Here is a 57,671-nt window from a genome sequence, read left to right as displayed (position 1 = left end):
ATGGTTGCTCGACGCCATCCACCATCACTTTTACACGGCTACCGCTCATACCACGTACTGTAAAGTCCTCCATCCCAAACCGACCTTGACCATTAACCTGTACACCTGGCTCATATTTCAGCGCCTGCTTCAAATCCGTTGCTAAATTCTGTTCGATATCATCACTAGTAACTTTAGAAACACTGGAAGGCACATTTTTAATGCTTTGCTCGGAGCGAGTCCCCGAAACAACAACTTCATCAAAAATAGAAACATCTTCTTGGGCATGAAGAGAAGGTGAAAGTGCTATCACCACAGAACTGGCAATCAAAGTAAGCTTGTAACTCATAATCCCTGCTTAAAAATATTGTTATCAACAAATCAGTAGCTGGGATTATTACAAATACAAACGATAATTACTATCATTATCAATGTGATTAAGATCGAATTTTTCTTTTCTTCCAGAAAATGGGCTATAGCAAGAGCTATAATTTCTGCTATTACGGCTTTAAATTTGATGCACCCCGGATATGAGGAAAATAAAAGAAACCATGTAATATAATGACTACCGTTACTCAGTTTTAACCTGAATTGCTTAAAATATAAGTCGTTGAATGAATATCATGGGATTTAAGCTTGCCGACTCCACGGATCGTTGTTAATATCCGCGCTCGTTTTTACGACATTGAGTAAGGTCGCATTACTCAGTGAACTTAATATTTAAAGAGTATTTAATATGTCTATGAAATTTGAAGCAGTTGTACGTACTGACCTAGGTAAAGGTGCGAGCCGCCGTCTACGTCACGCAGAAAAATTCCCAGCTATCATCTACGGTGGCGAAGCTGCTCCTGTTGCTATCGAGATTCTACACAGCGATATCATCAACCAAATGGACAAGCCTGAGTTCTACGAAGGCATCATCCTAGTGATCGATGGTCAAGAAGTTGCTGTTAAGCCACAAGATATCCAACGTCACGCATTCAAGCCAAAAGTTGAGCACATGGACTTCAAACGCGTTTAATCGCATTTGATACCATACTCAATTTAAAAGCGCCTTAGGGCGCTTTTTTTATGTCTGCACTCTACACTTCCAACCATAATACCTGCGACTAGAACAGCTCCTGTTGACCAGAGTCTTCCCGTTTATCACTCTCGTGTAACAACTGATTTTTCGCCCGTAAAATACGTAAATAACGTTGATGGCATAGCCTAACCACATTACGCTTCTGCTCATTAGTGAATTGCTGCCAATGGAAACGCTCATCCCGGCTGCGAAAACACCCTTTACAGTAACCACGATTATTCGCTTGGCATATACCCACACAAGGACTAGGAATCGTGAAGAAATCAAGTTGCTCCATAGACTACCTCTCCCCCATAAAATCATTTACAGCAAACGATACTCCTTCTTTGATCATAATCRTTTATCATGCTTAAACCAAATCGGTTACATTAAAATAACGAATTACTATGCAAGTAACTTGCAAGTCCAACAAATATTCTGGTAATCTTTGTGAGGTTATCAGGATCGATAACCGCTCATTTTAACGGTAGGCTACTTCACTACTGTGCTTTTAGGAGGGAACCATGGATTTTTTTGTACCATCGGCATCTAGCCCAAGTCAGGCTGAATCAGTATTCAGTTCTATTGCAAATCATGTTGATGCGCCTACGCAAGCTCAGCGCATCTTCAAATTAGAATGGCAACATGAAGGTCAAGCCTGTACCTGTGAAATCGGTCAGCCGCTTCCGGCAATTTTCCGTACCGATGAAACTGTATTAGCGATTTTTGACTGCGGTGACTTATATAAAATTTGTACACCAAATAGAGGGGCTATTAAATTCGATCCAATTCATGCCTCTAAAACATCAGTGAATAGCGTCGAGTATTTCGGCTAATATCAACAACCTCGTTGATATCGTCATAAAAACCCGCTTAATGCGGGTTTTTATATTTAGTCAGCGTTCAATTTACAAGGTTACAAACAGTCGCGCTACACCGTTACCCCAGCTTCAGAGAAACTCGCCATATTGTTGTAAAACTCAACAGCAGCTCTTAACATCGGTACTGCTAATAATGCTGCCACCTTCATTGGCAATCCCGTGGTCACCAGCAAAAACCAGTACTGTGGACTTTTCAATCAAAATATCCTGTACAGCATGAGCTTCATCCTGACTTTGGATTAATACCAACTGATATGCAACGGTTTCCAATTGCCCCAGAGTGCCTATAGGCTTAGTTTTTTTGGTTGATTCGATGTTGTATCTCTTCACTGTGGCACGTATCAAGTATCTGCTATTTCCTTAAGACCTAAAGTAAATAGGATTATAATTACGGCCTTTTTTTACAACTTTTACCGAGAAGCCGTCTCGACTAAATGAAGATAGAAAATCGCCTAGATGAACACGATTCTCTTTAGGGGACTGGTATGTAACGGTAACCCTCCCCCTATATGCTTTAACACTCGTCCCCCTATCAAATTGTCGAGAAAATTGTTCTGCGAAAGAATCTCCCCCATTAATTTCATCAGCTAACGAACAAGCTATCAACCTAATTTTTCTAATTTTTGTTAGGCCTTTAGGAATTAAATATCTCTCATTAAGAAAGTTGAAAAATGACTCGGGTGTAAAGTTGCTTTTAATAACGTCTCCATGCCCCACAATGTTTACTCTTGTTTGCAATGCAGTCTTATCCGTGAAGAAAAAAACGTTTTTATAGAATAAACCCCTTGTCTGATCAAATCCGAGAGAGTGCTCTGAGACACGTTTAAAGCTCCTGCTAGATGCATGCAACGATCTTCCACTCCTTATACCAAGCCCAAACGATGCCAACCCAATCGCAGCGCCAATGCCAGCTGAGATCCCCGCACTTCTAGCGGCCTCTTTATTGGACATACCGCTGGCTTTGTTGATTCCATAGTTAATACCAAAATCAGCAGCCCCCGAAACCACAGCATCCGCTATGGCTAKTCCCACCTKRGTACTGGTTTTAGCCCCTACTGCTGCAGCCCCAAAACCACCACTAATAAAGCCAAGTGCAGCACCAATACCCACCTGTTTCCAGTCAAAGCTATCACCAGTAATTGCTGTTTGAATGMCTTCCGCTACTGCGGAAATCGTAGCCCCTACGACCGCCCCAACAATGGCACCCACCAATAGGCTCAGAAGTGCAAAGTGCCCACKCGGATCACGCAGATTTAYCGGGTCCCCTAAGCAGTATGCATAAGCATTAATCCCCCCTTTCCCGAAAGGACTCATGTTGTCAGCAGCATGAAAACGCATTAGGCGGGGGTTATACATCCGATAGCCATTACCTAGCATATAATTCCCTGTCGCAGGGKCCTTCCGCTCCCCGTTAAACCCGATAGGGCTTACTATTAACGGACTCGATARTGCGGCTGATGARMGTCCAGCAGCTTCCGACAGGTTAACTAAGGGATTTGCAATAGCCGTTGTACCCAGAGTCATTTTAATAAACCGACGGCGGTGGGTATTTTGTGGAATTAATGGTTTCATATAAACATTCTTCCGATTCAATTATTAACAAACTCAGACCATTTATTTTTCTTCACCATAAGGGGTGTACTGACGTTGAAGATAATCCCCCCCCCCATCAAGTTCACCAACAATACTGCCTTTGCTATCCGGTATTAAATATTGATAAGTCTCTTCTCCCACCAAATTAAGGGTGCGTGTTTGAGTCACGCCAGCACCACCTGGGGAGTAATAACTGCTATGAACGCCATTACACAATTCATTTGCTACCCTGTTACCTTGATAATACAAATATATAAGGCTATTTTCCTGAGTGTAAGAAGTGATACGCCCAGCAGCATCATAGTAGTAATGGGATAGAAATTGCCCCGCACCAGAAGACACTCTACTCATTTGATTTAAAGCATCATATTGATAAGTAAGACCCCTATCGTCACGCAGCAAATTTCCCGCTGCATCATACTCTAGTACTGCATTACTGATATATCTTGGGTGAGTATTAGTAATTTCCTTAAGCTGTACAGGGTTATCGTTGGCATACATGAACCGAGCTGTATTGGTAGACCCATCCGAGAAAACACTCCCTACCTCGGTAATATTACCTAAAATATCAAATCTATAATTTTGAGTGACTATCGTGTGACCAAACTCATCCTGAGGGGCATTATTACCAAGACACTGGTAACTCACGAGACGATAAAATTCATCGTACACCATACTCTCCGTTGTAATATCACCACTTTTTTCTTTATATACACGTTCACTCAACTGCAGGCTATTATTATAGATTTGAGTCAGTGTAAATTGTTCACTTCCATTAATATCAACACGACGATGAGTTTCTAGCCCAACTGCATTAAACGACAATCGAATCGAAATCGTATCAGTGCCGTTGGTGGTTTCATAATACTCTGGCCGACTATAGGTATCATAGCTGATAGTCGTAACGTTCAGCCCCGAAATCACACTGAGTAACCGACCATAACTGTCATAATCACAGGTTGTCAACTTGTTGAAAAAATCCGTTTGGCTCAGTAATCGCCCCCCAAGAGAAACAGTATAAGTTGCAGTGCGCTCAGTGCCATCATTAAGTAAAATCGTTTCCGTTTTAACTTGACCTAAACGATTATACTGTAATGTTTGTTTACTCTTTTGGTTGAGAGCCTCTAAAAGAAGGCCTGTGGTATTATCGTATTTATATGTGCTTGAAAGCTCTGGGGCATTGTCCACTGCCAAGGATATAGGGTTTTGTAAATTTGCATGGTAACTAAACTGTAATGTATCACCGTTCGGTGTTTGCTTGGATGCTGGCTGTAACGAACTACCTTCATAACTGATTTGCTCTGTAGCTGCCCCTGATGTAGTCGATCGCAAACGCGACAAGCCATCATACTGCCGTTGGCCAAGAGGAATGCCATTAACTGCCGTGTGGGTGACTATTTCTTCAAGGGAAAACTCAGCATATTGAAATGACAGTGAGACCGGCTGACCGTCAACCACCCTATCTACATTGATAAGACGATCATTGTCATCATAGGCATTCGTGGTTATGTTACCTTCAGTATCGGTAGTACGAATTAGGTTATAGTAACCATCATATTCATACTGACTTGTTGCTAGCGGTGCACCACTGCTATCTTCCGTAACTTTTGATACTACCAGCCCTGATAGGTTATACATTGCCTTTTCTTTTAACAACCCTGGAATTTCAAATGTCGAGGTCAAAGTTGCTAAGTCCTGTTCAATATATTCAATCCGACCATCTGGATGCCTCACGGTTTTCACTTCACCATAAAAGTCATACTCCAACAGCATTGTTAAGGAAATAGATTTATTGTCCGCTAACCAATCTGTTTCTATTTGACTAACCAAAAGCCCAAATGCATCATAATAATACTGACCGACGACTTTCATTGCTCCATCAGCATCACTGTGCTGTACTTCAATCACCTTACCCGCATTATTAAATTTCTGACGTATCTTGTTACCTAACGCATCTGTCCATATTACGCTGTTATTACCCTTACCAATCGTATAATCATATTGAAAAATGACTTCAGACGGCGTATTAGGAGCCAGTACCTCTGATGATTTTCGCCCCAAACTATCATAGTTCAGCACTGTCTCAATACCTTCTGGGCTCACAGTGCCAATTGTTTGCCCGTGCACATAAGACATTGTTTCACTAGATACTCGCATTAAGCCATCAAAGCTTGATAAACTGAGAGTTGTTTGTAAACCATCAATATTGAAGGCATAAGAATAGCTGAGCATTTCTTGGTAACCATTTACAATGGTTAATGAAGTATGGATCCTTCCATATTCATACGCAGCATCCTTGCTGGTGTAATAGCTCAAGGATACTTGATGGTCAGAATAAGTTTGTGTGCTGACTAAAACAAAGTACTCATTACTCGTGTTGAGTTTATCCAATACTATATAAGTCATATCAACATGGCGCTCAAGCTCACCGTTTTCGGTGCTTGCTGGTCGGAATGTTTCTTGTTTTAGAAAAGAAATCATACCATCCGGTGCTGGCGGGCAATCTTCACCTTCACCGGCAATAGGATAAAAAACACGTACCGTTTCGGTCCCATCGGCCTGACATACGTAGGTTTGGTTACCGTAGTCGTCATAGTCATACTTCAAGATCTGGGTTTGTTGATTACTGTTATGGTAAAAAGTGGTTCTTTGTTCTTTGACAAATGAATAACAAGACGGCTGGTATTCAATCCCAACATTTAAATTAGCAAAATATACGTAGTCTTCCCGTTGATATAAGACATCGTCATGCCGATATTCAACCAAATCTGTCAGGTGGTATTTATTGTACCATCGGGTGATGGATATCGAATTATTAATGGTTTCTACACTAGAATAGCGATAGTCTTTTTCAGACTTAAATAAAGTATCTTCACCAGCAGCCCAAATGCGGTCACTAGCGAACCCTAAATAGTTTCTATCTGAATATTCATAAGTAACATTTTGGTGAGGCTGATTTTCTCCGGCAACAACCTGATAGCTGGTAATACGGGGAACATAGGTCAAAGGGGCACCATCTGGCATCGTATGACCAAAATCAGCATAGGTAATGGTTTCGGTGCGCCCTGTATCATGGTCGACACTTTCAATTAGATCGTAGCCTGAGTGCTCAGAAAATCGATAGAAAATAGTAGTATAGGTGCTTTGTCCAGATAAAGCGATGGACCCAAGCCGTTTATAGGGCCCATTCGCCGACTTGTGACATTCGAACCCATGGGAAAATTGTCCATTAACACGGTGCTCAACAACTGTCTTCCACTCATCGCTCCACCAATCAATTGTAAACTCGCGTCCTGCTTCATCATAAATACGCCAAAGTACCTGCTCACTTTTGAATAAACCATAATCAAAATAAATGGCTAAACCTTGAGAAGAAACAACCGACTGCAAGGTACCGTATTCATAATCAATAATATCATGGCGGCCATCTTTATATACCACTTGAATTTGATTTGTTGCATCAAGATAAAACACCCTCAAATCTTTTAATTTTCGGTAGGGAATATCATATTCCTCTCTAGCTGAGTTCCACTCGATTWCAAAGCTTTGCCCTGTTGATAGGGAAAGCCAATTCGTTGATTTGTTAAATCGACTTAAGCTGAGCCCCCACCCTCGTCCAAAACCCATATCAAAAGAGCTGGACGCATTGTAATTTAATAATAAAGAAAACGCAGTTCCAGATGTTTTATGAGATAAAAACTCACCTAGACTCATTGAAAATGAATATGTTCCAGTCCTCGGGTCGACCCCCGAAGAAATAAAATCCGGAAAATTATAGGCATTACTTACAATATCAGACATTACATTCCCCAATAGATATTATTACATATCCACAATTTATATTTTTTTAAAAAAATAGAACATGTTAGAAAACACAACATATTTAATAAAATTACAACGATAAATATCATAATAATTAGGATTTTAAACGTAAATATTAATAATAACCTTAGCAATAATTATTACCACATATCGTGTCCTTCACTGTCATATGAAAATACAACATTATTTTGAGGGCCAGAAGCATAGCATAAGATGCAAAAAATACCATGGATAGCAGATACCAGTTTAATATTTTCATTTTTAATTCCTTCTCTATTTATTTTAAAAAATCTAAGTGAAGTTCTGATTAAAGCAAAATCCACCAACAAACATTAATACCAACCAAGGCGCATATGCACTTTATTTGTCAATGTTTAATGAATAATTTAGGACCAACTCTCACTATATAAAAGGGAAAGAATTTTATTACTTGCACACGGCATATAAAGAGTTTCTAACCCAAGGTCAACAGCACAGCTTCTAATTCACGACCTTCACTCTAGATAGAAGAGCAGCAGCAATGCATAAATTTGCGGCCAGATGCTATTGCCAGTCAAAAGAGAAGTACTACAGCTAATTTTAACTCCAAGGTGTAAACGTGCTTACTATGCTTCGAGGTTATCTTCCTTGAAACGTTCATTGATAAGTGTCTAAATATGAATTTATCTTAAGGCAGAACACAACTTGATAAGCGGCCGAAAAGGCCGCTTATCAATAAACAGACCTTAGAAAAGATCAATCTGCGGCGCGGTGATCTCATCAAAATGTTTACCGATGAACGGCAGTATTCCATCAGCAACAGGCTTTAGTTGCTTATCTACATAGTGGTCGTAATCAATAAGGCTCTGCTGCGCTTCAACCGGCTCTGGACCATTAATAGTGATAACGTATTCAATCCAACCACCATTTTGATATTGCATAGGACGACCAAGCTTTTTGTTCATTTCATCAGCCATGCGTGCTGCGCGTACGTGTGGAGGGACATTTTTTTGATACTCAGAAAGATTACGGCGTAACCTTTTCCGGTAAATCAATTTACTGTCGTATTGACCAGCTCGGGTCTCTTCAACGTATCGCCTTACGTACTCCTCTACGACTTCGTCATGAAACACGCGATGGTACAGTGCTTGCTGAAAGTCTTGTGATAGTTTTGTCCAATCGGTTCTAACCGTTTCTAACCCTTTATAGACAATTCTTTCTTCATTATCCTGCTTCACTAATCCGGCATACCGTTTCTTGCTGCCAGTTTCTTGGCCACGTATCGTTGGCATCAAGAACTTGTGATAATGGGTTTCATATTCAAGTTCAAGGGCCGAAGCAATGTTATATTCCTGCTTCAGATGGTCATGCCACCATTGATTAATGTGGTCCACCAGCATCAGACCTATCTCATCAGCTTGCTCTGATGAATGACTGCTATTTAGAGAAACAAACGTTGAATCGGTATCCCCATAAATCACCTCGTAACCTTTTGCTTCAATCAGTTCACGGGTCGTTTTCATAATTTCATGCCCGCGCATGGTAATCGATGAAGCAAGCCGGTGATCAAAGAAACGGCAACCCGATGAACCTAATACGCCATAGAACGAGTTCATGATGATTTTGATTGCCTGTGAAAACGCTTTCTCACCCTCTTTTTTCGCCTGATCGCGCGCCGCCCATAAGTTTTCAATCATGTTTGGAAGGAAGTGTTTTTCACGATGAAAGCGTCCACCTCTGAAACCTGCAATCGCCTTTTCTACTTCCCGACCCTCTTCTAGTAGCAGGCCTTCAACCAGTCCTAACGGGTCAATACGAAATGTTCTAATGATTGATGGATAGAGCGACTTAAAGTCCAACACTAATACCGACTGGTAAAGTCCAGGTTTAGAATCCATTACATAGCCACCGGGGCTTGCAATCCAATTCTCGCTATCAAGGCTTGGGGCAACATAACCCGCACGATGCAGCTGGGGCAGGTACAAATTAGTAAAAGCCGCGACCGAGCCACCCACCCTGTCGATTTCAACTCCGGTTAGACAACTCCGTTCAATAGCAAAATCGAGTAAGTGGGTATGTTCAAAAATACGGGTGACTAATTTACAGTCTTGAAGGTTATATTTGGCCAGTGAAAGCTTATCGTGGCGGAACATGTGATTAATTTCAGCCATACGATCATGAACATTATGTATATCTTTCCCTTCCCCCAATAACTCTTGTGACACTGACTCCAGTGACCAAGAACGAAAGTTATACGTTGCGGTCTTTAGCGTATCAATACCATCAAGTACCACACGGCCGGGAATACTTATAAAACCTTGGTTAGGATTTTGATGAGATTTACGCCAGTGTGGTGGTTGTTTTCCACGCCCTATACGTAAACTAAGCGCATTCCATTCCGCGCGTTTAAGCAGTAAGTGAAAATCAAAGTCGATGACATTCCAGCCGATGACAATGTCCGGATCATACTGAATGAACCAACGTTCTAGCGCAAGTAGCAATGATTTTTCATCTTCTACCCATTCAATCCAATCAGCTGGGTCATCGTAGCCGTCAGCGCAACCAATCATTATGACTCGGCTATCGGCATCACTATGAAGGCCTACGGAATATAAGATGCCTTTTTCAGAACACTCAATATCTAATGAAACAATGGATAAAGTCGGCTTATAGTCAGCCGACTTAGCTTTAACTTGCGAGTATTCTAAGTAACCTGCACGCTGATGGGGCTGGCCTGAAAACGCTATGCCCCCCCGAATAAACCGCTCCATCAAATAGCGGTCTGCTAAACGAATGTCAGATTCAAATGCTTCAACCCCAGCCTTTGCCAATATTTGTGGTAGCTGCATGCTGTCTCTTATTGACGAGCAATAGCATGCGGCCATATCTTGGTACTGAAAGTTTTTTAATGCCAAAGGCTTACAATTAACGCTAAGTCCAGCTTTATGCATTTCTTGCTGTGCAAGCACTAAGTCTTGCTGGCGAATAAAGCAAACAGGTTTATCACCCTTTACAACAAGCCGCGCCGGACCCGTTTCTGTCTTTACCCAAAGAATAACTTCCGTTGTTCCTCGGGTATCACGGCTTTGACGTGTTAACACAAAACCATTGGATTGAGTTTGCAATGAAACCTCATTTGTTTATGTATAGCGGTTTTAATCCACGAATTTTCAGCAGGCCTAATTACCCTATTTTTCGCTCAATTTTGTCGAACTCATTCACAATCCAGCCGCCAAACTCATTAATCATAAATAATGCGGCTTTTTTGGGGACTTGCTGACCAGAGCACAAAATAAACAGCCGTTCAATCTCTGTTTCTTTCTCAGGGTAGTATTTAAGAAACGTCTTCGCTGCGTCGTCCAGCGATAGTGCTAATTTTTTTTCTCGATGGAGTACGAGTGAGAAACAACTCCAAATCATTTTCATTGCAATAGCTTGGCAGTAGCCAATATAACTTGCGAGCACTTTCGTCGTCATAATTTTCTGCCGGTACCCCTTAAGCTGCTCTGCAATATCACCATTTAACGATTTTGCGATATCCCAACTGGGCTCAAAACAACCGAAGCGACTTGATAAATCGTCACCATAGAGGCAAAAGCTGCTGTGCTTAAGCCAAACCCCCCAAGTAAATACGGACGAAATAGAAAGCACATCTTCAAGCAAAACAACACGTAGCGATAGTTGCGTAAACACTTTCTGCTGATTTGCAAAGTGGTATTTTATCGTACTTAACAAAGCATCTTGGGCTGGACTTAATGCTCGATTGAGTACCATCGTTAAATTCAAATCAGAATATCCAGCCGTTGCAGTACGGCGAGCCACACTCCCAGACAAGTAGATGCTATGGAGTGCAGTCCCAAAACTGGATGATAGCTGAGTAACGGCTTCAACAACGATAGAGTGACATTGAGTCTGGAGTGGTGATTGGCTATCAAGTGTGGGTAACGCAGTCGGCACGGTATTTCCTTTGCAGCTTTATAATAACAAGGTAATTATAAACGGAATAATCACTAAAATATTCTACTCATAGTCATCCAAGCTGAAAATGTTGGCTTTCTTTCCCGTATGGCTTTCACTTTACACCCACGCAACAGAGAACGGTACATAGCCCACCCCTTTCATTTGTTCCCCTTCTTCTCAATCGTTATACTGTGGCTTCACTCAACCTGAGATAGATGTAATTCATGGAAACACCAAACCTGATTTCTTACGATGATGCGATTGATGCGGCTTACGATATTTTTCTAGAAATGGCGTCAGATAATCTCGAATCTGCAGATGTATTGTTATTTACCCTGCAATTTGATGAACGCGGTGCTGCTGAACTTGTCGAGACAAAAGACGACTGGGCTGAGCATGTCGGCTTTGACGTTGATAAAGAAGTTTATGCCGAAGTTCGTGTTGGTCTGGTAAACGAAGAAAATGACGAACTTGATGATGTGTTTGCTCGTTTACTGGTTAGCCGAGATCCTGAACATAAATTCTGCCATATTCTTTGGAAGCGTGATTAAGGCAATTCGGGTTTAAGCGATCCAAGTTACTTCAAGATACCGAAACGGTATATTGATGTAACTTGGGTATATTTGTCGTAATTAATGTTGGCTTGCTTGCACGATCAACTCATCAATCAATGCCACCACTTCTGAACTGGCTTTTTCCATAGCTTCTGTCGCGGCCAGCAAAGCATGACTATCGCCCTGCTTCTTCGCATTCAGCGCCATTTGTCCCATTTCATGCACTAAACGGTGTGGCTCATCCATTTTAACAAATGCTGGGAAGTGACGATAAGACTCATTGCCTTCGCCTTCAAAATACCACTGACCTAGCCGGCACTCTTTATGAGTATTCAAGATACCTATTTCATTATTCGCTATTCGGGTATAAACATTATTTTTCCATACCGCGTGATCTAATTTAACGGTTTCCAAAAATGCTCTTACTGCCGACTGTCCAATAACTTTTTGCATTTTATGGCTAGAATCAAGTACTTCCTCAATGACAGTGCGCATTTGTAGATTACTTGCTGATACATCTTCAACGCTGATAAGGCTTTCATTATTTGCCGACTTTATTTGTGATGTCATGTCTATAACATCATTAACAAGTCCATCAATATTCGTACTCGCTTCTGCACTGGTTGACGCTAAACTACGCACTTCATCGGCAACGACGGCAAAACCACGTCCGGACTCACCGGCTCGTGCAGCTTCAATGGCGGCATTTAATGCCAACAGGTTTGTCTGTTCAGAAATATTTCTAATTACATTGATAAACTCATGAATCCCAGATGCCGATTCATCAAGCCGGCCAATTAGGTTATGATTTTTCTCCGTTTGATCAGCGATCATATGGCTTCGCTCATCGAGTTTTGAAATTGCATCACGGGTTTGTGTAAATACACTCGTTAAGGCAGATAACTGCTGATCTTCACTATTCAGGTTTTCAGCACTATTAACTAGGCTTTCACGAATATCATTCAATAAGCGAAATCCGCTTTGCTGGTGATGAGACAGTGTTGAAAAAATCATTAAATCAGTATTGAGCCTTTCACTCTCTCTGCGTGATTCAACGAGCTCATCCTTAAGTTCTTCTATTTGTATTTGTAGGTGCTGTAACCCTTGCTTATGATCCGTTTGAAGTTTATCCATTATTTTTTGATGCTGTTTTTTGAGTATTAACATCGGTTGATTATTATCCTAATTATTCTATGGGTACAGAGGTGTAGCTCAGTAATCATATGATAATTAAAGATAAACCAATATGATTTGAAACATGAGAGGTGCAACTTTATGCACTATAAACTGTAACGATGTATATCTAAGTAATTATTCAAGACCAGAATATTAACCTCAGCATTTTTAGCTTTATAAACATTCGCTGTGGACTAAACACAAAAAAGGCGAAGTACTGTATGTTTCTCGATTACGAGTAAAAACATACGTACTTCGCCTTTTCTTTTTCTTCAATAATAGTATCTATACCAGTACGGGCGCATCGTCTTGTTGATTGCTGCGATAAACCAAAAACAAGCTGAATACAACGAGTATTGCCATCACGGTCATTACTGCGCCAAGGCTATATTGGTCTTCAGCACGCATCAGGGAGGCCGCGAGTGTTGCTATACCGGCACCTAAATTCTGTAAGCCGCCAAGCACTGCGCCTGCTGTTCCAGCATGTTGTGGAAAGGGTTGAATCGCTGCAGTCGTTGCTGCTGGAAACAAAATACCCGCCCCAATAAAATACACGAACGCACCACCAATCAGTGAATTCACTGTCACTAATCCAGCCATACCTGGAATCAAGATTGATACTGCACCAACAATAATCGCCAGCATACCCAAGATCATGACTCGGAAGTTACCCATTTGCTTAGCTAAGGTCGCAGATAACCAAGCACCCGCTAAATAGCCCGGAAGCGGTAATACAAACAACCAACTCACCGTTTTAGGATCCAGTTTTAACACACTGCCTAATAACACCCCAGCTGCAGCTTCAAACACTGCAATACCAGAGAATGTTGCCATCATACATAAAACATACGCTTGAAAGCGACGATTGCTGATTACGTAACGGTAGCTGACCCAAACTCGCTCATTACGGCGTTTTTCGACAGGTAACGTTTCAGTAAACATAAACATCATGGCGACAGTAACAATCGAACCAAAAACAAGTAAGAACACATAACTCGCTTGCCAATTAAACTCAGCAGATAAGTATCCGCCTAATACTGGCGCAAGCAATGGTGAGAAAATAACCCCCATACTTACAAAGCTGTTCGCTCGGTGTAATTCATTGCCGTTATAGCAATCACGGGTAACCGTTCGGCACATTGCCCCGCTACAACCGGTACCTAAGCCCTGAACAAAGCTGGCTAGCAAAAATAACTCAAAGCTTGGCGCAAGTAATGCGCCTAACGCACCGACAAGAAAGATCACCATACCAATGATGATAACTGGGCGTCGGCCAATACGATCCGACAAAGGGCCATAAACGAACTGTGAAAGACCGTAAGGGATCAAATATACAGCCATCACGGCTTGCAAATATGCAGACTTAACCGAGAAGTATTCCGACATTGCCGGAATGGATGGCACATACATGGTTTGTGTCATTTGACCGACAGCAGCCAGAATGATTATTAAAAATAAGAGCTTTGCTAAATTAGCAGAAGACGATTGCTGTTCCACAGCGAAATCCTCATCACAGAATAATATAAAGATAAAAGAGGTATTTATTAAAAACACCACCTAAAGACAGGATAAAAACCCATAATATTAGCTTTGTTGAAAGATAAACCCACATTGATTGATTTACATGGTAACAAGCACTATTTGGGTGGAGGGATAGTAAAGCTGAATAGGCATTTGAGCAAGAAGTTAAAGCGTAATTAAGCACGATAGTTTATTATGATTTGCATTAGAAAATATAATGCGAGTATATCCTATATAGGGATAGCCAAAAGCGTGTAACGAGCTGAATAATATGCACACTTAAAAAAGCACTTACATTATCATGAACGTTATTACTAAAGGCTCAGGTATTCTGGCTAAAACATTATTATGATTTAGCGGCAAGTCTCGCCTCTATTGCATCTATGCAGAGTCGCACTAGTAATGGCATCGATGATTGAAAGGCGTGGATAGCGTAGACATTTGTTGGCATTAAATAAGCCCCGTCAACAACAGAAGTAAGCTTCCCCTCCTGCGCCAGCGGCTCAAAGAGAAACTCCGGTACAATTCCAATACCTGCCCCTGACTCTATTAATGCCAATGCTGTCGGTAAAGAATCTGCAAACCGGGTTGGATGCAGCACTACTGTTAAGCCATCTTTGTGGGATGAATGAAAAAGCTGGTGAACAACGTACTTTCCCTGCCATACATTCGCAACGTAGTCTACTTGCTGTAAGTCCTCAGCGATAGCGCTGGAATAATGAAGTGCTGTATTATTCCGTCTCATGTAATCATGCGAAGCGCATAACACATCGCGAAATTCGCCTAACCTGCGTTGCTTATAACTGCTCGATGGTGACTCTCCCACCCTGATTGCAAAATCGATACTGTGTTCGATGAGATCTAACCGACCGTCATCAGCAATTAAATGTGGAATAATCGCTGGGTACACAGAGACCAACTCCCCAATCGCAGGCGCCACAATGCTACTCATCAGTGCGTGAGGGGCTGTAATCGTTACCGTGCCCGTCGGTGTTAACTGGCTTTCTTTTGCGACTTCCCATGCATCTTGCGCGAGCTGATTCATTTGCTGACATTTCTCATAGAACGCGACCCCAGCTGGCGTTAAGGTTTGCCGCCGAGTAGTTCTCACCAATAGAATAATGCCTAACTCATTCTCGAGTGTTTTAAGGTGCTGGCTAACTACCGATTTAGATAAACTCAATGCATCTGCAGCAGCACTTATCGAGCCTTTCTCTACCACTTTTGCAAATACAGCCATATGACGTAAGTAATTCATTTCGATTGTTCGATTTAACTAAACAGTAATTACATATTACTTCATATTTCTCTACCAATTTATCTTTTATGCTTATACACAAACTCATGCGACTCGCCAACACTTAATAAAAGGATAACAACATGGACAACACGATGAATACGCAAGTACCTGAAGCGTTTATGGCAGGTATAACTCGCTGGCAAAATGCATTTAACCAACAAGATGCAAAAGGATGCGCTGAGCAGTATCAAGCCGATACCATTATGCATGCCCGTCCATTTGGTACATTTACAGGACGAAATGAAATTCAAGCATTCTGGCAAAACATTATCGATTCAGGCTACAACAATGTTCAGTACCAGAATACAACGTGGGAAAAGAAAAATGATAAGTGCTACATACTCCGTTCACAGTGGACAATGAACAAAGCGTTTGGTGTTGTACATGAAGAGCATTGGGGTTTCTGTCGCAAATAGCAAATTTGGACGTTTTTTCATTTTTTAACCATCTGTATTCAATTGATTTTAAATTTGGATTTTGGCTAAAAACTCTATTTGCGACAAAACCCCTTTTTCTAACGAATTAAGTTTACTGCCAGAACCTTCACTTCAACAAAGGGCCATTGTATCTTTTCCTGAAAAGGGATGAATCAACGTATTTGATACACGACCCTGAAAGCTTACCACGACTTATTTTGGGAACTAATCCCATATCCTATGTTTTTTTTAAATAGATATCTAATAATGTTTTATTATGACTTTTGGTAAGTAAGTTGTATTTTTTATAAAATGGAGARATTATTTAATATGAAGAGGGCTAAGAGGTTTAGTTTTTACTTATATGGGCTTTTATTCCCACTTATGTCAGATGCGGTAGTCATAAATGAAGATATTTTTGAACAGAATGGTGGGGATATAAATAACATAAAACAAAGTATAAAATTTAATAATGAAAAGTTAAGAGATAAAAGTTATGAAGAAGATTATTTATCTGTTGGTAGATTATATCCTATAGGGTGTAGTGCAACATGGTTGGGTAGCGATGATTTAGGGTGGACGTATATATTAACAGCAGCTCACTGCGTAGAATATAACAGTGAAGTCACATCCGTGAATAATGCAAAATTTATATCGTGGGATGGTAGGGAAATCGCCAAAGGTAGTGGTGTTATATTTGTACCAAGTGAACGAATAAACCGACCAGACGGCTTTGGTGGAGCATCTACAGATATATCTATAGTAAAAATACCTACAAATGATATATTAACTGATAAAAATGGACAACTGGTCTCTCCTCCTATTATTAATGATAAATTTAATGAATTAAATAAAAAAGTGGAATTTGTAGGGTATGGGATTTGGGGAGTAGGGCTAAATTCTTCATCCGATTATAACCCATATGAAGGTGATCGAAGGCTCTACGGGGAAAGTGTTATTACTAACATTATAGAAAATAATCATGGTATAGTGGCCAAATATGAACCTAAAGGAGAAAGCAATTATTGGGCAAGAGTTTCTTCAGGTGATAGCGGTTCTGCATGGTGGCAAGTCGTTAAAGAGTTAAAAGTTATCGTTGCAACTACAAATGGTGGCAACGATCTTAAATCAACAGGCGCTCGAACTTCAAAATATTCCCATTGGATTAAAAATATTTATGAAGATGTAAAGTTATTGAGTGAAGTTGAAAATAACAATGATATTAGTTCATTGGCATCAGCAGGTGCAGATATGATATACCCCCTAGAAAAGGGATCTTCATATTACTTAGATGGTACCTTGTCTAAAGGAGATGCTTTGACATATATATGGAAAATAAAATCTGTTAAAGGTGCACCTGAAGAAGCTATAAATTTGAAACAATCAAAAACCGCTACGCCAGAATTAAAGATTAAGAATAACTATGAAGTTAACGATGATGTTGTAGTTAAAGTAAAACTCACGATTAAAAATGCTAATGGTGAAAAAGATAGCGATGTAGTAAAAATCACGTTAAAAAAAGATAATGTTAATACTCCACCAATAGCCAGAGCAAAATCATCTTTAAGCCAAGTCACTTATGGTGACAGCTTTGAGTTGAAAGGCGCTAAATCGGTCGATGCGGATGGTGACAGCTTAAATTATGAGTGGTCACAAATCTCTGGTGAGAGTGTTGTACTTTCTAATACAGGCCAAGCTAACATACTTGTTAATACACGTTCGCTTACTAACAAGGATCAAGTGTTAACATTTGAGTTAACTGTGAGCGATGGCGTGGCTGAGTCAACTGACACTGTATCAGTTTCAGTAGAGCCTAATGACGAGAGTTCTATAGATAATGGTGGGAGCACCGAGGGAAATAATAGTGATTATACTTACCCTGATGGTATTGGTAAGTATATACCAAGTCAAACAGTAGTGCTTAGTCGTGATGGCAATACATATCAGTGCCGTCCACTTCCAGAAGGGAACTGGTGTAATATTAATTCACCGCTTTATTATGAACCAGGATATGGGCTGGCATGGCAAGATGCTTGGGAAAAACAACAAATCTGATTGTCGCAAATATTAATTAAAGAGCATCAATGCAGGTCACCAGATATAATTAGTCTGTGAGTAAATAAAATTGTTCGCAGGCTGTTTCTCCCGTTAGATTAACTTGACGCGTTTAAGGTGGTTGTGTCGCAAACTGAAATACTGCGTTATGATTTTCTTCAGAATTCATCCACTTAAACATTATGACAATCAACTTTTCCGGCCGCCACTTTCCTTCCGATATCATCCTTCAGGTGGTTCGCTATTACCCTGCTTATAAACGGTTCTGTAAAGTGATTTCGGAAGGAGGCTACAGACTTGAATGAATGTATCCGGTCAGATCGTAAGCTTTCGGTTTAGTTCCATCTATTTACTCAACAAAGCCCACTACAGACAGACCCCACTATAAAAAAATTTTATCTGGATTATATTTATAGTATTGATACCAAGAAAAACCAATTTCTATCGGGGGAGCGCTTCTAATATAAAAAATTGAACTAGAATCAGCCCTATTTGGAGGGAAGGCCTGAAAACTCGATATTGCATATGTGTTATAATAATGAGCCTCAATATCAACTCCAACATTTAAATAATTTTGCGCTATAAGCCTATTGCCCATGGTTGGGTTATTCCCAAAATTACTTAAATGTTTCTCAACCTCATCCATCTCGCTTAAATACATTCCACGCTGCGATTTGGCATTTAGTAATCTGTTACCTTGTATTAAACTTTCAAAGTGTGTATTAGTATTAAACATATTCTTCAGCGACCTTTCATCCAACATACCTAAAATCATCAATTGAGTTTCCTGAGGCATATTTGTAATATTAGACATTAGTAGTGAATTATTTGCCATCCACCTCCCAGCCTCTGCTGCTCCTCTCCCACTCATGCCACTCTGCATCATATTTTTAATATTATTGTTTGATAAAAACTTTCCTGCTTTCCCAACACCTTGTCCCACCCCAAATGTTGCCAGCCCAACCACAGCACCAATCCCAGCAGTAATGCCCGCACTTCTAGCTGCCTCCTTGTTGGACTTACCACTGCCTTTATTTATGCCATAATTAATCCCAAAATCAGCCACTCCAGAGACCACTGCATCTGCCACGGCTAACCCAACTTTGACGCTTGTTTTCGCCCCTACCGCTGCTGCCCCAAAGCCACCGCTAAGAAAACCTAATGCAGCCCCAATACCAATTTGTTTTGCATCAAACTTCGTGCCTGTCACAGCCGCTCGAATGCCTTCAGCGGCTGCAGACACCGCGGCACCAGCGACAGCACCGACAATAGCGCCAATAATCAGGCTCATGATAGCAAAGTGACCACTAGGGTCGCTTTTATTAATAGGGTCTCCTAGACAGTAGGCATAGCTGTTGATGCCCCCTTTACCAAAAGGGCTCATATTGTCTGCGGCATTAAAACGCATAATTCTAGGGTTATACATGCGGTATCCATTACCTAAATGGTACCCGCCTGTAACTGGGTCTTTACGTTGACCATTAAAACCGAGTGGATTTGAAGCAATGGGGCTATTAGTTAAAGGTGTTGGTGAACGTAATAGTGGTGAACTTGCTATGGTTGGAGCCATACCAGCAAAGGCAGATCCTGCAGCAACCATTGAAGATTGTCTCATAAAACGACGTCTAGAAGCGCCTGCAACCTGATTGCCATATGCATTCTTTTTTTTCATGTGACTTACCCTTTAAATACAATCAGTGATAACAATGGAACGAAAGTGTACGTTTATAGGGGTCCAGTGGAAGGCCCATCGAAAATGACGAGCGTGAGTTCAATCTATGACTTGAGTTCTGACGGAATAGGGGGAGGGTCACTCCAAAAATGTTGTTTTACATGTTCCTCCAGTATCTGGGCCATGGCCTCCACATCAATTTTTCCATTGTTTTTCCTGAAGCTATACCGACCGGTAAACAACATATGTGTCCAGGCTATCGGCGAAATCCTAGCAAACTCATCAATGACTTGTTAGTCAACATTATTAGCCTTCATTTTTGTATACACTTAATCAAGAATCATGCTGTTATAAGCAATGATACAGTTGGCGACTAACCTGGCGGCGTGAGCGCTTACACGATTTTCGACGACTCGCTTTCCCTGAAAAATACCGCTATAGGTTTTCCTGATATTGCTTTGGAGCTGATGATAAGCCTCAGTGCGGTTTCTTGGAACATGTTCAATTAGCACTCAGATTTGGATTGGAGAACCGAATTTAAGTCAGGAGCGACCCAATTTTGATATTAACTAAGTCGCTATTATTCAGGTAAGGAAATATTGAGATTCCTTACCTTCAAGGCTTACAAAATCAAAGTATTGATTAGCATGAAGCGCAATCAAAACTAAAATAATTTTTCGTGCTATAACTTACTCATCTACATCCACGAAATGCCATCGATCATGCCGCACGGGAGTGTGGCTATCATCATAAATATATTCAACTTTAATTTTAGAGGTAGTTCCATAGATATCTATGATTTCAATGGTCTCATTATAATTTTCTATCATCGTTCGCTCCAAAGATGGCCCATCAAAATTTCTAGTCTGTCCATTTACATCCCAATAGCCATGGCAAACATAATGATAAAAAGGAGGGGTTGTAGTGACAGGTTCACTTTTACATAAGTCTTTATCGACTAGCATTTTATCGTTCTTAACTTGATACTCTGCAATTGTTGCAATAGAATAATCCTCATCGAGATCCATGTGCTTTTTTCTTAAAATCCAACCATTTCCATCGATATACTCAAGATATTCCATGCTTGGTTTGAGTAAAAAAACCGACGAATAATCAACAGTACTTCCTTTTATGTAGCGTTGTATCATTGGCCCTTCATTAGCATTTTGGTATCCGGTATTTAAAGTAAATACACTATCGTCCATATGATTTGACTCCCTTAAATGTTTTATTTCATGTATCTGGTCTACATTTACATTTGCTCTGGGAACCATCGATGAGAAAATCATCTTCAAATGATCAACGTCATAAACAGACTCAACAACGATATCAAAATCATGTAATTTATAATGTGTAGCGGGGACTGCTTCTAAAGTCACATACTCATTTATTGTTCCATTTGGTGTGCATGTGTCTTTTTTAACACCGCTAAACGTTTCAATCTCCACACAAATATCATAAATATTAGGGTTTTGTGCACTTACATAAAGTTGAACAACTTGAGCTCCTTCAGATGAATAAACCCCTTTTTTCACCTTAGTACTACCAATATCATTTAAGTACTCATTATCGTCATATGACATACTCCAACCCAATTCTTCAATAGGTTCTTTTGTGTGTCTTTTCCTTAGTGTCAAAGACTTATGATTTACCCCTCCAGCTTCATTAGGATCTAACTCATAAGTTACAATTACTCTGTTTTTCATAACATTATTAGCGTAGAACACGGCTCCTCCATCTTGAAGTATCTCAAGAGACCTGACTGCTGAACCAGGAGGTGCGGCTAACACATAAAAAGGAAATAAAAAAAGCATATACAAGGTCAGTTTTAAATACTTTATTTTCATAAATAGCCCCAAATTTGATAATATTTAATTAATGTAAATATATAAACTAAATTTTAATGTTATCTTGATACTCCACCATATGAAACGAACACTTTATTCTCTATGTTTAACTCAAGAGCTTAATAAAAACACCGTAAAGTGAATAAAACTCTAAACACTTTTGACCACAAATATTCGACTATAGCCACTCTTCATCGCTAACCTTCTAAAGTAATTTGATCTTAAGTAAAAAAATAATCAACAATTTTTAAATCTTAAAATTACAACATAGTTCCAGTATAGATTTGTACTAAATTTTATTTTTAGGACTRGGACTCAAAATTTAAATATGCATCAAAATGATTAATTTCTGCCGCAAAGTTTGCGCACATTCGGCTATAAGGTCTGTTGCAAAGTTGACTATAGAGATGTTTATCAATATTTCGCTCCCTAAACAGTAAATATTTCTGGTTCTGTCGCAAACATTAATTAAAGGGGGGCCTTGTTGGTCAATTCAGTACTACGAGCGCAGTAATCCCAAGGCGTCTTCCGTTTTACTCAGCTAGCTGACGAGCAGGCATACCTAGTCTACTCATTTTGTTCAACGCACACACTCCCGCCATGATCTCACCCACTTGGGTTCTGTCGCAAATAGCAAATTTGGACGTTTTTTCATTTTTTAACCATCTGTATTCAATTGTTTTTAAATTTGGATTTTAGCTAAAAACTCTATTTGCGATAAAACCACATTGGGCACTACAAGAAGATGGGACAGCACAACTTGAGTATGATGACTTTGAAGTGCAAGGTGAGCGTTAGATTTAGCTCTGCACTGGAAGTGTTTGTTGGCTGAGACTAGAAACAAAACAGCCCTGACTAATCAGGGCTGTTAAACATTAAGATTAAAATTAATCAAAATGGAATCGGTGTTTACCGTGACTAGCCTTGGTTTTTAGGTAGCTTTCATTGCCATCTTTGACATGCGCTTTTGTCCCTACAACTTCTGAGATAGTAATACCAAGTGCTTCAAGTTCACGAATTTTCTTAGGGTTATTCGTAATTAAGCGAATCTCATTGATACCGAGCGCCTTAAGCATATACGCGGCTTCGGTGAAATCGCGCAAATCATCACCAAAACCAAGGTGATTATTCGCTTCATAAGTATTCATGCCCTGACTTTGCAGCTCATAAGCATCAATCTTATTGTATAGGCCAATGCCGCGACCTTCTTGACGAAGGTATAACAACACCCCACCTTCTAACCCCATTTTCTCAATGGTTTCGTCTAGTTGTTCACCACAGTCACACCGTGATGAGTGGAAGACATCTCCCGTCAGACATTCAGAATGCATTCGAACCAAAGGTGGCTCATCACATTGGTCTGCCGTTTGAAAAACTAAAGCAACGTGCTCTTTACCTGACTCTAAGTTATTGAACGATAGAAGGTCTGCTGAAATATTGCTTTTTAAGCCAACTTTAAAAGGCACTCTCGCCCTTACATTTACCATGTTGTTCCTAAGTACTTCTGTTGCCAAGCGAGCGCCTGCTTTGATTATTCACTAATTCGATAAATCAATATCAAAGGACACTTACTATCTGGCCAATATTCTTTAATCAACACTTAATATGACATGCATTGAAGCACTTAGCACTTATCAAGCATTGCACTTTTTCTAAGATGATATCTAAAATTATTACACTAAAACAGCTTCGTGACACTCTGTTAATACATTAAAAGTAAATATTAGGTAAAACGCCAACGAATTGTTATGTTATAACATATCACAAAGGGGGTTATCAACCCTATCTAGAGAGTTAGCTTCTTGTAAAAATGACTGACTTTTTCCGCTTGAAAGCAACATGCCGACATCAACGTAAAGCACACTACCCCCCCCATAATACACAATAACCGAATCCAATCATTCCCCATCATCAGCCTTAGTGACACCATCTCATAAGTGATCATCAACCATTGGGCTGCAACAATAACCAACAATACCGTTACTAGCTTGGGCGTATATGAAGAACGGTAAAAAAGCAGTAAAGGTAAGCATGCTAGTATTAACAACATGCCTATATTAGAAAATCGTAAATAATGTGCAGCAAGTAACCAAAAACTGATCACTACAGGCAATAATCTTAACACTAGCATTGCTATCTCTTCCTTCCTAAAGAACTTGCATTATTTATATACCTTTAATGATTTTATAGCTACTCCCTTCACCACCGTTCTAATACAACCACTTACAAGTGCTAATCATTTAACTACAAAAACAAGCAATAAACTGCGTGTTTTTTATCTGTTATATTCGCTACAGCTATGATTAAATGCTTCTTTTATTCATACGCATATTTGGCTTAATGACTCACTCTTTCTGGTTACGTTGGCGTTTACCCTCCCTTCTTTTCATCTCTGGCCTCGCCATTATTGCCATTTCATCGAGTATGCTCAGCAATCAGCTATTTAAGTTTGATGTAAATAAACGATTAGACAACCTTCATTCATTTTACCAAGGCCGCTACCTTGAGTTAGGCAAGGAACTTGATCAATTAGTTGATCAGCTAAGTTTTACTTGTAACGAAACGGATTTAGCCTTACTTCGTGAAACCATTGAAGAGTCGGCTGTTATTCAGCTTATTGAGCTTCATACCAAAAAATCACGCTGCTCTATCTACGGTGAAGAAGTCAGTTTAATAAAAGAATTTAATGAATCTGAAGCAAAGCTCTTAAGTGGCAATATTAACAGGGTTTATTCCGTCGAGCCCTACTTTAACCATCGCGTTAAAGTGACCTTTAACATGCCAACAGGCCAGCTAATTACCATTACAGAACCCTTCCAAAATATCTATACAGATAGTGAAATGTGCGAAGGTTGCGTTGCCATGGCGTTAGAATATCAAGGTAACTATATTCCTCTGTACCCTGAACATGCTGATAAGCAGTACTTCCCCATAGCCAGTAAGTATTTCAGTATTCAATATATTATTACGATATCCGCGACCCTTGAAGGTATAAAATACATTGTTCAGAAAGATTTACTCACTGTACAACTTTTACTTTCATCATTACTGTTATCAATATGTTTGTTAATTGGGCTAAAACGCACACCAGAGCGTACACTGCAAGACTTGATAACGCTTGGGTTACAAGAAAAAGAGTTTATTCCACATTATCAACCCATCGTTAACACGCAAACCAATCAGCTCGAAGGCTGTGAAGTGTTAATGCGATGGCACAAAAAGAATGGTGAGCATATTTCACCAGAACAATTTATACCCATTGCAGAGTACAGTGGGCAAATCACTGAGCTTACATACTATTTATTAGCGGATATCACGAGTAAATTCAGTCAGACATCTGTTCATCAATTAACCGGCTTTTTAAGTTTAAATGTCACACCAGCATTGCTTGAAAGCCATGCTTTCGCCGACGATGTACTTGCGATGGTGGAAGAAAGCCAAATACCGCCATCTTCAATTGCATTTGAAGTAACAGAAAGAACACCCTTTTCCAATTTACCACTGGCGCATGAAGTCATTACTCGACTAAATGAACATGGCATTTCTATAAAGCTTGATGATGCCGGTACAGGTTATGGTGGGTTTAGTTACCTGCAAGCTTTACCAATCGACACGTTAAAAATAGATAAAATGTTCATTGATACAATTGGTACCAATGACATGAAATCGACCATTCTCGATTCAATCATACTATTTGGTAAACATGCAGGGCTCAAACTCATTGCTGAAGGCATTGAGACCCAAGCCCAAGTTGACTATTTACAAAGCAAAGGCGTCTGGGTTATGCAAGGTTACTTCTTCAGTAAACCACTGTCATTTAGCGAAATTTTAAAATATAACGCGAGCCCAATGGCTTCGACTAGCCAGCATATTAGCGAGCAACAACAGAGCTAAATAGCCGTTGAAATAAACAATTGCACCTTTTTTAGGCCTCTTCAATTGTTATTTTTTATAAAAACTCTAGAATTGCTCGGTTAGAATTCCAGTTACTCTTTCATCTGGCTGGATTGATTAAATTGTCTTACAGCTGAACGCTGTTACTGACACAGTAAAGGAAACGAAATGATTCAAGTAGTTGGTCACAAAAACCCTGATAGCGATAGCATCTGTTCAGCACTCGTAGGCGCAGAGCTACTTAAAGCTCGCGGCCTTGAAGCTAAAGCCGTTCGTCAAGGTGAACTAAACCGTGAAACGCAGCACATCCTAAAAACCGCTGGTGTTGATCAACCAGAAATGTGTACTGGCGTAGCTGGTGAAAAAGTTTGGCTAGTAGACTACTCAGATCTAGCACAAGCACCAGACGATATCGCAGACGCTGAAATCGTCGGTATTGTTGACCACCACCGTCTGGGTGATGTAATGACAGTCAACCCGCTTGAAGCTTGGATCTGGCCTGTTGGTTGTACTTGTACCATCATGTTTAACCTATTCAAGATGGAAGAAACGGAAATCACTCGCGAACTTGCAACACTGATGATGTCTGCAATTCTAAGTGATACTGTTGGTTTTGCCTCACCAACATGCACACAAAAAGACAAAGATGCAGTAGCTGAGCTTGCACCACTTGCAGGTGTTGAAGATCTTGACCTCTTCATCAAAGAGCTACTTATCGCTAAAACTGATATTGAAGGTCTTTCTGCTGCTGAATTAGTAGAAAAAGACCTGAAAGCTTACCCATTCAGCAACCGTAACGTTGTTGTTGGTCAAATCGAGCTTGCAACTCTTGAACAAGTTGATGCAATCATCGACGAGCTAAATGCAGATCTACAGCGTCGCTGTGATTCAGAAGGTCTTGCAATGGCTGCTCTAATGCTAACAGACATCACAACAAGCACGACTCGCCTACTTTACAAAGGTGAGTGGAACGCGACTTTAGATACTCACGCTAAAGACGGCATGCTAATGATGGAAAACACACTAAGCCGCAAGAAACAAGGCTGGCCTTGGCTACAAACGGTTCTAGCTTAATCGTTTGGGTCAAAAAAAAGGAACGCTTTCGCGTTCCTTTTTTATTTCAAATAATTCCAATGTCTTTATTTCACTGAAGCACTTACAGAAGACGTTTCATTTAGAATATCCGCAAAATGATTAACAAATTCACGTCCAACTATTTTTCCTTCTTTGTAATCAACTTCAAGATCATCTTTATCGCTTAAGAGCGCTCGACTGCGTAGATTTTTTTCAGGCGTAATCTGAATAACTTTCAAACCATCAGGGGGAGACAGCATAAACTCATGAGCGTCGTTATACGTTGTATAGTACCGATTGAGCATTTCTAGTATTTCGTTACTTTTACCTTTCCCCGTCATAGCGAGTAACCGCTCAATATTTTCTTGAGAAAGTAGGCTCCAGCTTCTTTCTTTTGATGCTGTCACCTCATCAGTATTTCGCTCTGGGAAAGTCACTCCTTTCTCCCGTAACGTATCTTTCCATAGATCAAATTTCGTTGAAAACTCACTATGGAGCGTCTTCACTCGGCCAAATGACGAATTCCTATTAAGTCGGTCAATATACTCTGGTAAAGCGGACTCTATTCTGCCACGCCAATCATTTGTAGTACGGCTATCGCCTTGTTTATATGAAAGCGGCTCTGTTCTTACCACTACAACCAAATCTGCACCACGTTGCCATGCTTCTTTTACAGGCACTGCGGCACTCACGCCTCCATCAACCCACTCAAGATCATCAATATTAACGGGCTGGTTATAAATAACGGGAATGGCACAGGATGCTTTTAATACTTCACACCAATTGTGGCCGTAGAGTGGTAAATACAAATCTTGGAGATTATCTTTTCGAGTGGCGCATGCCAAGGCTGTACGCTTAGCGAGTACTTCTTGCGCCTTTGCGACATCCAACGGCATTGAACCGCCAGGTGTAACGGCTTGTAATGCCCAATCCAAATTCATGGGTTTTTGTTGGCTTAAATATTTATAAAGGTTGAAGAACTCATTGTCAGTTGTGAAATCAACGATGAAATTATAACTAAAGCCAGATTGTCGGCTAATAAATGATGATAAATTAAGTGCGCCTGCTGAGGTACCGATATAAAGCTCAAAAGGATCAAACCCAGCATCTAAGAACGCATCAAAAACACCAGCTGTAAATATCCCACGCTGTCCACCACCCTGAACAACAAGCGCAATTTTTTTCCTTTTCACCTGTAACAATTGCCGAGAAAAATTGTTAACCAAAGGTAAATTGAAATCTTTCAAGCTAAATGGTAAATGATTCGTCATACACATTCTCACCAATACTTCGAGAACACTATGTCGACAGTATACCCTATCTTGCTTTATGAAATTGGAACACTGTTAAGATTATCAATAATTATTAGCAAGTTATGTTGCGATAGCGATTAGACCAAAGGTGATAATCACAGACATTGTAACTGCAGCTAATGCAATGGCGTGTTTCAAATCTTTTTCCATATTATGCCTCTAAACCGAACTAAACATTAACAAAGTATTAACCTTATTTTAGGGGGAGTTCAAGGTTCTAGCCATTGAAAAAGCATGAATATCAGAATGCTGTCACACTACAATTAAGTATTAAGACCTACTTTTAATATAAAACGCCTCATACCCAGCGCCCTGAGAGTAAGATTCAGTCTAAAATTAGCTCGGGTATTCATTCTGTCGACATGCTAGCGGGTATGGATAATGATAAAAATGAGATTAATGATGTTCACTTTAGGGGTAATAGCTGTAAATCCGGCTTTTGCCAACAGTACAATCTATGTAACACCTTATCTAGGTTACAGCTTTTCTAATAGCTTTAGCGATGAAAACAACATCAAAATTGATATTGATAATGACATTCATTATGCACTCGGTCTCGAAACTGATTTATATGACGGACGGGTTGGGTTATATCTCAGCCACCAACCTACCGATGTTGCCAATTTTAATGACAATGGCTCGCTATCATATGTACATTTTCAAAGTGCATTACGTTTTGATACTTTTGAACACACCGATACGTTCATCGGCGCCAGTCTAGGTACCACTATTATTGATGCTGATTGGACTGACAGTGATATGCTTTTTTCAGGCGGGCTACATGGTGGTGTCGAATATAAAATCGCCACGAACCTAAACCTTGTCTTTGAAACGCGTTGGCTATTTAGCTTGATCGACAGTGATACAACAACCATTTGTAATTTGCCAACAGGCGATGAAAGCTGCAATGTAAGAATCGATTCTAAATGGATGTCACAATTTCATACCAACCTTGGTGTCAGTTACTCGTTTTAGTGAAGCCGCCTCACAACCTATGACCACCAAGGTGGTCAATTTCCATCCTTCACACCCTGCTCCATATGATTTAACTATTAATTACTGGTTTTACAGTCATTTTTCTTATATGTGTAAAATAATATTTCAAACCATACTAATCCCAAGGCGTTGGTCATTTAAACCAGCCAAAGCAAATAAACACTTCACTTATACCGCACATAAAAAGAAAACCAACAAGTAACACTAACCAACATAGACGTTAACAACCCCACACTCTATTGCTTTACATCTCCTGTCTGGTTAATCTCAACGCATTAGCGTGGTCTTACCTTTCAATTTCCGCGCTTGTTATTGTTAATACTTAGAATTTTTACCTTCTAAATCTTGGTTTCATAGAGATATGCAGTACATAAGGAGATGTATATGAAACGCGAACAATGGGGCTCTCGTGCCGGGTTTATCCTTGCCGCAGTAGGCTCAGCGATTGGACTAGGGAATATTTGGCGTTTCCCTTATATGGCTTATGAAAACGGTGGTGGCGCATTTTTTATTCCTTACCTTTTTGCCATGCTCACCGCTGGTATTCCATTCATGATTATGGAGTTCAGCCTTGGCCATAAACTACGCGGGGCTGCACCCCGTGCTTTCTCGAAACTAGGCTTTAAGTTTGAATGGTTAGGCTGGTTCCAAGTATTTATCGCAGCAATCATCGCTGTTTATTACGTTGCAATTATTGGTTGGGCTATTTCATACCTTAGCTATTCATTCACGCAAAGCTGGGGATCAGATACGAATGGTTTCTTCTTTGGTGAATACCTAAAGTTAGGTGATAACACCCCTAGCCAATTAGGAAGCCTGCAGAGCCATATTGCTATTCCGATGGCAATTGCATGGGCAATTACCTTTGCTGCAATTTTCACTGGTGTTAAAGGTGGCATTGAACGCGCAAGTAAAATCATGATGCCTTTACTGTTTATCATGGTTATTGGTCTAATTAGCCGTGTTGTGTTCTTACCCGGTGCGCTTGATGGTCTGAACTATTTGTTCCAGCCTGACTTCAGTAAAATCTTGGATGCGAAAGTATGGTCAGCAGCATACGGTCAAATATTCTTCACCTTGAGTGTCGGTTTTGCCATTATGATTGCTTACTCTAGCTACCTGCCGGATAAATCAGATATTAATAATAACGCCTTCATGACAGTATTGATTAACTGTGGTTTCTCTATTACTGCTGGTGTACTTATCTTTGGTGTACTTGGTTATATGGCACAAGAGCAAGCCAAACCTATCACAGAAGTTGTTTCCGCAGGTGTTGGCCTTGCGTTTGTTACGATTCCTGCAGCTATTAACTTATTGCCTGCACCGTATATTCTTGGTCCACTGTTCTTCTTTGCATTGGTTGTGGCTGGCTTAAGCTCGCACATTTCCATCATTGAGGCGGTAACATCAGCCATTATTGATAAGCTGAATTTAACACGTAAAGTGGCTGCTTGTTGGGTCTGTGGTACCGGTTTTATCGTTTCAATGGCTTTTGCAACCAATGGCGGCTTATTGCTACTTGATCTGGTCGACTACTTCATTAATAACGTCGCGTTACTTGCAAGTTGCTTAATTGAGCTGGTTATCATTGCATGGCTGCTTAAAGTTTCGGATATCCGTAGTTATGTAAATAGCATTTCAGAGTTTAGCATTGGTAAGTGGTTTGAAATTTGTATCCGCTTCCTAAGCCCAGCAATGCTTGCGATTATTCTAGGCACAAACCTTGTTAATACCTTTAACGAAGGCTACGGCGGTTACGCAACGTCTGATCTACTCATGCTAGGTTGGGGACTCGTTGCTGCAATGTTTATTGTTGCCGTTATTATCAATATTTCATCGAAGCCACAGAAAGAGCAGGAGGCATAATATGACAACAGGTGCAATTATCATGATGCTGTTCGGACTCGGCATCACTTGGGGTGGCGCGGCGTATTGTATTTCAGTCGCAATGAAGAAGCAGAAAAAATAGCACTCACCAAGTAAATAGCAACATAACCATGAAGAGGCTCATTTGAGCCTCTTTTTTATGATCTGCTCTTCACTCACTGAATCACCAGAATAAATAATGTTAAGAATGTATTATTCTGGTAAATAAGGCTTTTCCTTCATTCAAGTGGAGCGTTACAATCAAGTAAACAAGTGCGGTAACGTAACCTCAATTTAGACTCAATCAAGGAAAGGCAATGAAGTTAGCTGCTATTTTACTTACGACTGTCATGCTGCCAACAACAGTATTTGCATCTTCAACAAGCTGTGAAAGCGATAAATATCATCAATATATTGATGCATCACTCTCTTGGTATCAAAGCCTTGTGGAACTAACAGTCGAAAAAGATGAAAACCTTAAGGAAGTCGGTGACTGGTTTCTAGCTGGACGTAAGCATCACTTTGAACTCAACCGTGAGGCAGTTGATTGGTACTTAGAAAATGATAAGGACAAACTCGCGCTTTCTCAGCCAATAGAGTCGTGGCTAAACCTTAGCCAAAAAGACGTTAAAACGTTATCTGAACAAGACAATGAGTTGGGTAGAATTGCGAAGCTATCTTTTGATGATCGTCAAAGTAAACCTCACCAAAAAAATTATGAATTGCGCAGTGCATTTGCAGAGCTGTTGACTCATCCGGGGACTATTGAAAAGCCGTTAAACGCCTATAACGAAAAAATCGCGGTAATTTCAAGCATTGAATGTAACTAGTACTATAAAATATAAGTAAAATATTCCCACTATGGGTGGTCTCAAGGAATGAGATCACTCAAAATAGACCTCTTTTTATAACAACGGGTTATTTATACTCGTTACCGTTGCTTATTTGGGCACTCTCATAAAAATGTTTTTTAAAATTAAAGCAAGGAGCGCAGGATGATCCCGCAGCGTCATGCCGTCACCATCGGCATATTTTCTTTGGCTCTTCTTTCACTAGAGGCACACGCCAATGGCCCTCGCCCATGGACTTCTGGGTTTGGTGCTGATATTTCTTTCCTTGCCGGTTACACCGACAGTACGTCACAATTCAATACCGATAACCATACTACCTCTAGCCTTGATTCTGACGCGCCCTCGCAAGGCAGCGCTTTTTTCTCGCCACTCGGTACGATTAGCTACACAATGGACAGCCTCGATAAGCAAATCTATTTTGGTACCAGCCGTTCAGATCTCGCATTAGGCCGATTTCATGTTGAACTGGGTTACCGCCAGCGTATTGAAGGAAAAGGAATGATCACCCTAAGCTATGTGCCAGGGGTGCTAAAAACAGACACATGGAAAGACCCTTTTATTACCGACATTCAACGTGAAGAGACCGAGAGCACAATTCAAGGGGTCCGCTTTCAGTATGACAAAATTTTAGGGTCTAATTTCTCGCTAGAGCTCTCTGGTGGCCAGCAAGCCATAGATGATGAACAGAGCGGCATCACAAACTATACACCAGAGGAACAAGCGAAGCTCAATCGTGAAGGCAATATCTATTATGCAGAACTAGGCTATTTTCACCCTATTAGCCGATTCCAAATTCTACGAAGTGCGATTAACTATACCCGCCTCGACGCCGATGGTGCGGCAATGGCAAGCAATAGTTTCGGGGCAGAGGTTGGTATCATTCAAGCAATGCGCAGTTCAAGCCTAGCTTTGACATTAAGCTACAACAACACAAGCTATGATGAATCAAACCCAGTTTTTGATACTAAGCAAAAAGACGATAAATGGGGTGCTTTCCTTGCTTATGAATACAAAGAACCGTTTGACTGGGAGAATTGGGGAGTTGTATCGCTCATAGGCTACAACCAAAACCAATCAAACATTAACTTCTATGATGAAGACTCGTTACTAATTAGCCTTGGCATCAACTATAAGTTCTGATCACAAAGGTATTGATGTGCTTCAGATTAATGGGCTAAGCCATTTAGTGCTTACCCCATTTTTTGTCATTATCAACAATAAGGTCATTAGCAGAAGCTATCAAATCGTTATTTTTTTCGAGACACAGGCGTTAAATTGCATTAAATTAACATCAGTTTGCCGAATCAAAGTATAAGTAATAGCTATATATGGCAGTGGATTACAGAAAAGCCGATGCGACCGAAGAGTCGTTGCATCGCATTTTTACGGTGCCGGAAGCACCCGATTCAACCCTTGGTCGAATTGAAAAGGATATCTCGGAAAACCTCAATGCGTTTTTACAAACACACATTGCAGCCCGAGAGAAACCATTAGCAGAAATAGAAAAGGACTTTTCATCAGCTGCCTTGCCTGAAAGCCCTAGCTTTGTTTCTGATCATACACACTTCTTACTTGATAAGCTGGTTGCTCAGTCGGTTCATACCTCTGCGCCCTCTTTCATCGGTCATATGACATCGGCTCTCCCCTACTTCTTGATGCCGTTATCTAAGATCATGATCGGGTTAAACCAAAACTTAGTTAAGATCGAAACATCCAAAGCATTTACGCCACTTGAACGGCAAGTGTTAGGGATGCTGCATAACTTGATCTACCAAGAAGATGAGAGCTTCTATCAGGAGTGGATGCATAGCGCCAACCATTCTCTTGGTGCATTTTGCTCTGGGGGGACGATTGCGAATATCACTGCGCTTTGGGTTGCCCGTAACAACGCATTAAAGCCTGATGGTCATTTTAAAGGCGTCGCACAAGAAGGTTTGTTCCGTGCCATGAAACATTATGGCTATGAAGACCTAGCTATTTTAGTGTCTGAACGTGGTCACTACTCATTGAAAAAAGCGGCGGATATACTGGGTATTGGTCGGGAATGTGTTATCCCTGTGAAAGCGGATAATAATAACCGTATTAGTATTCCTGAGCTAAAAGCGAAAATGGCTGAGCTAAAAGCGAAAAATATTAAGCCATTTGCAATTATCGGGGTCGCGGGCACAACAGAGACAGGTAATATTGACCCACTCGATGAGCTTGCCGATATTGCCGAACAGCATGATTGTCATTTCCATGTTGATGCCGCTTGGGGTGGTGCAACGTTAATGTCGAACACTTATCGCCCAATGCTGAAGGGAATTGAGCGAGCAGACTCTGTCACCATTGATGCACACAAGCAACTATACGTGCCAATGGGGGCTGGTATGGTTATCTTTAAAAATCCTGCGCTCATGACCGCGATTGAACACCATGCCGAGTATATTCTGCGAAAAGGGTCTAAAGATCTAGGTAGCCACACGCTAGAGGGCTCACGCAGTGGAATGGCAATGCTACTGTATGCCAGCCTCAATATTATCAGCCGACCAGGCTACGAAATGCTCATCAATAACAGTATTGATAAAGCAAAATATTTTGCCAAACTCGTGACTGACAACCCTAATTTTGAGCTAATCTCGGAGCCTGAGCTGTGTTTACTTACCTATCGCTTTGTTCCGGAACGAACGCAGCGAGCGTTAGTGATTGCGTCTGACGAAGACAAAGATACACTACTTGATGCGCTAAATGATCTCACTAAATTCATTCAAAAACGCCAACGCGAATCAGGTAAATCATTTGTTTCTCGTACGCGTTTAACACCTGAAAAATGGGATAGGAAGATAACAACCGTATTACGTGTGGTACTCGCTAATCCGCTAACAACTGAAAACATCCTGCAGGATGTCTTAGACGAACAACAAGCGATTGCGAAGCAAAGTATTATTAGCTATCCACAAATTCAAGCGTTGACCGAGAAGATATTAAACGAAAACCACTCGAAAGGTTCCGACGCTTCCTAAGTTCCCCCTGTTAACTTCAAACAAAAAACCTGACCTTGTGTCAGGTTTTTCTATATCAAGACAGCAGAAAACCATCTATTTCTTTACTGATACCAACCGACATAAGTCGTCATTTAATACCGTTTGTAGACATTCATTACCAAGACCCGAACACATTTGCTCATTTATCCCCCAGACAGCTGGGGAATAAATAAGCTACTAGCATTTGCTTCGATAAAAACACTCAAAAGCAGCAGGTTAATTTAGTTAAAAAATTGAGCGAAATTCATCATTTATAAGTTAAAAAGCTCAAATGAACATTCTAGTAACCTACAAAGCATGATCACCATCACATTTAACTTATTAATAACAATTAACATTTATTGACTAAGATCAATAAAAGGTCCGATTCTTAGATGTGAAAAAGGCCGGTATAGTGGATATACCGGCCTAAATATTACAGTTTATTTCAAACTGACCTTGTATGCATGACGGTTAATTAGTCACCCGCAAACATGTAGCCTTCACCATGAACAGTCACAAAAATCTGTGGGTTCTTAGGGTCAACTTCCATCTTTGATCGCATACGACGAATGAGCACATCAATGGTTCTATCGTTCGGCGCTTCAACTCGATGGCTTAGCATGTTCAATATGCGTTCACGGCTAAGAACAACGTTAGGGTGCGAGGAGAACGCGACCAATAATTCGTATTCTGCCTTAGTTAGTTTTACAGGCACGCCATTATGAGTAAGCGCACGTTTGTTTATATCGAACTGCCAATCACCGAAGCGGATAATACTGTCTTCTTGCAGCTCAACCATGGTCTCATCACGCGCCTTTTCAACCAGAGAGATGCGCCACAACAGGTTTTTCACTCGGACAAGCAGCTCACGTAACTCAAACGGTTTAGTTACATAATCATCGGCACCCATCTCTAAACCAACAATACGGTCAATGCTATCAGTGCGGCCTGTAACTAAGATGATACCCACTTCAGACCGGCTGCGTAATTCTCTGGTTAACATCAAACCATCTTCACCAGGTAGATTGATATCAAGCATAACGAGGTCGACTTTTTCGCTGGCCATCACCTCACGCATTTGGGCACCGCTTTCAGCTTGGCTGACTTTATATCCCTCGTTTTCAAAGTACCCAACTAGCTTCGTTCGGGTAACAATCTCGTCCTCTACAACAAGTACATGGTGACTCATTTTATTCTCTTTATGTCTTATTTACTGTTCTTTTAAAACTTAGCATAACAGACGGCTGTTCACAATTTTTCATAAAAATGAAAACCCTGTTCATTGCCGCCCTTATCGTTATTCATATCGTGACATTAAGATTAAACCATAAAAATTTATACGTCACCGTAGTTTACGGCAGACATACATACTTAAATGGAATCTTCCACTATGAAAAAACTTTGGCAAAAGTTAATCAAGCCAAGCAGCAAATATCCAATCATTGCATTGGTTTTGGCCGGTATTGGCATTACTTTGGCTGGTACATTTGTCGTACATAAGGGCTTTGAAGCAACCTCTACTATTGAGTTCTGCGTTTCTTGTCACACCATGGAACAGAACTACGAGGAATATAAAGAAAGCATCCACTTCAAGAATGCTTCTGGAGTTCAAGCGACATGTACTGATTGCCACCAGCCAAAAGATTTTCCTGGCAAAGTATTCCGTAAACTCGAAGCAGCGAAAGACCTTTACCATCATTTCGTAACTGGAAAAATTGATACACCTGAAAAGTTCGAAGACCACCGTTTAGGCATGGCCCAAACAGTTTGGGATCGTATGAGCAAACAAAACTCGAAAACATGTAAGAGCTGCCACTCTTACGATGATATGGATCACAGCAAACAATCAGCTCAAGCTGCTTTTGAAATGAAGCAAGCAGCAGCTGAAGACATGAACTGTATCGAATGTCACAAAGGTATTGCTCACGAACTACCAAACATGGCAGGCGGTTTCCAGAAAGACTTCGAAGTACTACAAGCAAAGGCGAAATCTCAAGGTGCTACAGCTGAAAAACTTTACTCTTTAGGTGAAAAAGACCTTTTCGCAACAGCTGATGCTAACGGCACTGTTTCAGGTAACCTACTTCCTGCTTCTGAAGTAACCGTTCTTGAGCGTGACAACGACATGCTTAAAGTTGAAATCAACGGCTGGCTAGAAAAAGAAGGCCGTGGTCGAGTGCTAACTGAGTACATGGGTAAGCGCGTGTTTAAAGCAACTATCCGCGGCGAAGTTAAAGAAAACGAACAATTGATTGAAGAGCTAACAGACAGCGCGACAAACATTGTTTGGCAGAACGTTACTGTTGAAGCTTGGATCACTGCTGATGACATGATCGATGATATCCAACCTATCTGGAACTACGCAGATGACATGTACGGTGCAACTTGCACGGCTTGTCATGCAGCACCAACACCAGACCACTTCGGTGCGAATGGTTGGATTGCCAGCTTGAATGCAATGAGTGCTTACTACCGTTTAAGCAAAACTGAAGAGCGTACGCTTCTTAAGTACCTTCAGAACCACGCTAACGACACTGGCGGCGCTGGCGCGCATTAATCCTGATTGGGTGGTGGAATCATTCGGATTCCACCACCCAGCTAAAAAGAATTCAAATTTAAGGATCTAACGATTATGGCGACTCAAATTCTAAATAAAGGCATTTCACGCCGTCGCTTTTTGTCTGGCATGGTTGCAGCAAGTGCTGCTTCTGTCGTAGGTACAAGCCTACTTGCTCCGCGCCAAGCTATGGCTGCAACAGACACTAAAGCTAGCTTCACCGGTGAAGTACTTTCAGGTTCTCACTGGGGTGCATTCCGTGCAAAAGTTGTAGATGGCGTATGGGTAGACACAGTTCCATTCGAAAAAGATAAAAACCCAACGACCATGATCAATGGTGTACGTGAAGTGGTTTATAACCCTGCACGTGTTAAATACCCAATGGTTCGTATCGACTGGCTGAAGCATGGCTACAAGTCAGACACCACTCAACGTGGTGATAACCGATTCGTTCGTGTTCCTTGGTCGCAAGCTTTAGACTTCTTCTATCACGAAATGGAACGTGTTCAGAATAACTACGGCCCAAGTGCACTATATGCTGGTCACACTGGTTGGCAGTCGGTTGGTAAACTGCACTCTGCAGGTACCATCATGATGCGTGCTATTGGCCTTCACGGTACTTACCTAAGTAAAATGGGTGACTACTCGACAGGTGCTGCACAGGTAGTCCTTCCGTACGTTGCTGGTGCAATGGAAGTATATGAACAGCAAACATCTTGGCCGCTAGTTCTAGAACATTCAGATACCATTGTTATCTGGGGTTCCGACCCAGTTAAAAACCTTCAAGTTGGTTGGTTAGTACCAGACCATAGTCCTGTCGAGTACTATGATCAGCTAGCTGAAAAAGTAAAAAACAATGAGATCAAAGTGATCTACATTGACCCAGTAAAATCTGAGACGCAAAAAATTGTTGGCGGCGAGCAAATCAAAGTAAACCCGCAAACTGACGTTCCTCTAATGCTGGCCATCGCGCATACGCTATATCGCGAAAACCTTTACAACAAAGAATTCGTTGCAGATTACACTACAGGTTTCGACAAATTTGTTCCTTACCTAACTGGTGAGAAAGATGGTGTAGAAAAAACACCTGAGTGGGCTGAGAAAATTTGTGGTATTGAAGCTGATACTATCCGTGAACTTGCACGTCAGATGGCTTCTGGCCGTACTCAGATTATCGGTGGCTGGTGTCTACAACGCATGGAGCATGGTGAGCAGTACGCTTGGATGCTGGTTGTTATTGCCGCTATGCTTGGCCAAATTGGTCTACCTGGTGGTGGCTTCGGTTTCGGCTGGCACTACAATGACGCGGGTTCTGTTACATCAAACGGTCCGCTAATGTCTGGTTTTAGTGGTGTAACGGGCGTTGCTCCTATTCACAATGGCTCTTACAAAGGCTACTCGACTTACATCCCTGTAGCACGTTTTGTCGATTGTATCGAAAACCCAGGTAAGACTATCGATGCTTATGGCCATCGTATTACCTATCCAGAAATGAAAATGGCAATCTTCTGTGGTAACAACCCATTCCACCACCACCAAGATCGTAACAAGATGATCAAGGTATGGCGCAAGCTTGAAACCGTTGTTTCGGTTGAAACCCAGTGGACAGCTACATGTCGTTTTGCTGATATTGTTCTGCCAGCAACGACAACTCACGAGCGTAACGATATCGAGCAATACGGTAACCACTCTAACGCAGGTATTATCGCACTGCCTAAAGTTGTGGAACCAATGTATGAATCGAAAGATGATTTTGAAATCTTCCGTGAGCTTTGCCGCCGTTATGGCCGCGAAGAGGCCTTCACTGGCGGTAAAACACAAATGGAATGGATTGAAGAGATCTACAACGGTGCTCGCCTGCAAGGCCGTGGTATCGGTGTTCGTATGTCTAACTTCAAAAAATTCTGGGAAGAAGAAGGTTTCATTGAGTTCCCTGAAGGCTCAGAGTGGGTACGTCACGAGTCATTCCGTAACGAACCTGATCTTGAGCCGCTAGGTACCGCTTCTGGTCTTATCGAGATCTACTGTAAGACCATTGCTGATATGGGCTATGACGACTGTCAAGGTCACCCAATGTGGTTCGAAAAGACAGAACGTAGTCACGGTGGCCCACGCTCTCAACAGTTCCCATTGAACCTACAGAGCACACACCCTAAACACCGTCTGCACTCACAGCTTTGTTCATCAACTGAGCACCGTGCGACATACTCAGTCGCTGATCGTGAACCTATCTACATCAGCACTGAAGATGCAAAAGCACGCGGCATCAAATCTGGTGATATCGTTCGCGCTTTCAATGACCGTGGTGAAGTACTCGCTGGTGCTGTCGTAACTGACGACTTCATGGCAGGTGTCTGTCGTATCCATGAAGGTGCTTGGTACAGCCCACTAGAAGGTGGTAAACCAGGTACAATTTGTACTTATGGCGATCCAAATGTACTGACTCAAGATATTGGCTCATCAAAACTGGCTCAGGCAACGACTGCGTCTTCAACATTGGTTAACATTGAAAAATACACAGGTGTAGTTCCTGCTGTAACAGGCTTCAATGGCCCAACTGAAGTAACCGATATTAACCCGCTATTCCCAGCAATGGATCTTGAATAAGTGAGTTAACAATTAATAATGTAGTCAGGGGTGCCCCTGACTACACTTTTTGTTTGAAAATTAGTTTGAAAATTATGCACATAAAATCTATTCACATATAATTATCAATTAGCATTAATAATTTTATCTGAATATGTTTTCACTCTACGGCTGAGACACAGGTTTAACCCTCACACCACAGGCCGTAATGCCTTTACTTGGAGTAAAAATGAAAGAATTCATTGCTTTCAACGAACAACGTGCCGAAATTTATTGGTGGATGTCATCACTATTTGCTCGTGAACTAACAGAACAAGATATTGAGCAATACCAAAGTGGTGATATGGTCACTTTCCTTTCTGGTTTGGCAATGACGGCAGAATTAAAGCAACCTGTAGATCAATTACGTGATGCTTTGAAGCGATTAGAGGAACGTGAAGACGCACAGCTTGAACTCGCGGCAGACTTTTGTGGGCTATTTTTAAGTACTCCAAAATCTGGTGCATTGCCTTATGCATCCATGTATGTAGGTGAAAGCGGTTTGTTGAACGACAAACCAGCCCAAGACATGAACAAGTTAATGGATGAGTACGATATAGCTCAGCGAAAAGAATTCAATGAGCCAGCCGATCACCTTGCTGTTGAACTCGATTTCATGGGTAACTTGATCATAATGGCGAATCAGAAAAACTCTGAGCAAGAGGCTGAATCGCTAATGCAGGCTCAGCTCAAGTTTATTAATACGATGTTGCTTAATTGGCTACCAACTTTCGTAAAGGCTGCAAAATCGCGTGATAACTTTGGTTTTTATGCTGCTGCAGCCAATGTACTTGTCGCTTTCTGTCAGCTTGATGCGGCTTTTTTAGCCAGTGATGAGTCTTAATTCCAAGAGATAAACAGAACACGACCAGCACTAGCTGGCGAGTCAAATCACTATCTCCTATTGCCGGCATATGGATTGCCGGCTTTTTTATATCCGCCGTTTGAACCTTAGCCTGTTCAGCAATCGTCAAGGCTTCATGACAATCTACTGACAATTGCAGTAGAACGCTTGTATACATTGCATAGACCCGCGACGGTAACTCAATTTGATATAACTGACTGCCAACGGGTAAGTACCAATTATTATAAAGGTTCTGATATGCAAAATACTAAAACACGCTTAGCTCAATCCCCTAACCTAGCCCGTACATTTGCCAAATATTCTTTACCGCTTATGTTTCTGGCGATGTTCAGCCTTGCCCCTAAGGTAAATGCCAGTGATGTCGCGACAGAAACGGTTGCTAGCCAGCAAGAAGCAACCCAGCGTATTAATGCAATTCAGCGAGACTTAACCAGTATTCGCCAACAAACAATGCAGTCAAATCCTGAACTAGTTGAACAAGCAAAAGCCTTCGAACAGGCCTATCAGAAAAAAGCTGATGAAATTGGTTACGATCCAAATACCTTTATAGAAAAGGCTCAAGAAATCCAAGTAAAGGTCCGCGACGAAGCCACCAGCGAAGAAGAGCGCAGTGCGTTAATCAAAGAGTTTGCTGATGCGAAAAAAGCGATGGCAATGCAACGCGAATCTATTCTTTCTGATGAAGAGCTTATGGGTATGCAAGAGAAGCTTCAAAAAGACACTTTTGTCGCAATGAAAAAGAATAATGCGGATACTGAAACCTTAATTAAAGAACTAAACACGCTGATTGAAACACTTCAGTAAGCCGATTTTCAGATAGGATGCTTCAATGTCGCGAAGCATCCTATTTATTCAAGTCTGACGCAGATTCATCATAATTACTCAAATTAATCCCCATCTCTTCAGCGACTTCCACCCAGTAAGGTTCCGCCTCACAGACACAACAGTCGCACCAGATCGCAATACCATCATGCATACTCATACTTTCATGCTGAACGAATTCACCCTGTTCTAATCGTTCCTTATTCCAATGCTTCGCTGCCATAACCTCTCCTTTCAAACCGTACTGAGAACAGTTGGCTTGTATAATAAGTATAGAAGTAATGCTAGGGCTTACATTATGCCAAAGAGAAGGGGCAGCATCTCTGCTACCCCTCTATATTAAATTAAGCACAGTTATACACTATGATTGGTTTACTGGAATCATGTCTGGTTCATCAATCATGTTACGTGTCACGTATACCGCAAGTACTAAGGCACTTAAACCACCGACTAATTTGCCCGCGACTACAGCCGAAATCATGTCGCTATTTACCGCCGCGGTGAAACCAAGGTGATCACCAAAAACAAACGAACCACACACCGCAAAGGCAACATTGATGACCTTACCGCGGTTATCCATATCTTTGAAAATATTAAACATCGCGATGTTGTTAGCCATGGTCGCCACGAGCCCTGCAGCAGCCGTTTCTCCCATCCCCATCGAACTACCGAGTTTGATCAACGGTTTGTTTAGGTGCTTGGTAATAAAGTGAACCATCGGGAATGCCCCGGCCAATACAATGGCAATGGCGCCAACAATTTCGATACCATCGGAAATCGGAGCCATACCCGGGATCAATACAACCCCAGTTAACGTTTCAACCACGATCGCAGCCAGCGCAATAGTAATAACAGCAATTACACCTTTGCCAAACACTTCAAAACCACGGATCATTGCTTCTGGCTTGAGCCATAGACCTACGGCAATCAAACCGGCCACAATGACAATCGGCACTAAATTGCCGAGGATCATCCCCATATCAAAGCCTGCTACCAAGCCACCCACAAAACAACCGACTGGAATGGTCGTCATACCGATTAGCACCCCGCGGGCAAGGTACTTAGTGTCTTCTTTCTGAATGATCCCCAAAGCAACTGGAATGGTAAATACCAATGTCGGCCCCATCATTGCACCAAGGATTAAGCCTGAAAATAAGCCTGCAGCTTCGGTTTCAGCCATACTTTGCGCCAGTGGGTAGCCTCCCATATCGTTAGCCAATAATGTACCAGCGAACATCGCTGGATCGGCCCCCAGTGCAGTGTAAAGCGGCACGACAACGGGGCTTAGCAGGTTGGCTAAAACCGGGGCTAAACTCACAACCCCAACCATCGCTAATGCTAGAGCTCCCATTGCCATGAAGCCTTCATCAAATTGCTGTCCGTAGCCCCAACGGTTGCCGAGTACTTTATCTACTGCACCCAACACCATAAAGCCCACCATAATGTATAAAATAATGTCATTCATGATGTACCTTCCTTTTCCCAAATAATGATTTTCATCAGTTACAAGTGCTGGCTACTTTTTTAAAGGTGTAAGAAGCCCGCCCTACGCAACTGCATACGGCTAAAAAATGGAACGTATTAAATCGCCTGACTCGGGTGAAATACCGCTTGATAGGCGCTACTGTTTGGTTATTCGCAGGTTAAATTTTTCCTTCTAAAATCTCCTTACGTGGCTGCGCAATCACCACCTTGTCGACCAACACGCCTTTATCCCTAATTCTGTCGGCGGCTGCTTCTACCGCCGCTTGTACTGCAGCCACATCACCGGTCAGGGTGACAAAGCCTTTACCGCCGATAGCCATTGCCATATGGACTTCTAGCAGTTCAATATTGGCAGCCTTGACTGCCGCATCAGCCGCTTCAACAATCGCCGCAACAGAAAATGTTTCAACAATACCCAGCGCTGAGGTATGTTCGACAACGCGGGTTCCTGCAATGGCTGGAAACACATCCGGGTGAACATTCGCAATGATAAGATCATCTATCACCTCACCTCCGCCAACCTGTAACCCCGTTTCAACTGCGGCATTAATCGCAGCCACATCCCCACTCACCATAACCATAAACTTGCCAGGACAAATCGTACGGTTAAATAAAATCTCTACGTTGGCCGCTTTTAGCATCGCATCTGCAACCAAGTAGCCCCGAGCAATAGAGTTGAGTTCAATACAGCCAATTGCGTTTAACATTTGTTTTTCCAATCTATTTCTAATTGCATTAAGCCACCTATTCAGTGGCTGCCTGATAGTTAATGACGATAGAATCATCGACTGAAGCAACGATACCTGAGATACTGGCATGTACAGCGGTACTGAGCCCGCCTTGTGCAGGTTGGCCGATCATCTGCCCTTTAACTACCGTTTCACCTTCTTTAACAATGGCTTGTGCAGGTAGCCCTATATGTTGCGCCAACGGAATTGAAACCACTTCCGGAACATAATCACTTGAGCGGTAAGCTGCTTTTGTTTCCATGTACTGGCTTAACTCCAAGCGCCGGGCAAGCCTTTTAGTCGGCACGCCCCTGTATTCCCGTAATGGATGCACATCCGTCGTTTTGGCTTGTAGTTCTGCTGGTGATTGCCATTGCTGCTGCTCACGTAGTGCCCGCTTGGTAGTGGCACATACCCGACTAGGATCCAGCCCCTCGGGACACGACCACATCGTACAAAGGTTACATTCGCAGCAGGCTTGCGCCGCTAAGGCAAAGCTCTGGTTATTGCTACCTGAAACCTGAAGCGATCGCATCGCCAGATGTGGCTGAATTGGATAACCCAGCAAATTCCGGGGACACATGGAAGTACACAAGCTGCATTGATCGCACGCTGCCTTACCTATCCGACGAAGATCAGCTTCGCTGCGCAACTTGACCCGTGCTATCCGTGAACTTTTCAGCAACACCAGTAAACCACTGGAAACTTTCGTTATCGGCTTATCTAAATCAGTCGTTATCGAGCCCATCATCGGGCCACCTTCAACAACGACACAGTCCTCACGGATCATTCCACCGGCAAGTGCAATGGCCTCACGGTAAGTCATGCCAATGGGTAACCACGCCGAATACGGCGAGGAAACCTCACCGTGAACGGAGATCATTGTTTCTGTCACAGGCTGATCGTTTGCTGCACGGAAAACATTGATAAAGGATTCAATGTTATTAACCATCACCCCGATATCTTTCGGTAATCCACCAGCAGGAATACGTTTCCCCGTAGCGTGGAAAACCAGTTCAACTTCATCGCCAGCAGGATAAACATCATCCATCAGCAGCAATTCGATATTGGCCGGCAGCAAGGAGGTCAGTATCGCGATGGTATCGGCATTTTTCTTTTTAATGCCAATGATCCCGCGTGCCGCACCGACCTGCTTCATGGCCAGTAGCATCCCGCCACACAGCTCATGTCCCCACTGCTGCATCAAGACCTGATCCTTATACAGCAATGGCTCACATTCAGCGCCGTTGGCCAACACCAGCTCAACTTGGCAATCAAGTTTGACGTAGGTCGGGAAGCCTGCGCCCCCCGCACCAACGACGCCGCCCTGCTGAACCAGGTTCAATAACGGTTCCACATCTACCTCACCTAGTTAGCTATTGGGTTTCGAGCAACATCAAGCACGGCAGCCTCAAACGCATCACACGCTGCTCGGCACGCGGCTTGTGAACCAGCCAAATGACCGCCACCAAAGTTAGTTTCCGATGGTGGCGCAAACAGGTTCACCAACTGAACATCAGCGGCTTTCAAAGCTGCATCCAGGGCGTACATTGCTTCTAACGGAGGAGCAATCAAATAAGCTAGAGCTTCGCCCTGCTCTACCCCGGCTTCGGCGGATAGATAGCTGCCTGTTGATGACACCAAATGGGCAAAAAAAGCGATATCACCATTTTCATCAGCGCACTGGAAAGCCGCTTCGTCTTCGATAAACGCTTTGGCTCGTTCTAGGCCTGCAATGACATCTGCCGGGCAACCACCAGCCAAAATACCGATCACTTCACCGGATGTCGGGCCAGATGAGTGCGCAGCACCGGCATAAAATGAACGGGCATAAACCACATCTACATTTGCTGCTTTGGTTGCTTCATCCAAGGCGCAATAGGTCACGTCATCACAATCAGATGTGATGATACCTATACTGTTGTGATGGGGCTGAAGCCCCATTTTTTCCTTGTAAACCGGATCGACCGAGGCAATCACACGGGTAGCCAATACTGATGGTTGAATTTTGTCTAAAATTGCCATGCTTCGTTCCTTCTTAGCGCTTCAAGTTAATGCCACTGGCTTTCTGCGCCAGCATGGTTTTTACCAAATCGACGATCACCGCCGCCGCTTCCACCGGTGGTGTGCCCCCAGCGTGAATATTTGATATTACGGTGCGATCTGACTCGACCGTTTTTTCTGTTGGCTTGTAGATCGCATAACAGCTTAATGACTCTGACTGACCTAGCCCCGGACGCTCTCCAATTAGCAGCAGGTTGACTTCAGCATCTAGCAGCATGCCAATTTCATCTTGTGCTTTTACCCTGCCGTAACGCAGGAAGAAAGGCGTGCCGACATCCAGTCCGGCATTTTTCAAACCGTTGATCAGTGGTGGAAGGATTTCATCATGGTTGACAGTTACGGCATCCAAACTTAACCCATCAGACAGCACAACCTGTACCTGTGGCGCTTTTTTGCAGTTATCACGAATCAGCATTTTGGCATCATCATTGAGTTTGCGGCCAAGATCCGGGCGGGTTAGGTAAACATCTTTATCAGCTGCGCAAGACTGAACTTCCATCAGGTTGCGCTCTTGCAGCCATGACGATTCGACATTCTTAATCACCGTATCTTTCGAACGTGAGTGATCGGCCCAAAATCGCAGTAGCGCGGTTGTTCTTGGACGTGGGCCTGTACGTCCAGTCCCCACCCGAGCATCTGTCTGCGACATCAAATCATCGATGACTTTGCTATCAGCAGCCTCACTAATGCCATTCCATTTCTTAAAGCATTTATCACCCAAATCAGGTAACGACTCAGTGCTGTTATTACTCTGTTGTGTGACTTGTGCATCAACCACCTTGGTGACCGTAGCCGGGCTGACATCTTTTTCACCTAGCTGTGCAAGTRCGGTGGCGACAATATCCTGAATCTTCTGTTCGTTCATTCCTAGCTACCCCTTATTTGAAGAAAACTGATGGGTCGCCCGCCTTGCGGGTTAACCTGCCATTTTCCATAAAGCCCATGGTTTCCATCCACGCTTCAAACTCCGGTGCCGGTCGCAATTTCAATAGCTGTCGAACAGTGGCGGTATCATGGAACGAAGTGGTTTGGTAATTCAGCATGATGTCGTCACCAAGCGGCATACCAATAACAAAGTTAACCCCAGCAGCTGCCAGAAGAGTCACTAGGTTTTCGTTTGAGTTCTGATCTGTATCGGCGTGGTTGGTGTAACACGCATCACATCCCATCGGTATTCCCGACAGTTTACCCATGAAGTGATCTTCCAACCCGGCACGGATAATTTGTTGGTGGTTGTAGAGGTATTCAGGACCAATAAAGCCAACAACGGTGTTCACCAAGTGAGGGTTATAGCGTTGTGCCAATGCGTAGCATCGCGCTTCCATCGTCATCTGATCGGCACCATGGTGGGCATCGGCAGAGAGTTCAGATCCCTGCCCGGTCTCGAAATACATCATGTTCTCGCCAGCCAGATTGCAGTACTGCTTACCAACTTCATAGGCTTCGTCGAGCATGTCGACACTCACACCAAATTCCGCCAGTCCTTTTTCTGAGCCAGCAATACTTTGGAATAACAAGCCCCCAGGTGCTCCCCGGCGAACCGCTTCCATCTGAGTGGTTATGTGCGCCAAGACACAAGGCTGGGTAGGAATATTCCACTTAGTGATCACATCTTGAATTGCATTTAGCATCTGGGTGGTATTTTCGACGCTATCTGTCACCGGGTTAATACCAATCACCGCATCGCCACAACCATAGGTTAAACCTTCATAGGTTTGGGCCAGAATAGAATTGACGTTATCACGGGTATCATTTGGCTGCAGGCGACAGCTAAAGTGCCCAGGCAAACCGACTGTCGCATTGGCCTTGGTGATCACTGGCATCTGACTGGCGCCATACATCAAGTCACCGTTCGAGCACAGCTTACCAACGGCTGACACCATTTCTGCGGTTAAGCCTTTGCGCAGACGTTGCATGTCTTCGTTACTGACATCACTGAGTACGTACTCACGCAGCTCACTCACCGTCCAGTTCTGAATTTTCTCGAACATAGTGCGATTCAAGCTGTCTTGATTAATCCGGGTGATCAAATCGGTTTCGTAGCTGACAACCGGATTTTCACGCAAATCCTTCAATGTCATTTCCGACAGCACATGTTTAGCCGCGACTCGCTCTTGCGCCGTATGCGCCGCAACGCCCGCCAAAATATCGCCCGAGCGAAGATCTGACGCTTTAGCAAGTACATCTTTTACATCCCTGAATTGGTAAGTTTGACCAAACAGGTGGGTTTTTAACTTCATGTAACAACTCCTTTTAAGACGGGAAGGCGAGAGATTTCACAGTTAATGGCACAATCTCCCCGCCGAAGTAACTATTTCCAATATCGATATAGTCACCCTCATGGGTGATCACTTCATCAATGACAGTGATAGGTAGCGGATGCAGCTGAGGCTGTAGTTCCATCCCCAACGCTTTACCGATATCGTTATGTACAATGACAAATGCCGGATCCTGATGGTTACCGTGCTGCTGGTAGAAGCGGGCTAGTTCAGCCGCCACATGCTGCACGGTCTGGTATCGGATTGGCATTCCACGGTCGAGGGCAATCGCGTAGCGATCGCAGCCAATGGCTAGATCCATTCGCTCGGCAGCAATCACAATTTGATCGCATATTTCAGGCTGCGGCTGTTGCCAGTCCACAGCTGGGTGAACCACTGGAATATTTTTAAGTGGCAACTCGGCTGAATTAAGCCAGATGGTTGAACCCGATAGCGTCAGTGAATATGCCCCGGCACCAATCACCGTGGCACGTAATGTCTGGTTTGGACGGCGCACCGGATAATGGGCCAACCGGCCATGACGCAGCAATGAAAGTGCAAGTTGAGGCCCAATATCACCAAAGCTGCCTATCTGTGCGGGGTTATCCGCATGGTAGTAACACTCTCCAACGCCACCACTCAAGAAAACAGCATCAAGATCCTTGTGCTCTGATAAGCCAGATGTTTGCAGCAGTTGGATGGCCAGTGGTGATAACTGCCCCTCCATGACTTCAACAATCAGATCCGCCATGCGATCAATTATTCGCTTGAGATGATCTGCCGTGATCTGGCGCGGATGTAGGGTTTCCCCGAACAGATCCTGCATCACGACCACTGCTGGTTTATGGACATACACCACGTCACCGTTGTCGTTTAGCTCCACCAAACGACCGCCAATATTGAGGCAAGCAGTCTCGACAACCCGGCCACAGTCAAACACCGCATAATTGGAGGTACCACCGCCAATATCGATATTCATCACCTTAAGGTGACCGTTCTGCGCAAGCTCCTGAGCACCACTGCCACGGCCTGCAATAACCGATTCAAGGTTGGGCCCAGCGGTCGCAACCACAAAATCACCTAGCCGTTGTGACAAATCCATGATGGCATCACGGGCGTTATGCGCTTTTGCCGTTTCTCCGGTAATAATAATCGCGCCGGTTTCCACCCCTTCCCCTGCTTTACCGCCGGAATCTAAGCCAGCAAGTTCAATTTGCTGCTCTATAAATTGCTGTAGACCAAGCGCATCAATCGTGCCCTGATGGTTAATCGGTGTGAAGGTAACCGGGCTCTGATATACGATGTCACGCTCGATAAATTCATAGACCGGAACCTGAGATGCAGGCGCACGGTTAACCACCGTCAGGTTAGAAAAAATCACTTGGGTGGTCGTTGTGCCAATGTCGATGCCGACACTATGGATAACTTTTCTATCCATCAGCAATATCCTTCCGGCAAGGTACCGGTAATAACTTGCTGCAATAATCCTGAGATCTGCGCAGGCCTCACATCTCTTGGGTTGCCCTGTAGGCAGATGTCTTTCATCGCCTGTTCCGCCAGCAACGGAATATCCCGCTTAGCAATATCAACGTCGGCAAGTGATGTCGGCAGCCCCAAATCCATCACCAACTGGCGAACCGCCAACACTGCGGCCCTACAGCGTTCACGCGGTGTCATGGAATCACGCCCAACACCCAGTGCATTGGCCACTTCTGCTAACTCGGCTTCACAGCTAAGGGCATTAAAAGCCATTACATACGGTAGTAAGATGGCATTGGCGACACCGTGGGCAAGATGGTACCGGGCACCAATCTGATGAGAGATAGCGTGGGTTAGCCCCAACCCGGCATTACTGAATGCCAAGCCTGCTTTATAGGCTGCAACTGCCATGTCATACCGCTTATCAATGTCTTGGCCATAGCCTGCGGCTACCGGTAGTGCTTTGCTAATGGCTTCAATTGCGTGATAGGCATACGCCTTTGATAGTGGATTGGAATAGCGAGAAATATAGGCTTCTATAGCATGGGTAAGCGCATCGATACCCGTCGCGGCGGTGATTTCAGCAGGTACCCCCAGCATCAGGGCAGGATCAATAAGGGCCATATCAGGTACTAAAGCTGGACCTTTGACCGGCACCTTGATACCTAACGCCAAATCTTTAATCACGGTAATATCGGTGACTTCAGAGCCCGTTCCCGCCGTTGTCGGGATCGCGCCTAGGCCGACTCGCCTTGATGCTATTCCACCCACTTTAAAGTCAGTCAGTTTTCCTTGGTAATCACCAATAACGGCAATGGCTTTGGCGGCGTCCAATGCCGAACCACCACCAACGCCTAGTACAAAATCGGCACCGCAAGTCTTGAGGGTGTCGCTCCCCATCTTCAAGCAATCACTATCCGGCTCGCCGGCAATATCGGTAAACAGCGTAAGGGAAAGTCCGGAGAGTTTAATTGCCGTCTCACAGCCTGCCGTTAGACCAAGCTGGTACACCTGCTTGTCGGCTACCAGCAGAACGTTTGACGCGCCAAGCTCTTTAAGCACATCCCCTAATTGGTTGACGCAGTATCCACCCGTCACCGTGACGGCAGGTGAGCGGAATGTAAAACCACGGTGAGGACGATATTGCGTCAGGGTCTGTTGAACAATCGCGGCAACATCGGCTTGTGACACGCTCATAGCTTACTCCTTACCTTCCAACATCAAGCCATAGCTCGCAATAGCAAGTGGCGTCAGGTACAAGGCCCTTGAAAACTCAACCACATTGATTGTTGGGAATGCCTTACGGAAAATATCACTAAAGCCCGCAATCAAGGTGCCACCACCGGTCAAATACATTGCGGTCGGATGATGGCCAGCCAAATGCTCACTCACAATGTCTGCCATCTTTTCAATGACCGGCTTAGCCATAGTGGCAACGAGTGGGTCTTCATGGCTACGTCGCTTATATTGCTCAGCTTCATCCACCTCAACCCCTAGCCCGCCGGCAATCGTCAAGCTGACATGGCGGCCACCCGACGGTTCGTCAAGCGAGGTGACCAACTCGCCATTGGCGATAATGGCAGTGCCCGTGGTACCGCCACCGACATCGATCACCGCCCCCTCTTGGATTTGCAGCAGCTCTGCAACACTGCTTGGCTCATCAATCACATGGCTCACCAACACCCCGGCAGACTCCACCACATTGATAGAGATCCGTGGATCCGTACCCGGTGGGTATGAAGTGATTGCCTGCTCGACGGCCACACCAAGCTTCTGCTCAACTTTTCGTAACTGCTCCCGCACAATCCGGCAAGCACCAACATAATCCACAACCACCCCGTCCCGGACCACATCGGCCCAATCAAGAAAAGCGGCGACAGGAAGGCCACGACCATCGATCACAACGGTCTGGATATCCGCCGTCCCTAAGTCGATACCGACATACCACTGGTCTGGTGCTGACACTGGGGACTCGTCATTGACCAGCTCGTCAATGAGCAATAGGTGTTGGTTAACATGTTCGAGCAAACTAGTCATAGCTATACGATCCTGAACGCATCAACAGCGGTACAACGGCGCTTACGAGTGAAAGTCAACGCATTCGTCACCCCTTCCCCGGTTGGGGTCGAAATCGTCATGGTTGTCCAGCCTTCACCACCAGCGCCTATTGCCGCAATCGCAGGTCCATTTTTGGCCAATAAACTACAGTCCATTTCAAAGGCCATGCGGGTGAGTACATCGATATTTTTCGAATGAATCGCCGCGGTATGTCGATTACCGTTTTCAAGCTCCACCGCCCAATCAATGGCCTGATCGACATGCTGGGCCCTGATCAATGGAATAATTGGCATCATTTGTTCAGTCGTGGCAAAGACATGATCTTTATCCGCATCAAATACCAACAGGCGAGTATCAGCAGGCACTTGAATATCAGCGGCAGCGGCAATCTTGGCCGCATCTCGTCCAACCCATTTAGGATCGGCTGAAGGATGCTCACCGGGATACCCTTTGAGCACGATACGGGCAACTGACTCAGCTTGCGCTGGACTTAACTCAAACGCACCATGCTGGCACATACAGGCTTTCAGCTTGTCGGCAATCGATGCAACCGCAATGATTTCTTTCTCTGTGGCACAAACGATGTTGTTATCGAATGAGGCCCCCTGCACGATAGAAATTGCAGCACGTTGCAGATCAGCCGTTTCATCCACTACCACCGGCGGGTTACCCGGACCGGCAGCAATCAGACGTTTATCGGTAACTTTGCGCGCCGCATCGACAACGGCGTCACCACCAGTAACCACCAACAGGCCGATCCCCGGATAGCAGAACAGGGCTTGGGCATTTTCCAGCGACGGCGTCGCCACCGTAGTACAGATATTGGCCGGGCCACCGACACTTTCACTGGCTTTGTTTACCAGTTGGATCGCGTACTGTGACACTTTCTTGGCTGCTGGATGCGGTGCAAATACCACTGCATTACCCGCAGCAATCATGCTGATCGCATTATTGATCACCGTACAGGACGGGTTGGTGCTCGGGGTGACAGAAGCAATGACGCCCCATGGGGCATTTTCCATCAAGCTCATTCCCGCATCGCCGGATACCGCCTGCGGGGCTAAAATTTCGGTCCCCGGGGTACGCTGGGCAACCAGCAGATGCTTGGCAATTTTGTCTTCAACACGGCCAAAACCCGTTTCTTCTACCGCCATGGTAGACAGCTCTTTGGCGTGCTTTTTAGCCATTCTGCGAATAGCTAGGATCATCTCGTCACGCAAAGCCAGTGAATGAATTTGTTTCTGAGCCTGTTTCGCGGCGGCAACGGCACCATCTAGCGTTGGATAGATACCGTAATCACCGGCCCCGCAATCAGAAGACGTGCCGTTTTGAGTCATATCGAGTTGCATGACAACACGTCTGACAATTTCTTCTATTTGCTGCTGATCCATAATGAATCTACTCCATGCAACCGGTTAAATTTTCCGATAAAGCTGTTCGCGTGACGCGGTGACTTCATCAATGATCCCCACCACGCAAAGATCAACAGGTGAGCCGGTTTGCAAATCACCGTAAGCTGCCCGGGCCGAACTGCCCGAGACCACCATCACCCACTCGCCCTCGCCCGCTCCAAGCTGATCCATCGCAATATGGATCTCACCCATGCCGTTACCTTGCTTATCGACAAACTCCACCAAACAGAGCTTATCCATCCGCATATGTTGGCTGCGGACGGTGGCAATAACATGGCCTATAACTTTCGCGATGCGCATACGAACTCCTCATGCTGCGGCTCCCCTTAGCACATGCCAAGGGAAAACCATTACTTCACCGTGATCGGGAATACTTTTTCAAGATCTTGGTGAGGACGAGGGATCACGTGGACCGCGACTAACTCACCCAAACGTTGGGCCACAACTGAGCCCGCATCTGTTGCTGCTTTGCACGATGCCACGTCACCACGGATCAATGCGGTAACATAACCAGAGCCGATTTGCTGATAGCCAACAAGCTCCACGCGTGCAGCCTTGACCATCGCATCCGATGCTTCGATAAGTGCGGTCAACCCTTTGGTTTCTAGAATTCCTAATGCGTCCATTTAACTGCTCCTTGGATTATTTGCTTTCAGTGCGTGATTTAGTTGCTGGTGCCTTTTTTTCTTCTACTTCCGTAGTGATTGGGAAGATTGCTTCCAAGTCGCCGTGCGGACGAGGGATCACATGAACTGCAACCACTTCGCCTAGACGTTGAGCGGCTGCAGCACCGGCATCTGTTGCCGCTTTGCAAGCCGCCACATCACCGCGTACCATCGCTGAAACAATGCCTGACCCAATTTGCTTGTACCCCACCAACTGCACGCGAGCGGCCTTAACCATCGCATCAGATGCTTCAATCAATGCAGTCAGTCCTTTGGTTTCAATAATGCCTAACGCTTCCATTAGCTATTCCTCAACATTTGTTTTTAAAGTTATCGACACAGACATGAAGCCAATACCGAAATATCAACGATATCGTTCGCACTACAGCCGCGAGATAAGTCATGTACCGGTGAAGCCAAGCCTTGCAGCATCGGCCCCAACGCCATATATCCGCCTAACCGCTGGGCAACCTTGTAGGCTATATTGCCGGCGTTAAGCGAAGGAAAAATAAACACATTTGCCTGCCCTTCGAGTGGGCTATTCGGCATTTTCTGCGCCGCAACCGCAGGGACGATGGCAGCGTCAAATTGCACCTCACCATCGATGATCATGTCCGGACAGCGCTGGCGCACCATCTCTGTCGCTTCGGTCACTTTACTTACAGTAGGGTGCTCTGCACTCCCCTTGGTGGAAAATGACAGCATGGCTACCCGTGGTGTTTGGCCAGTAAGCCGGGCGAAGTTTGCGGCGGTATCAATCGCAATATCAGCCAGCTGCTCAGCCGTCGGCAACGGGATCACCCCGGCATCAGAAAACGCATGCACGGCTTGGCCATCCGGTGAGAGCATCAGGAAAAAACTCGATACCGTTTTGGAGTTAGGGGCAATGCCCACACCGCGAATAGCTGCCCGGATCACATCACCCGTTGTCGATACGTTGCCGCCAATACACACATCGGCGTATCCATGGGCGACCATCATCATGGCGAAATCCAATGGCTGCTTGAGCCGGGTTGCCGCTTCCTCAGCAGTGATAGGCTTGCGCTGGCGGCTCACATAACTGGCGACCATTTCATCAAAACACCCAGCCGACTCCGGCGACAGTAATGTCAAACAAGGCACAGCTATCCCGCTACGATGAGCCATATCACGCAACCGGAACGGGTTACCCAGCAAAATAGGCTCAGCCAATCCCGCCAATTTCATCTCATTGGCAGCATGGAGTAGACGTACGTCCTCAGCATCAGGGAAAACGATGCGCTTCGGTTGTTTACGACAGGCTTCCCGGCAAGTTTCAAGCAACTTCATGGCCCAACTCCTTGAGGATGGCCTGATGGCCTTTTTCACACTGCAATACCAAAATCATCACGACGTAAACCACACTGGACAGCCGCTTTAACCCCGCCACAATGTCATTTCGGCTCAACTGCATGCTGTCATCGAGATAGACCTGACTAGCAATTAACTCAAGCTCGCGAACCAAGGCACGCAGGTAATTCAGCTGGGCAACAGTGTGGCCGTAACACGCATCGGGCAATAAATGATCATGGCCCAAGTAAGCCAGTGGCTTGTGCGACCAGCGATGCACCTCATCGGCGTCAAAGCTGCCAAGCCTCGGCAACGGCAGTTGTTGCTCGGTCACTTCAGCCTGCAACACTTGCCCGAGATAAGAGCGAATATCAGCCATAAAGCCTTTGAGCAGTTCAGGCTGCCCTTCCAGTGCACACTGCGCCATAACACAAAAACAGATGCAGCTATCGAGTTTTCCCCGTAATGCAATCCGCGGATGGGTTTTCGGTACGAGCACTTGGTCATTCAAATGGGTCATTAATGCCGGCTTATCGGCAATATGCGATCCGCACATCACGCACGCATTCTCAGGGCGTACATTATTAGTTTTCAATGGATGTACCTGCTCGGCAGGTTCTAGGGCCTCACCTTCTCGGCTCGAAAACACCTGTCCATTGTCACTACGCCACTTCACCGTAATTTGCCGTTCAGTAACCATTTGCTGGGCTGCGGGTGTAAAGCGGGTCCCTACCGGCAAAAAGATCTCACCGCCAGCACGTAAACCAACATGCAGGCGTAAGTAATCTTCAGTAATAAAGGCAGGCGTGGCTTTGCTGTCCATGATTACGCCCACTCAACAGGGTAAGTAATGTAGACATAGCGCACATGGGTCGGAGTACCGAACTCCACCGTGCTTCCCTTAGGAATGAAAATGACATCACCCGGCTTGCCAACCGTGGTCCCAGAGGCCGTCTTCACATGAAACTCCCCTTCCAAAACCACATTGACTTCGTCATAGCATAGGGTCCAAGGGAAGAAAGCATTCTCCCAGCCCATGTAACCGACGCCCATGTTGCTATTGTCTTGGGCACCAATAACATCCGTTAGGCCGATATTCTTGCCAGGCGCACCATCAAACTCACCCAGTTGAACCGCGCTGCCTCGTACCAGAACAATGCCGTCATCATTAATTTGCCGTGCCGACGGCGGTGCCTGTACACCAAAGTCTTGCAATGCCTTGCTGATCAGCTCTTTAATCAACGCACTCTGATCACTGTCGACGCGTGTGAGCTTCGACTCAATCTCAGACTGGATTTTGGCAGCTAACAGGTTTGAGCTTTCTGCGCCACTTTCCTTTACTTTTGGCAAAATCTGATCGCTTGCTGCATTTTCCGGTTGTAGTGCAGCTTGTTGATGACACGGCTCAGCGTTGAGCAGCTCAATACCTTCGACATTGGCTACATCACGCGCTTCTGGCGTAATGATGTACTGCGTTACCGGCACAACCAGATAAGACTTCTTATTCGCTTTTGCTTTACGTATATCTGCAGCAGAAATTAACTGTTTCATTACCGCTTCCCTTGCAATTAGAATGGTTTCACTCAGCATTTACTGGCTGAAGAGAAAGTAAGTGCTCATAGAGTTGGTCAATCGATGAAGGATCATAAATAGAGGTGCGGAAATAAGGTCCGGTTATCCCCTGCCCCTTCAATAGGCGCTCTGCCCTTTCACAATCAGCACTCTCAACATCAGCCTTGCTGATCACCGCGACAATATTCTTATTCGGATATACTCGTAATAAGCCGCTCGGCGCACTGACACGCTTCGCATCAGCAGGCTGTAAAATCACAATTGTTTTTACCGTCGAGATTGTCGACAGCAATGCACCATTCCAAGAACGGTTATCGACAAACTCTCCCGGTGTATCAATAACGCTGCCTTGATAAAAAATAGCGGCCTGCGTCTTTCCAGTATTAGTTTCCTGATCTAGCATTTTATTAATAAGTGCTGATTTACCGGCATCAACCTCACCAATAAAAGCAATATTCGATATTTTCTGGTTATCCATGTTAGGTCCTAGTTATTTCGCAGGTGTTATAAGACAAAGTGGTATTAAGTACAGAAATAACTGTATTCAACGCCTCATCGACCGATGCAACACTGCCGGTTATAACTAAAGCACCTGAGAAACGGTCTAAAAATCCAATATTTACATTTGCAGATTTCGTTGCGATATCGCCGGCGATAATGGATGTTTCGCCTGGTGTTAGCGTCAATATCCCAATAGCTCCATTGCTCTCAACCCCGACTCGCTCACACAACTCCTCAGTTGGATTGGCAACAAGGTGGGCAAGCGTAACCTGTTTACCCGGAACAAACTCCTGGATAATCCGCTCTTTACCAGATGATAGATCTAACATGTGTGGGCACTTAGTATAAAAACACTAAATCAATCTACACCTATGCTCATTGCTTTTATGAAACACTCATCACATAACTATTTTTTGATCGTAATAATTATTAGAGTTATAGATAAAATATGATCG

At 43.5% G+C, this 57,671-nt stretch carries 54 protein-coding genes and 3 pseudogenes (1 of these 57 running past the window's edge); 18 read left to right on the top strand and 39 right to left on the bottom strand.

Annotated elements, in window-relative coordinates:
• A protein-coding gene (locus tag L4D78_RS11690; RefSeq protein WP_428467083.1) for a TonB-dependent hemoglobin/transferrin/lactoferrin family receptor crosses the window boundary here: on the bottom strand, positions 1-328 show its 5' end (the start). Its footprint begins 1,832 nt before the window's first position; the window shows 328 of its 2,160 coding nt (coding positions 1-328); the start codon lies at positions 326-328; its stop codon lies beyond the left edge, outside the window.
• 393 nt (positions 329-721) lie between these two features.
• Here L4D78_RS11690 and rplY point away from each other — a divergent pair, with 393 nt between their 5' ends.
• Positions 722-1,000: a 50S ribosomal protein L25 gene (gene rplY, locus L4D78_RS11685; RefSeq protein WP_428459344.1), complete on the top strand. Its 279-nt coding sequence runs from the start codon at positions 722-724 to the stop codon at positions 998-1,000.
• An 88-nt stretch (positions 1,001-1,088) separates the two neighbouring features.
• Here rplY and L4D78_RS11680 read toward each other — a convergent pair whose 3' ends face one another.
• Positions 1,089-1,340 (bottom strand): DUF1289 domain-containing protein, encoded by a 252-nt coding sequence (locus L4D78_RS11680; protein ID WP_428467082.1) that lies wholly within the window; start codon positions 1,338-1,340, stop codon positions 1,089-1,091.
• A gap of 226 nt (positions 1,341-1,566) precedes the next feature.
• Here L4D78_RS11680 and L4D78_RS11675 point away from each other — a divergent pair, with 226 nt between their 5' ends.
• Positions 1,567-1,878: a hypothetical protein gene (locus L4D78_RS11675; RefSeq protein ID WP_428467081.1), complete on the top strand. Its 312-nt coding sequence runs from the start codon at positions 1,567-1,569 to the stop codon at positions 1,876-1,878.
• 95 nt (positions 1,879-1,973) lie between these two features.
• On the opposite strand, the gene L4D78_RS11670 is transcribed toward L4D78_RS11675, so the two are convergent.
• The 6 genes and pseudogenes from L4D78_RS11670 to L4D78_RS11645 all read right to left on the bottom strand — a co-directional run bounded on the left by L4D78_RS11670 (position 1,974) and on the right by L4D78_RS11645 (position 11,274).
• Positions 1,974-2,042: a hypothetical protein gene (locus L4D78_RS11670; protein ID WP_428467151.1), complete on the bottom strand. Its 69-nt coding sequence runs from the start codon at positions 2,040-2,042 to the stop codon at positions 1,974-1,976.
• A 4-nt stretch (positions 2,043-2,046) separates the two neighbouring features.
• Positions 2,047-2,272 (bottom strand): annotated as a pseudogene (locus tag L4D78_RS11665) (nicotinate-nucleotide--dimethylbenzimidazole phosphoribosyltransferase); the annotation flags it as partial.
• Between the two features lie 11 nt (positions 2,273-2,283).
• Complete coding sequence (locus L4D78_RS11660) at positions 2,284-3,495, bottom strand: RHS repeat-associated core domain-containing protein (protein ID WP_428467080.1); 1,212 nt, start codon at positions 3,493-3,495, stop codon at positions 2,284-2,286.
• 42 nt (positions 3,496-3,537) lie between these two features.
• The gene (locus L4D78_RS11655) at positions 3,538-7,317 is read right to left on the bottom strand and encodes an RHS repeat domain-containing protein (RefSeq protein ID WP_428467079.1); all 3,780 of its coding nucleotides are present in this window, start codon (positions 7,315-7,317) and stop codon (positions 3,538-3,540) included.
• Positions 7,318-8,063: 746 nt separating this feature from the next.
• A complete protein-coding gene (locus L4D78_RS11650) occupies positions 8,064-10,442 on the bottom strand; it encodes a DNA polymerase II (RefSeq protein WP_428467078.1) in 2,379 nt (792 codons plus the stop codon).
• A 58-nt stretch (positions 10,443-10,500) separates the two neighbouring features.
• On the bottom strand, positions 10,501-11,274 hold the full coding sequence (locus L4D78_RS11645) for a nucleotidyltransferase domain-containing protein (protein WP_428467077.1): 774 nt from the start codon (positions 11,272-11,274) through the stop codon (positions 10,501-10,503).
• A gap of 227 nt (positions 11,275-11,501) precedes the next feature.
• Between L4D78_RS11645 and L4D78_RS11640 the strand changes: the two genes are divergently transcribed.
• Positions 11,502-11,828: an HI1450 family dsDNA-mimic protein gene (locus tag L4D78_RS11640; protein ID WP_428467076.1), complete on the top strand. Its 327-nt coding sequence runs from the start codon at positions 11,502-11,504 to the stop codon at positions 11,826-11,828.
• Positions 11,829-11,909: 81 nt separating this feature from the next.
• On the opposite strand, the gene L4D78_RS11635 is transcribed toward L4D78_RS11640, so the two are convergent.
• From L4D78_RS11635 to L4D78_RS11620, 4 genes and pseudogenes are all read right to left on the bottom strand, one after another.
• A complete protein-coding gene (locus L4D78_RS11635) occupies positions 11,910-12,284 on the bottom strand; it encodes a CZB domain-containing protein (protein ID WP_428467150.1) in 375 nt (124 codons plus the stop codon).
• 48 nt (positions 12,285-12,332) lie between these two features.
• A pseudogene (locus L4D78_RS11630) lies at positions 12,333-12,665 on the bottom strand (methyl-accepting chemotaxis protein); the annotation flags it as partial.
• A gap of 627 nt (positions 12,666-13,292) precedes the next feature.
• Positions 13,293-14,504 (bottom strand): multidrug efflux MFS transporter EmrD, encoded by a 1,212-nt coding sequence (emrD, locus tag L4D78_RS11625; RefSeq protein ID WP_428467075.1) that lies wholly within the window; start codon positions 14,502-14,504, stop codon positions 13,293-13,295.
• Between the two features lie 370 nt (positions 14,505-14,874).
• On the bottom strand, positions 14,875-15,786 hold the full coding sequence (locus tag L4D78_RS11620) for a LysR family transcriptional regulator (protein ID WP_428467074.1): 912 nt from the start codon (positions 15,784-15,786) through the stop codon (positions 14,875-14,877).
• A 134-nt stretch (positions 15,787-15,920) separates the two neighbouring features.
• Between L4D78_RS11620 and L4D78_RS11615 the strand changes: the two genes are divergently transcribed.
• The 3 genes and pseudogenes from L4D78_RS11615 to L4D78_RS11605 form a co-directional block, all read left to right on the top strand.
• Positions 15,921-16,244, top strand: coding sequence for a nuclear transport factor 2 family protein (locus L4D78_RS11615; protein ID WP_428467149.1), 324 nt, complete (start codon positions 15,921-15,923; stop codon positions 16,242-16,244).
• Between the two features lie 330 nt (positions 16,245-16,574).
• Positions 16,575-18,299: a PKD domain-containing protein gene (locus L4D78_RS11610; protein ID WP_428467073.1), complete on the top strand. Its 1,725-nt coding sequence runs from the start codon at positions 16,575-16,577 to the stop codon at positions 18,297-18,299.
• Positions 18,300-18,481: 182 nt separating this feature from the next.
• Positions 18,482-18,583, top strand: a pseudogene (locus L4D78_RS11605) (IS6 family transposase); the annotation flags it as partial.
• 98 nt (positions 18,584-18,681) lie between these two features.
• Here the strand turns inward: L4D78_RS11605 and L4D78_RS11600 are convergent.
• From L4D78_RS11600 to L4D78_RS11580, 5 genes are all read right to left on the bottom strand, one after another.
• Positions 18,682-19,971: an RHS repeat-associated core domain-containing protein gene (locus L4D78_RS11600; protein WP_428467072.1), complete on the bottom strand. Its 1,290-nt coding sequence runs from the start codon at positions 19,969-19,971 to the stop codon at positions 18,682-18,684.
• Between the two features lie 329 nt (positions 19,972-20,300).
• Complete coding sequence (locus tag L4D78_RS11595; protein WP_428467071.1) at positions 20,301-20,483, bottom strand: Tn3 family transposase; 183 nt, start codon at positions 20,481-20,483, stop codon at positions 20,301-20,303.
• A 177-nt stretch (positions 20,484-20,660) separates the two neighbouring features.
• Positions 20,661-21,818: a hypothetical protein gene (locus L4D78_RS11590; protein WP_428467070.1), complete on the bottom strand. Its 1,158-nt coding sequence runs from the start codon at positions 21,816-21,818 to the stop codon at positions 20,661-20,663.
• An 887-nt stretch (positions 21,819-22,705) separates the two neighbouring features.
• On the bottom strand, positions 22,706-23,305 hold the full coding sequence (locus tag L4D78_RS11585) for a GTP cyclohydrolase II (RefSeq protein WP_428459310.1): 600 nt from the start codon (positions 23,303-23,305) through the stop codon (positions 22,706-22,708).
• Between the two features lie 299 nt (positions 23,306-23,604).
• Complete coding sequence (locus L4D78_RS11580) at positions 23,605-23,949, bottom strand: hypothetical protein (protein WP_428467069.1); 345 nt, start codon at positions 23,947-23,949, stop codon at positions 23,605-23,607.
• 176 nt (positions 23,950-24,125) lie between these two features.
• Here L4D78_RS11580 and L4D78_RS11575 point away from each other — a divergent pair, with 176 nt between their 5' ends.
• Positions 24,126-25,712, top strand: a complete 1,587-nt coding sequence (locus tag L4D78_RS11575) for an EAL domain-containing protein (RefSeq protein ID WP_428467068.1) — start codon at positions 24,126-24,128, stop codon at positions 25,710-25,712.
• Positions 25,713-25,880: 168 nt separating this feature from the next.
• The gene (locus L4D78_RS11570) at positions 25,881-26,786 is read left to right on the top strand and encodes a manganese-dependent inorganic pyrophosphatase (protein ID WP_428467067.1); all 906 of its coding nucleotides are present in this window, start codon (positions 25,881-25,883) and stop codon (positions 26,784-26,786) included.
• A 65-nt stretch (positions 26,787-26,851) separates the two neighbouring features.
• On the opposite strand, the gene L4D78_RS11565 is transcribed toward L4D78_RS11570, so the two are convergent.
• Positions 26,852-28,057: a patatin-like phospholipase family protein gene (locus L4D78_RS11565; RefSeq protein WP_428467066.1), complete on the bottom strand. Its 1,206-nt coding sequence runs from the start codon at positions 28,055-28,057 to the stop codon at positions 26,852-26,854.
• A gap of 102 nt (positions 28,058-28,159) precedes the next feature.
• Complete coding sequence (locus L4D78_RS28340) at positions 28,160-28,249, bottom strand: hypothetical protein (RefSeq protein WP_489686021.1); 90 nt, start codon at positions 28,247-28,249, stop codon at positions 28,160-28,162.
• A 231-nt stretch (positions 28,250-28,480) separates the two neighbouring features.
• Between L4D78_RS28340 and L4D78_RS11560 the strand changes: the two genes are divergently transcribed.
• The 6 genes from L4D78_RS11560 (at position 28,481) to panP (ending at position 34,814) form a co-directional block, all read left to right on the top strand.
• Positions 28,481-29,074 (top strand): hypothetical protein, encoded by a 594-nt coding sequence (locus L4D78_RS11560; protein WP_428467065.1) that lies wholly within the window; start codon positions 28,481-28,483, stop codon positions 29,072-29,074.
• Between the two features lie 405 nt (positions 29,075-29,479).
• Entirely contained in the window at positions 29,480-30,961 is a 1,482-nt protein-coding gene (locus tag L4D78_RS11555) for a sodium-dependent transporter (protein ID WP_428467064.1), read from the top strand.
• A gap of 1 nt (position 30,962) precedes the next feature.
• A complete protein-coding gene (locus tag L4D78_RS11550) occupies positions 30,963-31,064 on the top strand; it encodes a MetS family NSS transporter small subunit (protein WP_428459317.1) in 102 nt (33 codons plus the stop codon).
• Positions 31,065-31,278: 214 nt separating this feature from the next.
• Positions 31,279-31,791: a hypothetical protein gene (locus L4D78_RS11545; RefSeq protein WP_428467063.1), complete on the top strand. Its 513-nt coding sequence runs from the start codon at positions 31,279-31,281 to the stop codon at positions 31,789-31,791.
• A gap of 165 nt (positions 31,792-31,956) precedes the next feature.
• Complete coding sequence (locus tag L4D78_RS11540) at positions 31,957-32,952, top strand: DUF2860 domain-containing protein (RefSeq protein WP_428467062.1); 996 nt, start codon at positions 31,957-31,959, stop codon at positions 32,950-32,952.
• A gap of 188 nt (positions 32,953-33,140) precedes the next feature.
• Positions 33,141-34,814 (top strand): pyridoxal-dependent aspartate 1-decarboxylase PanP, encoded by a 1,674-nt coding sequence (panP, locus tag L4D78_RS11535; RefSeq protein ID WP_428467061.1) that lies wholly within the window; start codon positions 33,141-33,143, stop codon positions 34,812-34,814.
• Between the two features lie 478 nt (positions 34,815-35,292).
• Here panP and torR read toward each other — a convergent pair whose 3' ends face one another.
• Positions 35,293-36,006, bottom strand: coding sequence for a two-component system response regulator TorR (gene torR / locus L4D78_RS11530; RefSeq protein WP_428467060.1), 714 nt, complete (start codon positions 36,004-36,006; stop codon positions 35,293-35,295).
• A gap of 201 nt (positions 36,007-36,207) precedes the next feature.
• On the opposite strand from torR, the gene torC reads away from it, so the two are divergent.
• The 4 genes from torC to L4D78_RS11510 all read left to right on the top strand — a co-directional run bounded on the left by torC (position 36,208) and on the right by L4D78_RS11510 (position 41,668).
• On the top strand, positions 36,208-37,374 hold the full coding sequence (gene torC, locus L4D78_RS11525) for a pentaheme c-type cytochrome TorC (RefSeq protein ID WP_428467059.1): 1,167 nt from the start codon (positions 36,208-36,210) through the stop codon (positions 37,372-37,374).
• Between the two features lie 75 nt (positions 37,375-37,449).
• Positions 37,450-39,981 (top strand): trimethylamine-N-oxide reductase TorA, encoded by a 2,532-nt coding sequence (gene torA, locus L4D78_RS11520; RefSeq protein WP_428467058.1) that lies wholly within the window; start codon positions 37,450-37,452, stop codon positions 39,979-39,981.
• 208 nt (positions 39,982-40,189) lie between these two features.
• On the top strand, positions 40,190-40,843 hold the full coding sequence (torD, locus tag L4D78_RS11515; protein WP_428467057.1) for a molecular chaperone TorD: 654 nt from the start codon (positions 40,190-40,192) through the stop codon (positions 40,841-40,843).
• Positions 40,844-41,101: 258 nt separating this feature from the next.
• Complete coding sequence (locus L4D78_RS11510; protein ID WP_428467056.1) at positions 41,102-41,668, top strand: hypothetical protein; 567 nt, start codon at positions 41,102-41,104, stop codon at positions 41,666-41,668.
• A 40-nt stretch (positions 41,669-41,708) separates the two neighbouring features.
• On the opposite strand, the gene L4D78_RS11505 is transcribed toward L4D78_RS11510, so the two are convergent.
• The 19 genes from L4D78_RS11505 to eutS all read right to left on the bottom strand — a co-directional run bounded on the left by L4D78_RS11505 (position 41,709) and on the right by eutS (position 57,545).
• Entirely contained in the window at positions 41,709-41,909 is a 201-nt protein-coding gene (locus L4D78_RS11505; protein WP_428467055.1) for a hypothetical protein, read from the bottom strand.
• 138 nt (positions 41,910-42,047) lie between these two features.
• The gene (eutH, locus tag L4D78_RS11500; RefSeq protein WP_428467054.1) at positions 42,048-43,151 is read right to left on the bottom strand and encodes an ethanolamine utilization protein EutH; all 1,104 of its coding nucleotides are present in this window, start codon (positions 43,149-43,151) and stop codon (positions 42,048-42,050) included.
• A 178-nt stretch (positions 43,152-43,329) separates the two neighbouring features.
• A complete protein-coding gene (locus tag L4D78_RS11495) occupies positions 43,330-43,878 on the bottom strand; it encodes a BMC domain-containing protein (RefSeq protein WP_428467053.1) in 549 nt (182 codons plus the stop codon).
• 37 nt (positions 43,879-43,915) lie between these two features.
• Complete coding sequence (locus tag L4D78_RS11490) at positions 43,916-45,256, bottom strand: 4Fe-4S dicluster domain-containing protein (RefSeq protein ID WP_428467052.1); 1,341 nt, start codon at positions 45,254-45,256, stop codon at positions 43,916-43,918.
• 11 nt (positions 45,257-45,267) lie between these two features.
• Positions 45,268-45,924 (bottom strand): ethanolamine utilization microcompartment protein EutL, encoded by a 657-nt coding sequence (gene eutL, locus L4D78_RS11485; protein ID WP_428459330.1) that lies wholly within the window; start codon positions 45,922-45,924, stop codon positions 45,268-45,270.
• Positions 45,925-45,937: 13 nt separating this feature from the next.
• Positions 45,938-46,828, bottom strand: a complete 891-nt coding sequence (eutC, locus tag L4D78_RS11480; RefSeq protein ID WP_428467051.1) for an ethanolamine ammonia-lyase subunit EutC — start codon at positions 46,826-46,828, stop codon at positions 45,938-45,940.
• A 13-nt stretch (positions 46,829-46,841) separates the two neighbouring features.
• Positions 46,842-48,203 (bottom strand): ethanolamine ammonia-lyase subunit EutB, encoded by a 1,362-nt coding sequence (locus L4D78_RS11475; protein WP_428467050.1) that lies wholly within the window; start codon positions 48,201-48,203, stop codon positions 46,842-46,844.
• A 13-nt stretch (positions 48,204-48,216) separates the two neighbouring features.
• On the bottom strand, positions 48,217-49,659 hold the full coding sequence (locus tag L4D78_RS11470; RefSeq protein WP_428467049.1) for an ethanolamine ammonia-lyase reactivating factor EutA: 1,443 nt from the start codon (positions 49,657-49,659) through the stop codon (positions 48,217-48,219).
• Positions 49,659-50,897 (bottom strand): iron-containing alcohol dehydrogenase, encoded by a 1,239-nt coding sequence (locus L4D78_RS11465; protein ID WP_428467048.1) that lies wholly within the window; start codon positions 50,895-50,897, stop codon positions 49,659-49,661. The genes L4D78_RS11470 and L4D78_RS11465 overlap by 1 nt, the downstream gene beginning before the upstream one ends.
• A 3-nt stretch (positions 50,898-50,900) precedes the next feature.
• On the bottom strand, positions 50,901-51,737 hold the full coding sequence (gene eutJ / locus L4D78_RS11460; protein WP_428467047.1) for an ethanolamine utilization protein EutJ: 837 nt from the start codon (positions 51,735-51,737) through the stop codon (positions 50,901-50,903).
• A 2-nt stretch (positions 51,738-51,739) separates the two neighbouring features.
• Positions 51,740-53,149, bottom strand: coding sequence for an aldehyde dehydrogenase family protein (locus L4D78_RS11455; RefSeq protein WP_428467046.1), 1,410 nt, complete (start codon positions 53,147-53,149; stop codon positions 51,740-51,742).
• A gap of 24 nt (positions 53,150-53,173) precedes the next feature.
• Positions 53,174-53,470 carry a EutN/CcmL family microcompartment protein gene (locus tag L4D78_RS11450; protein ID WP_428467045.1) on the bottom strand — a complete coding sequence of 99 codons (297 nt, stop codon included), beginning with the start codon at positions 53,468-53,470 and terminating at the stop codon, positions 53,174-53,176.
• 50 nt (positions 53,471-53,520) lie between these two features.
• Entirely contained in the window at positions 53,521-53,796 is a 276-nt protein-coding gene (gene eutM, locus L4D78_RS11445) for an ethanolamine utilization microcompartment protein EutM (RefSeq protein ID WP_107348726.1), read from the bottom strand.
• 16 nt (positions 53,797-53,812) lie between these two features.
• Entirely contained in the window at positions 53,813-54,136 is a 324-nt protein-coding gene (gene eutM / locus L4D78_RS11440; RefSeq protein WP_428459338.1) for an ethanolamine utilization microcompartment protein EutM, read from the bottom strand.
• A 29-nt stretch (positions 54,137-54,165) separates the two neighbouring features.
• On the bottom strand, positions 54,166-55,143 hold the full coding sequence (gene pta, locus L4D78_RS11435) for a phosphate acetyltransferase (protein WP_428467044.1): 978 nt from the start codon (positions 55,141-55,143) through the stop codon (positions 54,166-54,168).
• Complete coding sequence (gene eutT / locus L4D78_RS11430; RefSeq protein ID WP_428467043.1) at positions 55,130-55,966, bottom strand: ethanolamine utilization cob(I)yrinic acid a,c-diamide adenosyltransferase EutT; 837 nt, start codon at positions 55,964-55,966, stop codon at positions 55,130-55,132. The genes pta and eutT overlap by 14 nt, the downstream gene beginning before the upstream one ends.
• A gap of 2 nt (positions 55,967-55,968) precedes the next feature.
• The gene (gene eutQ, locus L4D78_RS11425; protein ID WP_428467042.1) at positions 55,969-56,694 is read right to left on the bottom strand and encodes an ethanolamine utilization acetate kinase EutQ; all 726 of its coding nucleotides are present in this window, start codon (positions 56,692-56,694) and stop codon (positions 55,969-55,971) included.
• A gap of 28 nt (positions 56,695-56,722) precedes the next feature.
• Positions 56,723-57,193: a EutP/PduV family microcompartment system protein gene (locus L4D78_RS11420; protein WP_428467041.1), complete on the bottom strand. Its 471-nt coding sequence runs from the start codon at positions 57,191-57,193 to the stop codon at positions 56,723-56,725.
• Position 57,194: 1 nt separating this feature from the next.
• The gene (gene eutS / locus L4D78_RS11415) at positions 57,195-57,545 is read right to left on the bottom strand and encodes an ethanolamine utilization microcompartment protein EutS (protein ID WP_428459343.1); all 351 of its coding nucleotides are present in this window, start codon (positions 57,543-57,545) and stop codon (positions 57,195-57,197) included.
• Between the last annotated feature and the right edge of the window lie 126 nt (positions 57,546-57,671).

It is taken from the genome of Photobacterium minamisatsumaniensis (genome assembly GCF_050336695.1).
Taxonomy (GTDB): domain Bacteria; phylum Pseudomonadota; class Gammaproteobacteria; order Enterobacterales; family Vibrionaceae; genus Photobacterium; species Photobacterium minamisatsumaniensis.
Note: the sequence above shows the minus strand (reverse complement) of the source record. Positions and strands in the feature narration are given on the sequence as shown.

Bases quoted from the DNA above. Each gene is read 5' to 3' on its own strand.
- rplY (WP_428459344.1), top strand. From the start codon at position 722: ATGAAATTTGAAGCAGTTGTACGTACTGACCTAGGTAAAGGTGCGAGC.
- L4D78_RS11680 (WP_428467082.1), bottom strand. From the start codon at position 1,340: ATGGAGCAACTTGATTTCTTCACGATTCCTAGTCCTTGTGTGGGTATA.
- L4D78_RS11675 (WP_428467081.1), top strand. From the start codon at position 1,567: ATGGATTTTTTTGTACCATCGGCATCTAGCCCAAGTCAGGCTGAATCA.
- L4D78_RS11640 (WP_428467076.1), top strand. From the start codon at position 11,502: ATGGAAACACCAAACCTGATTTCTTACGATGATGCGATTGATGCGGCT.
- L4D78_RS11635 (WP_428467150.1), bottom strand. From the start codon at position 12,284: ATGCAAAAAGTTATTGGACAGTCGGCAGTAAGAGCATTTTTGGAAACC.
- L4D78_RS11620 (WP_428467074.1), bottom strand. From the start codon at position 15,786: ATGAATTACTTACGTCATATGGCTGTATTTGCAAAAGTGGTAGAGAAA.
- L4D78_RS11615 (WP_428467149.1), top strand. From the start codon at position 15,921: ATGAATACGCAAGTACCTGAAGCGTTTATGGCAGGTATAACTCGCTGG.
- L4D78_RS11610 (WP_428467073.1), top strand. From the start codon at position 16,575: ATGAAGAGGGCTAAGAGGTTTAGTTTTTACTTATATGGGCTTTTATTC.
- L4D78_RS11600 (WP_428467072.1), bottom strand. From the start codon at position 19,971: ATGAAAAAAAAGAATGCATATGGCAATCAGGTTGCAGGCGCTTCTAGA.
- L4D78_RS11590 (WP_428467070.1), bottom strand. From the start codon at position 21,818: ATGAAAATAAAGTATTTAAAACTGACCTTGTATATGCTTTTTTTATTT.
- L4D78_RS11585 (WP_428459310.1), bottom strand. From the start codon at position 23,305: ATGGTAAATGTAAGGGCGAGAGTGCCTTTTAAAGTTGGCTTAAAAAGC.
- L4D78_RS11580 (WP_428467069.1), bottom strand. From the start codon at position 23,949: ATGCTAGTGTTAAGATTATTGCCTGTAGTGATCAGTTTTTGGTTACTT.
- L4D78_RS11575 (WP_428467068.1), top strand. From the start codon at position 24,126: ATGCTTCTTTTATTCATACGCATATTTGGCTTAATGACTCACTCTTTC.
- L4D78_RS11570 (WP_428467067.1), top strand. From the start codon at position 25,881: ATGATTCAAGTAGTTGGTCACAAAAACCCTGATAGCGATAGCATCTGT.
- L4D78_RS11565 (WP_428467066.1), bottom strand. From the start codon at position 28,057: ATGACGAATCATTTACCATTTAGCTTGAAAGATTTCAATTTACCTTTG.
- L4D78_RS28340 (WP_489686021.1), bottom strand. From the start codon at position 28,249: ATGGAAAAAGATTTGAAACACGCCATTGCATTAGCTGCAGTTACAATG.
- L4D78_RS11560 (WP_428467065.1), top strand. From the start codon at position 28,481: ATGATAAAAATGAGATTAATGATGTTCACTTTAGGGGTAATAGCTGTA.
- L4D78_RS11555 (WP_428467064.1), top strand. From the start codon at position 29,480: ATGAAACGCGAACAATGGGGCTCTCGTGCCGGGTTTATCCTTGCCGCA.
- L4D78_RS11550 (WP_428459317.1), top strand. From the start codon at position 30,963: ATGACAACAGGTGCAATTATCATGATGCTGTTCGGACTCGGCATCACT.
- L4D78_RS11545 (WP_428467063.1), top strand. From the start codon at position 31,279: ATGAAGTTAGCTGCTATTTTACTTACGACTGTCATGCTGCCAACAACA.
- L4D78_RS11540 (WP_428467062.1), top strand. From the start codon at position 31,957: ATGATCCCGCAGCGTCATGCCGTCACCATCGGCATATTTTCTTTGGCT.
- panP (WP_428467061.1), top strand. From the start codon at position 33,141: ATGGCAGTGGATTACAGAAAAGCCGATGCGACCGAAGAGTCGTTGCAT.
- torR (WP_428467060.1), bottom strand. From the start codon at position 36,006: ATGAGTCACCATGTACTTGTTGTAGAGGACGAGATTGTTACCCGAACG.
- torC (WP_428467059.1), top strand. From the start codon at position 36,208: ATGAAAAAACTTTGGCAAAAGTTAATCAAGCCAAGCAGCAAATATCCA.
- torA (WP_428467058.1), top strand. From the start codon at position 37,450: ATGGCGACTCAAATTCTAAATAAAGGCATTTCACGCCGTCGCTTTTTG.
- torD (WP_428467057.1), top strand. From the start codon at position 40,190: ATGAAAGAATTCATTGCTTTCAACGAACAACGTGCCGAAATTTATTGG.
- L4D78_RS11510 (WP_428467056.1), top strand. From the start codon at position 41,102: ATGCAAAATACTAAAACACGCTTAGCTCAATCCCCTAACCTAGCCCGT.
- L4D78_RS11505 (WP_428467055.1), bottom strand. From the start codon at position 41,909: ATGGCAGCGAAGCATTGGAATAAGGAACGATTAGAACAGGGTGAATTC.
- eutH (WP_428467054.1), bottom strand. From the start codon at position 43,151: ATGAATGACATTATTTTATACATTATGGTGGGCTTTATGGTGTTGGGT.
- L4D78_RS11495 (WP_428467053.1), bottom strand. From the start codon at position 43,878: ATGTTAAACGCAATTGGCTGTATTGAACTCAACTCTATTGCTCGGGGC.
- eutL (WP_428459330.1), bottom strand. From the start codon at position 45,924: ATGGCAATTTTAGACAAAATTCAACCATCAGTATTGGCTACCCGTGTG.
- L4D78_RS11475 (WP_428467050.1), bottom strand. From the start codon at position 48,203: ATGAAGTTAAAAACCCACCTGTTTGGTCAAACTTACCAATTCAGGGAT.
- L4D78_RS11470 (WP_428467049.1), bottom strand. From the start codon at position 49,659: ATGGATAGAAAAGTTATCCATAGTGTCGGCATCGACATTGGCACAACG.
- L4D78_RS11465 (WP_428467048.1), bottom strand. From the start codon at position 50,897: ATGAGCGTGTCACAAGCCGATGTTGCCGCGATTGTTCAACAGACCCTG.
- eutJ (WP_428467047.1), bottom strand. From the start codon at position 51,737: ATGACTAGTTTGCTCGAACATGTTAACCAACACCTATTGCTCATTGAC.
- L4D78_RS11455 (WP_428467046.1), bottom strand. From the start codon at position 53,149: ATGGATCAGCAGCAAATAGAAGAAATTGTCAGACGTGTTGTCATGCAA.
- L4D78_RS11450 (WP_428467045.1), bottom strand. From the start codon at position 53,470: ATGCGCATCGCGAAAGTTATAGGCCATGTTATTGCCACCGTCCGCAGC.
- eutM (WP_107348726.1), bottom strand. From the start codon at position 53,796: ATGGACGCATTAGGAATTCTAGAAACCAAAGGGTTGACCGCACTTATC.
- eutM (WP_428459338.1), bottom strand. From the start codon at position 54,136: ATGGAAGCGTTAGGCATTATTGAAACCAAAGGACTGACTGCATTGATT.
- pta (WP_428467044.1), bottom strand. From the start codon at position 55,143: ATGAAGTTGCTTGAAACTTGCCGGGAAGCCTGTCGTAAACAACCGAAG.
- eutT (WP_428467043.1), bottom strand. From the start codon at position 55,966: ATGGACAGCAAAGCCACGCCTGCCTTTATTACTGAAGATTACTTACGC.
- eutQ (WP_428467042.1), bottom strand. From the start codon at position 56,694: ATGAAACAGTTAATTTCTGCTGCAGATATACGTAAAGCAAAAGCGAAT.
- L4D78_RS11420 (WP_428467041.1), bottom strand. From the start codon at position 57,193: ATGGATAACCAGAAAATATCGAATATTGCTTTTATTGGTGAGGTTGAT.
- eutS (WP_428459343.1), bottom strand. From the start codon at position 57,545: ATGTTAGATCTATCATCTGGTAAAGAGCGGATTATCCAGGAGTTTGTT.